This is a genomic window from Acinetobacter sp. 10FS3-1, from assembly GCF_013343215.1.
GTDB classification, from domain to species: Bacteria; Pseudomonadota; Gammaproteobacteria; order Pseudomonadales; family Moraxellaceae; genus Acinetobacter; species Acinetobacter lwoffii_C.
On sequence record NZ_CP039143.1, the window covers coordinates 2,304,954 to 2,362,624 of the forward strand.

Annotated in this window: 46 protein-coding genes and 1 pseudogene (1 of these 47 only partly in view); 12 read left to right on the forward strand and 35 right to left on the reverse strand. The window is 43.4% G+C overall.

The features are described 5' to 3' along the window. A protein-coding gene (gene metG / locus E5Y90_RS10870) for a methionine--tRNA ligase (RefSeq protein ID WP_151203458.1) crosses the window boundary here: on the forward strand, positions 1-1,998 show its 3' portion. It extends 60 nt beyond the left edge of the window; only the last 1,998 of its 2,058 coding nucleotides appear in the window; the start codon falls outside the window, past its left edge; it ends in the stop codon at positions 1,996-1,998. Positions 1,999-2,062: 64 nt separating this feature from the next. Here the strand turns inward: metG and E5Y90_RS17710 are convergent, their stop codons facing one another. After that, entirely contained in the window at positions 2,063-2,179 is a 117-nt protein-coding gene (locus E5Y90_RS17710) for a hypothetical protein (RefSeq protein WP_373688382.1), read from the reverse strand. Positions 2,180-2,446: 267 nt separating this feature from the next. Between E5Y90_RS17710 and E5Y90_RS10875 the strand changes: the two genes are divergently transcribed. Further along, positions 2,447-3,430, forward strand: coding sequence for an MBL fold metallo-hydrolase (locus E5Y90_RS10875; RefSeq protein WP_174660208.1), 984 nt, complete (start codon positions 2,447-2,449; stop codon positions 3,428-3,430). Between the two features lie 386 nt (positions 3,431-3,816). On the opposite strand, the gene E5Y90_RS10880 is transcribed toward E5Y90_RS10875, so the two are convergent. Next, positions 3,817-4,440, reverse strand: a complete 624-nt coding sequence (locus E5Y90_RS10880; protein ID WP_174660209.1) for a LysE family translocator — start codon at positions 4,438-4,440, stop codon at positions 3,817-3,819. A 102-nt stretch (positions 4,441-4,542) separates the two neighbouring features. Beyond that, positions 4,543-4,725, reverse strand: coding sequence for an NF038215 family lipoprotein (locus E5Y90_RS10885; RefSeq protein WP_151203455.1), 183 nt, complete (start codon positions 4,723-4,725; stop codon positions 4,543-4,545). Positions 4,726-4,909: 184 nt separating this feature from the next. On the opposite strand from E5Y90_RS10885, the gene E5Y90_RS10890 reads away from it, so the two are divergent. Further along, entirely contained in the window at positions 4,910-5,782 is an 873-nt protein-coding gene (locus E5Y90_RS10890; protein ID WP_174660595.1) for a 1-aminocyclopropane-1-carboxylate deaminase/D-cysteine desulfhydrase, read from the forward strand. A 150-nt stretch (positions 5,783-5,932) separates the two neighbouring features. After that, positions 5,933-7,132: an NAD(P)/FAD-dependent oxidoreductase gene (locus tag E5Y90_RS10895; protein WP_174660210.1), complete on the forward strand. Its 1,200-nt coding sequence runs from the start codon at positions 5,933-5,935 to the stop codon at positions 7,130-7,132. Between the two features lie 67 nt (positions 7,133-7,199). Here E5Y90_RS10895 and E5Y90_RS10900 read toward each other — a convergent pair whose 3' ends face one another. The 4 genes from E5Y90_RS10900 to E5Y90_RS10915 all read right to left on the reverse strand — a co-directional run bounded on the left by E5Y90_RS10900 (position 7,200) and on the right by E5Y90_RS10915 (position 10,069). After that, entirely contained in the window at positions 7,200-7,343 is a 144-nt protein-coding gene (locus E5Y90_RS10900; RefSeq protein ID WP_153228188.1) for a hypothetical protein, read from the reverse strand. Between the two features lie 140 nt (positions 7,344-7,483). Continuing rightward, a complete protein-coding gene (locus E5Y90_RS10905) occupies positions 7,484-7,663 on the reverse strand; it encodes a hypothetical protein (protein ID WP_171478789.1) in 180 nt (59 codons plus the stop codon). A 70-nt stretch (positions 7,664-7,733) separates the two neighbouring features. Next, the gene (locus tag E5Y90_RS10910; protein WP_151203452.1) at positions 7,734-9,581 is read right to left on the reverse strand and encodes a mechanosensitive ion channel; all 1,848 of its coding nucleotides are present in this window, start codon (positions 9,579-9,581) and stop codon (positions 7,734-7,736) included. Positions 9,582-9,772: 191 nt separating this feature from the next. Continuing rightward, a complete protein-coding gene (locus tag E5Y90_RS10915) occupies positions 9,773-10,069 on the reverse strand; it encodes a hypothetical protein (RefSeq protein WP_151203462.1) in 297 nt (98 codons plus the stop codon). Positions 10,070-10,495: 426 nt separating this feature from the next. On the opposite strand from E5Y90_RS10915, the gene E5Y90_RS10920 reads away from it, so the two are divergent. After that, positions 10,496-10,918, forward strand: a complete 423-nt coding sequence (locus E5Y90_RS10920; protein WP_151203461.1) for a hypothetical protein — start codon at positions 10,496-10,498, stop codon at positions 10,916-10,918. Between the two features lie 85 nt (positions 10,919-11,003). Here E5Y90_RS10920 and E5Y90_RS10925 read toward each other — a convergent pair whose 3' ends face one another. Next, positions 11,004-11,765: a ferredoxin--NADP reductase gene (locus E5Y90_RS10925; protein WP_151203451.1), complete on the reverse strand. Its 762-nt coding sequence runs from the start codon at positions 11,763-11,765 to the stop codon at positions 11,004-11,006. Between the two features lie 85 nt (positions 11,766-11,850). Between E5Y90_RS10925 and gigC the strand changes: the two genes are divergently transcribed. Beyond that, positions 11,851-12,729 carry a LysR family transcriptional regulator GigC gene (gene gigC / locus E5Y90_RS10930; protein ID WP_151203450.1) on the forward strand — a complete coding sequence of 293 codons (879 nt, stop codon included), beginning with the start codon at positions 11,851-11,853 and terminating at the stop codon, positions 12,727-12,729. A gap of 39 nt (positions 12,730-12,768) precedes the next feature. Here gigC and E5Y90_RS10935 read toward each other — a convergent pair whose 3' ends face one another. The 17 genes and pseudogenes from E5Y90_RS10935 to E5Y90_RS11015 form a co-directional block, all read right to left on the reverse strand. Next, on the reverse strand, positions 12,769-13,473 hold the full coding sequence (locus E5Y90_RS10935) for a cold shock domain-containing protein (protein ID WP_174660211.1): 705 nt from the start codon (positions 13,471-13,473) through the stop codon (positions 12,769-12,771). A gap of 146 nt (positions 13,474-13,619) precedes the next feature. Beyond that, a pseudogene (locus E5Y90_RS10940) lies at positions 13,620-13,982 on the reverse strand (hypothetical protein). A 207-nt stretch (positions 13,983-14,189) separates the two neighbouring features. Then, positions 14,190-14,483: a cold shock domain-containing protein gene (locus E5Y90_RS10945; RefSeq protein ID WP_151203448.1), complete on the reverse strand. Its 294-nt coding sequence runs from the start codon at positions 14,481-14,483 to the stop codon at positions 14,190-14,192. Between the two features lie 83 nt (positions 14,484-14,566). After that, on the reverse strand, positions 14,567-15,202 hold the full coding sequence (upp, locus tag E5Y90_RS10950) for a uracil phosphoribosyltransferase (protein ID WP_151203447.1): 636 nt from the start codon (positions 15,200-15,202) through the stop codon (positions 14,567-14,569). A gap of 122 nt (positions 15,203-15,324) precedes the next feature. Further along, positions 15,325-16,869 carry an NADH-quinone oxidoreductase subunit NuoN gene (nuoN, locus tag E5Y90_RS10955; RefSeq protein ID WP_151203446.1) on the reverse strand — a complete coding sequence of 515 codons (1,545 nt, stop codon included), beginning with the start codon at positions 16,867-16,869 and terminating at the stop codon, positions 15,325-15,327. A 3-nt stretch (positions 16,870-16,872) separates the two neighbouring features. After that, positions 16,873-18,489, reverse strand: a complete 1,617-nt coding sequence (gene nuoM / locus E5Y90_RS10960) for an NADH-quinone oxidoreductase subunit M (protein ID WP_151203445.1) — start codon at positions 18,487-18,489, stop codon at positions 16,873-16,875. Between the two features lies 1 nt (position 18,490). Further along, positions 18,491-20,386 carry an NADH-quinone oxidoreductase subunit L gene (gene nuoL / locus E5Y90_RS10965; protein WP_151203444.1) on the reverse strand — a complete coding sequence of 632 codons (1,896 nt, stop codon included), beginning with the start codon at positions 20,384-20,386 and terminating at the stop codon, positions 18,491-18,493. Then, positions 20,383-20,691, reverse strand: a complete 309-nt coding sequence (gene nuoK, locus E5Y90_RS10970; RefSeq protein WP_151203443.1) for an NADH-quinone oxidoreductase subunit NuoK — start codon at positions 20,689-20,691, stop codon at positions 20,383-20,385. Before nuoK ends, nuoL begins: the two co-directional genes overlap by 4 nt. Further along, complete coding sequence (gene nuoJ, locus E5Y90_RS10975) at positions 20,691-21,209, reverse strand: NADH-quinone oxidoreductase subunit J (RefSeq protein WP_171478791.1); 519 nt, start codon at positions 21,207-21,209, stop codon at positions 20,691-20,693. The genes nuoK and nuoJ overlap by 1 nt, the downstream gene beginning before the upstream one ends. Further along, positions 21,209-21,751, reverse strand: a complete 543-nt coding sequence (gene nuoI, locus E5Y90_RS10980; RefSeq protein ID WP_151203441.1) for an NADH-quinone oxidoreductase subunit NuoI — start codon at positions 21,749-21,751, stop codon at positions 21,209-21,211. Before nuoI ends, nuoJ begins: the two co-directional genes overlap by 1 nt. A gap of 18 nt (positions 21,752-21,769) precedes the next feature. Further along, on the reverse strand, positions 21,770-22,780 hold the full coding sequence (gene nuoH, locus E5Y90_RS10985) for an NADH-quinone oxidoreductase subunit NuoH (protein ID WP_151203440.1): 1,011 nt from the start codon (positions 22,778-22,780) through the stop codon (positions 21,770-21,772). A gap of 3 nt (positions 22,781-22,783) precedes the next feature. Continuing rightward, complete coding sequence (nuoG, locus tag E5Y90_RS10990) at positions 22,784-25,462, reverse strand: NADH-quinone oxidoreductase subunit NuoG (RefSeq protein WP_151203439.1); 2,679 nt, start codon at positions 25,460-25,462, stop codon at positions 22,784-22,786. Between the two features lie 11 nt (positions 25,463-25,473). Beyond that, positions 25,474-26,805 (reverse strand): NADH-quinone oxidoreductase subunit NuoF, encoded by a 1,332-nt coding sequence (nuoF, locus tag E5Y90_RS10995; protein ID WP_151203438.1) that lies wholly within the window; start codon positions 26,803-26,805, stop codon positions 25,474-25,476. After that, entirely contained in the window at positions 26,802-27,311 is a 510-nt protein-coding gene (nuoE, locus tag E5Y90_RS11000) for an NADH-quinone oxidoreductase subunit NuoE (protein ID WP_151203437.1), read from the reverse strand. Before nuoE ends, nuoF begins: the two co-directional genes overlap by 4 nt. Before the next feature lie 13 nt (positions 27,312-27,324). Further along, complete coding sequence (gene nuoC / locus E5Y90_RS11005) at positions 27,325-29,112, reverse strand: NADH-quinone oxidoreductase subunit C/D (protein WP_151203436.1); 1,788 nt, start codon at positions 29,110-29,112, stop codon at positions 27,325-27,327. 88 nt (positions 29,113-29,200) lie between these two features. Beyond that, positions 29,201-29,881 carry a NuoB/complex I 20 kDa subunit family protein gene (locus E5Y90_RS11010; protein ID WP_151203435.1) on the reverse strand — a complete coding sequence of 227 codons (681 nt, stop codon included), beginning with the start codon at positions 29,879-29,881 and terminating at the stop codon, positions 29,201-29,203. Between the two features lie 6 nt (positions 29,882-29,887). Beyond that, positions 29,888-30,433 carry an NADH-quinone oxidoreductase subunit A gene (locus E5Y90_RS11015; RefSeq protein ID WP_151207530.1) on the reverse strand — a complete coding sequence of 182 codons (546 nt, stop codon included), beginning with the start codon at positions 30,431-30,433 and terminating at the stop codon, positions 29,888-29,890. Positions 30,434-30,999: 566 nt separating this feature from the next. Between E5Y90_RS11015 and E5Y90_RS11020 the strand changes: the two genes are divergently transcribed. Further along, entirely contained in the window at positions 31,000-31,356 is a 357-nt protein-coding gene (locus E5Y90_RS11020; RefSeq protein WP_151203433.1) for a hypothetical protein, read from the forward strand. A 77-nt stretch (positions 31,357-31,433) separates the two neighbouring features. On the opposite strand, the gene bfmS is transcribed toward E5Y90_RS11020, so the two are convergent. Next, positions 31,434-33,107 carry a sensor histidine kinase BfmS gene (bfmS, locus tag E5Y90_RS11025; protein ID WP_174660212.1) on the reverse strand — a complete coding sequence of 558 codons (1,674 nt, stop codon included), beginning with the start codon at positions 33,105-33,107 and terminating at the stop codon, positions 31,434-31,436. A gap of 40 nt (positions 33,108-33,147) precedes the next feature. Next, complete coding sequence (gene bfmR / locus E5Y90_RS11030; RefSeq protein WP_004891693.1) at positions 33,148-33,864, reverse strand: response regulator transcription factor BfmR; 717 nt, start codon at positions 33,862-33,864, stop codon at positions 33,148-33,150. 570 nt (positions 33,865-34,434) lie between these two features. On the opposite strand from bfmR, the gene E5Y90_RS11035 reads away from it, so the two are divergent. The 4 genes from E5Y90_RS11035 to E5Y90_RS11045 all read left to right on the forward strand — a co-directional run bounded on the left by E5Y90_RS11035 (position 34,435) and on the right by E5Y90_RS11045 (position 39,871). Then, entirely contained in the window at positions 34,435-37,272 is a 2,838-nt protein-coding gene (locus E5Y90_RS11035) for a ribonucleoside-diphosphate reductase subunit alpha (protein ID WP_174660213.1), read from the forward strand. A gap of 134 nt (positions 37,273-37,406) precedes the next feature. Further along, the gene (locus E5Y90_RS17585; RefSeq protein WP_257234948.1) at positions 37,407-37,535 is read left to right on the forward strand and encodes a hypothetical protein; all 129 of its coding nucleotides are present in this window, start codon (positions 37,407-37,409) and stop codon (positions 37,533-37,535) included. 140 nt (positions 37,536-37,675) lie between these two features. Continuing rightward, entirely contained in the window at positions 37,676-38,959 is a 1,284-nt protein-coding gene (locus tag E5Y90_RS11040) for a ribonucleotide-diphosphate reductase subunit beta (protein WP_151203429.1), read from the forward strand. 234 nt (positions 38,960-39,193) lie between these two features. Continuing rightward, the gene (locus tag E5Y90_RS11045; protein WP_151203428.1) at positions 39,194-39,871 is read left to right on the forward strand and encodes a metalloprotease; all 678 of its coding nucleotides are present in this window, start codon (positions 39,194-39,196) and stop codon (positions 39,869-39,871) included. 1 nt (position 39,872) lies between these two features. Here E5Y90_RS11045 and E5Y90_RS11050 read toward each other — a convergent pair whose 3' ends face one another. From E5Y90_RS11050 to E5Y90_RS11080, 5 genes are all read right to left on the reverse strand, one after another. After that, positions 39,873-41,660 carry a CapA family protein gene (locus E5Y90_RS11050; RefSeq protein ID WP_151203427.1) on the reverse strand — a complete coding sequence of 596 codons (1,788 nt, stop codon included), beginning with the start codon at positions 41,658-41,660 and terminating at the stop codon, positions 39,873-39,875. Then, a complete protein-coding gene (locus tag E5Y90_RS11055) occupies positions 41,653-43,155 on the reverse strand; it encodes a glycosyltransferase (protein ID WP_174660214.1) in 1,503 nt (500 codons plus the stop codon). Before E5Y90_RS11055 ends, E5Y90_RS11050 begins: the two co-directional genes overlap by 8 nt. 9 nt (positions 43,156-43,164) lie before the next feature. Beyond that, positions 43,165-44,817 carry a poly alpha-glucosyltransferase gene (locus E5Y90_RS11060; protein ID WP_151203425.1) on the reverse strand — a complete coding sequence of 551 codons (1,653 nt, stop codon included), beginning with the start codon at positions 44,815-44,817 and terminating at the stop codon, positions 43,165-43,167. 159 nt (positions 44,818-44,976) lie between these two features. Continuing rightward, complete coding sequence (locus tag E5Y90_RS17650; RefSeq protein ID WP_323848074.1) at positions 44,977-53,373, reverse strand: BapA/Bap/LapF family large adhesin; 8,397 nt, start codon at positions 53,371-53,373, stop codon at positions 44,977-44,979. Between the two features lie 513 nt (positions 53,374-53,886). Then, positions 53,887-54,534: an HAD-IA family hydrolase gene (locus E5Y90_RS11080; protein ID WP_151205109.1), complete on the reverse strand. Its 648-nt coding sequence runs from the start codon at positions 54,532-54,534 to the stop codon at positions 53,887-53,889. Between the two features lie 95 nt (positions 54,535-54,629). On the opposite strand from E5Y90_RS11080, the gene E5Y90_RS11085 reads away from it, so the two are divergent. After that, positions 54,630-55,397, forward strand: a complete 768-nt coding sequence (locus tag E5Y90_RS11085) for a hydroxymethylpyrimidine/phosphomethylpyrimidine kinase (RefSeq protein ID WP_151205108.1) — start codon at positions 54,630-54,632, stop codon at positions 55,395-55,397. A 637-nt stretch (positions 55,398-56,034) separates the two neighbouring features. On the opposite strand, the gene E5Y90_RS11090 is transcribed toward E5Y90_RS11085, so the two are convergent. The 3 genes from E5Y90_RS11090 to E5Y90_RS11100 form a co-directional block, all read right to left on the reverse strand. Beyond that, complete coding sequence (locus E5Y90_RS11090) at positions 56,035-56,373, reverse strand: zinc ribbon domain-containing protein YjdM (RefSeq protein ID WP_151205107.1); 339 nt, start codon at positions 56,371-56,373, stop codon at positions 56,035-56,037. A gap of 116 nt (positions 56,374-56,489) precedes the next feature. Beyond that, positions 56,490-56,936, reverse strand: a complete 447-nt coding sequence (locus tag E5Y90_RS11095; RefSeq protein WP_151205106.1) for an SRPBCC domain-containing protein — start codon at positions 56,934-56,936, stop codon at positions 56,490-56,492. A 264-nt stretch (positions 56,937-57,200) separates the two neighbouring features. Continuing rightward, positions 57,201-57,587 carry a ribonuclease E inhibitor RraB gene (locus tag E5Y90_RS11100; protein WP_151207546.1) on the reverse strand — a complete coding sequence of 129 codons (387 nt, stop codon included), beginning with the start codon at positions 57,585-57,587 and terminating at the stop codon, positions 57,201-57,203. Positions 57,588-57,671: the final 84 nt, after the last annotated feature.

A 57,671-nucleotide genomic window follows, 5' to 3' on the forward strand; every position in this document is an offset into this window, starting at 1 on the left:
CACTTACTTGGTTATATCCAAGCAGATATCTGGGTTCGTGCAATGCGTGCGATGGGTCATGACGTGACTTATGTCTGTGCGGATGATGCTCATGGTACCGCGATCATGTTGCGTGCTGAAGCCAATGGTATTTCGCCTGAAGCGCAAATTGCCAATGTGCAAACTGAACACATTCGCGACTTTGACGGTTTTGGTGTGCATTTTGATCATTATGATTCTACCCATAGCGATACCAACCGCGCGCGTGCATCAGAGATCTATATCAAAAACCGTGAAGCAGGCAATATTGCCGTTCGCCCTGTTACCCAGTTGTTTGATCCTGAAAAAGGCATGTTCCTGTCAGACCGTTTTATTAAAGGCACCTGCCCTAAATGTAAGGCGGAAGATCAATACGGCGACTCATGTGAAGTTTGCGGTACGACTTATAATGCCACTGAACTACTTGATCCAAAATCAACCTTAAGTGGCGCGACCCCTGTTGAAAAATCTTCAGATCATTATTTCTTTAAACTGCCGAACTTTGCAGAATACCTGCAACAATGGACCCGTGATAAAGGCCGTTTACCAGTCTCTATTGCCAACAAATTAGATGAATGGTTTGAAGCTGGGTTGTCAGACTGGGATATTTCCCGTGATGCGCCATACTTCGGTTTTGAAATTCCAGATGCGCCAAACAAATATTTCTATGTTTGGGTGGATGCGCCGATTGGTTATATGTCGAGCTTTGAAAACTACGTTAAAACCCAACGTCCTGATTTAAGCTTTGACGATTTCTGGAAAAAAGATTCTAAAAATGAAGTCTATCACTTCATTGGTAAAGACATCGTGTATTTCCATGCCCTGTTCTGGCCAGCCATGTTGGAAGGCGCGAATTACCGTACTCCAACTGGTTTATTCGTCAACGGTTTCTTGACTGTGAATGGTCAGAAAATGTCGAAATCTCGCGGCACCTTTATTAAAGCGGAAACGTATTTACAGCATTTGAATCCTGAATATCTGCGTTATTACTTTGCCTCTAAACTGTCTGACAAAGTGGAAGATTCTGACTTAAATCTTGAAGACTTTGTTCAGAAAGTAAACTCCGACCTGGTCGGTAAAGTAGTCAACATTGCCAGTCGTTGTGCCAAGTTCATCAATACCAAGTTTGACAATAAATTATCAGCAAGTTGTGCAGAACCTGAACTGGTGCAAAGCTTTATTGATGCTGGTGATTCAATCGCTCAAGCTTACGAAGCACGTGAGTTCTCAACGGCCATTCGTGAAATTATGGCACTTGCAGACAAAGCAAACCAATATATTGATGAGAAAAAACCTTGGGCTTTAGCCAAAGTTGAAGGTGAAGAGCAACAAGTTCATGAAGTCTGCTCGGTAGGCATTAACCTGTTCCGTCAATTGGCTGTTTACCTGGCTCCTGTTCTTCCAGCCCTGGCTACTCAGGTTCAGGACTTCCTGAAACTGGCTGCTTTCGATTTTGCCTCTCGTACCGAAATTCTGGTGGATCACGAAATTGCATTGTTCCAACCGCTGATGCAACGTGTAGACCCAAAAGCGGTTGCAGCGATGGTCGATGCGTCTAAAGATTCTTTGACTGCTACAGCTGAACCTGCAAAAACTGAAAAGAAAAAAGAGAAGAAGACTGAGAAAAAGCCCGAACCTAAAGTCGGTGAAGCTGAAATCATTCATATTGATGATTTTATGAAGGTTGACCTGCGTGTTGCTGAAGTTTTGCAGGCCGCTACGGTTGAAGGTTCTGACAAGCTGCTTCAACTCACTTTAAATGTGGGGGAAGCTGAACCACGCAATGTGTTCAGTGGTATCCGTGAGTTCTATAAGCCTGACGACCTCAAAGGTAAATTGGTGGTGATGGTAGCGAACTTAGCCCCACGTAAAATGCGTTTCGGTATTTCTAACGGTATGGTCTTAGCCGCAGGCAATGGCGAAGGTGTTTGGGTGATTTCCCCTGAAACGGGAGCTAAACCGGGTGATAAAGTGTCTTAAGATTTAGGTCTAAGATAAGAAAAAAGCCTCTATTGATTTAGAGGCTTTTTTATTTCTAAACCGCTCAGCCTTGCAGCACAAATTCCCAGATTACATAGCCAATGCCGAAGCCCAGCAATGAATATAACGTTATGATGAAAAACACAAAGTTGGCATTGTTCTTTCTTTTCCAGAAACTCATAGTGGCACTCAAAACTGTTCGTTATCTCCCCATACTAACGGTCTTTTCATGAAAAGTGAAATATATCTAAACAATCTGTTTACAATAATATTTTAATAAAAATACAGGTTTTGTTTCTCAAAAAATTTAATATACAGGTGCAGACTGCATTTTTAGTACAGAAGAAAATATATGCTCGGCCTTGTAAAAAGGTAAATATATTCATATTCTTTTTTAATGATATTCATGCTAATACATAAAATTGACTTCAATTACATAAGAATAGCCATGAAATATTTAACTGTCCCTTTAGCCCTATCCGTATTTGCTTTCAGTTCACTTGTTGGCGTTTCTCCAACCCATGCCCAAGCTCCGTCTTCGACTCTACCGCAACAGAAACAGGTTCTCGGTTATTATCAACACAGCTTTGGAGATTATCAAATTACGGCGCTGCTTGATGGGAGCAATTATTTATCCCAAACCTTATTTAAAAACCTGCCTGCAGCTGAAATAAATCAGATTCTCAAAAAATATTATATCCACCACAGCCACGGCATTCAGACTTCGGTGAATGCGTTTTTAGTGAATGATGGAAAAGGATTAACTTTGGTCGATAGTGGCACTGCCAGCTGTAATGGTCCTCATTTGGGTTCGGTATATTCCAATTTACAGACTTCAGGACAAAAACCAGAGCAAGTCAGTACTATCCTGCTCACCCATTTACACCCTGACCATGTTTGTGGCATCAGTAATCATGGCAGTGCAAATTTCCCCAATGCGACCGTCTATATTTCTCAAACTGAACTGGATTTCTGGATGAATCCAAAAAGTGTAGAACACTTGCCGCAACAAAAGCGTGCAGCTTTTGCAGCTACTGTAGATAAAATCAAAAAAGCCATTGCTCCTTATCAGGCTAAAGATCAGCTTAAAACTTTTAAATCTGGTGACAAAATTCATGGATTTCATGTCATCAGTTCGGCAGGACATACGCCGGGACATTTTGGTCTTAGCTTAAAATCACAGGGTCAGGAGCTGATTTTTATTGGAGATATAGTACATTCACACAGTATTCAGTTTGACCGGCCTCACACCACGGTCGACTTTGATATTGATCCGAAAAAAGCGGTAGAAACCCGCTTAAAATCTTTCGCAAACTATGCCAAGCAAGGACAAACGATTGCAGCTCCGCATTTACCTTTCCCTGGAATTGGACATATTTATTCAAAGGAGGGAAAAAGCTATCAGTGGATGCCTATACACTTCAAGAATTAACAACTGTCTTGGGATCGCTTAATGAGGAGTAGATTGGAGAAGAATTAGGCTTTCCCCCCTCAACTTGACTGAAATATGCAAAGAGCTTTTCGCTACGCGCAGCAGGAAGTGTTATCTAACAAATAACAGAGCTTGTGTGGATCGAAAGCAAGGCAGAATAAGAGTTAAAAATAAAAAAACTACACTCCCGATCTGTCTTGTTTTTAATAAGTTCTGGCGCTGTTTTGCATATTTTTATAGCGACAGAGATCAGCTTCATTTATATGTTTTTTATGTGCTTTCATGTCCATCATTTATAAACTTTAAGCAATCATACCAATCAGCATTTCATGCTTTTGCAAACACAGAACCTAAATCTGGATATGCAGCTAAAGTGAATAATAAACTTACTTCATGCCAAAAATTAACTTCAAGCCGAGCACGGTCATGACTGCACCTGCTGCCCGGTCGAATATTGCCTTAAACTTTAAATACACACGGCGTGGCTTTTCCGCAGACAGAGCCACAGCGACCAGAGAGCACCAGCCTGCATCAATAAAAAAGCACAATACTGGCAGAACAATATAAAAATAAGTGGGAATTTCTTTCGGTAAAAGTGCCGTAAAAATACTGGCCAATACGATCGCAATTTTTGGATTGGACAGTTGGGTAATCAGACCGGTGGTAAAAGCGCGACTTAAAGATATCTGCTTGTTGATAGCGGTGTCTGTTTCAAGAGGTTCTTTGGCATGTTTAATAATTTTAAATGCCAGCCACAGCAGATACAAACCGCCACAGATTTTTAAGGCCAGATAGGCCGAAGGAACGGCCAGTAAAAAGGCCTGTAAACCTAGCACAGCAAGCAAGCCAAAAACCGCCGCACCTAAACCGGTGCCCAGTGCAGTAAATAAGCCATGTTTACGTGAAATTGCAATGGAATTTTTTGCCACATAGATAGAGGTTGGCCCAGGACTCATTGCACCTAACATAAGGGCAAAAGCAATCGAGCCTAAAATCCAGAATGATTCCACGAGATGACCTACCTAAAAATCGGGTTCTTATTTTAAACAAAAATCTGATTATTTGCTTTAAAAAGTTTTGTATTTATCCTGAATTTCAACCAGGTGAAGGTGTTAAGGTTTTAACTGATTCTGGACAATAAGATGTTCATCTCGCAGCTGATAATCCTGATCATGCACTGGCACGCCTCCAATAATCATGGTACGGGTATCCGTTCTGGGTTTGTTGAGCGGATCCTCACAGCCGGTCAAACTCAGTCCGACAATACTCAAGGCAACATAGAATAATATTTTCATTATTGTTATCCTCCATGAGGTTGTCTTTATCAGACTAGCACTGTGGTTTAAATTTTCAGCAACTAAATTGTGACAATGTGCGTCCGTTTTTTATTGATAAGCCACCGGTTAGCCTGCAGCTTATCTTCAATTTGCTCATTTTCAGCTTATTCTGATTTCTTATCTTTCAATTTTTTTAATGTTTATGTTTGACGCTCTTGCCCATACTATTCCAGATCAGCACTTTTTAATTCAGAATATTTCGGTGACGGTGCGCCGTCTGGATCTGGTGCATCCTCATATATCAGGCAATAAATTTTTTAAGCTGAAATATAACTTTCTTGACGCGCAACGAGCCGGTTATCACCAACTATTGACCTTTGGTGGTGCTTACTCCAATCATATTGCAGCTACGGCTTTTGCCGCACATCAGTTTGATTTTAAAAGTGTCGGTATTATCCGTGGTGCAGAATTAAAAGATAAAGAACTAAATCCGACTTTGGCACTGGCACAAGAGCTCGGTATGCAGCTGCACTTTGTCAGCCGTGAGGAATATCAGCGCCGGCATCAACCTGACTATTTGCAAGAGCTGACGCAACAATTTCCTGAACATTATCTGATTCCTGAAGGCGGCACAAATACCTTGGCCATTCAAGGCTGTCGGGAAATTTTAAGACCAGACGATGAACAGTTTGATGTCATCTGCTGTGCAGTGGGTACAGGAGGCACCTTAACAGGTCTGATTGAAGCCAGTCATCCTCACCAGCAGTTATTAGGATTTTCTGCCTTGAAAGGTGATTTTCTAAAAGATGAGGTTGCCAAATTTACGGTAAAAAAGAACTGGTCCATTCTCGATGATTATTGCTGCGGGGGGTATGCCAAAACCACGCCTGCCCTTATCCAGTTTATTCAAGATTTTGAAGCTAAATATGATATTCCTCTGGAACAGGTCTATACCGGAAAAATGCTGATGGGTCTCTTTGAGCTCATTACGCAAGGATATTTCCCGGCTGGATCAAAACTGCTGGTCATTCATACAGGCGGTTTACAAGCTAAGAACCTTAAAACCTGCTCCTAGATTCATAGCGTTCTTTTCCTCATCTTTTAAAAGTATTTTCGATCAATAGCGGTTCAGCATCCACGATTTAGCTTTTAGCTCAGTATGAATAGAGAAAGCTGAAATAAAATTGTCTATAATGCTTTCCTTTTCTTCTCCCTTGAGTGTGTCATGTCTTCCAAGCAATACGATGTTTTAGTCATAGGTGCCGGTGCCTCAGGTTTAATGACGGCGTATATGGCTGCACAACGTGGTCGCAAAGTGCTGGTCGTCGAAAAGGCCAACAAGGTCGGTAAGAAAATTTTAATGTCGGGTGGCGGAAAATGTAATTTCACCAACCTGTATGTCGAAACAAGTAATTATATTTCGCATAATCCGCATTTTGTGATTTCAGCTCTAAGCCGTTATAGCAACTGGGATTTTATTGGTTTGGTCTGTGAATATGGCATCGAATATGAAGAACGCAAACATGGACAGCTGTTTACCTTAAATGGAGCCAAAGAAATCCTGTCAATGCTGCTGGCAGAGTGTGATAAGACCGGTCTGGTTGAGATTAAGACCAGTTGTGAAGTAAAAGCAGTGAATACGGTCGCAGAGCAAGGTTTTCAGGTGGCTACCTCTCTGGGCTATTTTGAAGTAGAGTCTGTGGTAGTGGCGTCTGGCGGCCTGTCGATTCCGACCTTAGGAGGTTCAGGAATCGGCTACGAGATTGCCAAACAGTTTGGCCATCATGTCTATCCAACTCGTGCCGGTCTGGTGCCTTTTACCTTCTCGGATCATTTTAAAGAAGTTACCACCCGTCTGAGTGGCAACGCCATTGAAGCAACCTTATCCAATGATTTAAACAGCTTTACTGAAGCGCTGTTATTTACCCATCGCGGTTTAAGTGGTCCCAGCTCCCTGCAATTGTCCAACTACTGGGATGTGGGCCAAAGCTTTAAGGTCGACTTTTTACCGAGTATGGATTTGATTAATTTCTTCAAGCGTAAAAAACAGGGACAACCTAAAGTTTTACTCCGCACTTTATTAAGTGAACATCTACCGAAAAGTGTCGTGATTGAACTACAAAACCTGGTCTGGGCTGAGGTCGCCGATACCCCTATTGGTAATCTCAGTGATGACAAGCTGGAGCAGATTGCCAAGCGTATACAGGGCTTTGAATTAAAGCCGTCAGGAACAGAGGGTTACCGTACTGCCGAAGTCACTTTAGGCGGTGTGGATACCACCGAAGTATCTTCCAAAACCATGGAAAGCAAGAAGCAAAAAGGTCTGTATTTTGTAGGTGAAGTTCTGGATGTCACCGGCCATTTGGGTGGCTTCAACTTCCAATGGGCCTGGGCTTCTGCGCATGCTGCCTCAGAATATGTTTAATCTATTCAAATCCAGACATAAAAAAAGAGCTGAATCATTCAGCTCTTTTTATCTTTCACTTGCAAACTTATTCAAGATAGTCTGTTTGAAACAATAGAACGTCTAGAGAAGAAAGACGTTCAATCGTCAGATCCATTTTCTCTACAGCTTCTGCAATATGCTGTGGTTGCTGTACTGTGTCTGTGAATGTCGTCCATAAATTATTTAGCATTGAAATTACCCTCATTATTTTCATTCCTTTGAACTTAATTTAAATACTTTATATGACAGGAATATTAAATTTAAGTATCTATATTTTAAGTAATATTTCATATATCACTCTTATGAAAAATACCAAATCCAGTATTAATTTCAATCATTATTTTGCATTTCCTCATCCGTACCTTCTGGTGAGTGGACTTGATTTTCATTTTGTCTGCTTTTAGCACGTTGAGATTTTACAAAAATAAACCGGCGTGCCCCTGCTAAAAAGCCTACAGTAATTCCAGCAATAACCACGGGCGCTAAAAACTTATTCGGTGCTTTTGCCATAATTATTTCCCTTTTTTCACTAGCAAAATCGGCCACTTAAGCGTGGCCGATTCTGTTGGTCCTGAACAGGTTATTTCAGGTCATCTTTTTTCTGAGTAGAATGATCAATATCTATACCAGGTTCGTCCTCACCTGTTGAGCCAAATGGATTATTGGCTGGCGGATGAGCCGGATCAACTTTGACTGAATCCGGGACAGCCTGATCGGCATCCGGAGTGACCGAATCAATAGATGCATCATCATCTTGTAGTGGTGCAGTAGTGAGCGTTGCTGGTGTCGTATTCGACAGATCGTTAGGATCTGAATCTGAACCAGTAGCTCCCGGGGTGGTGAAGGCAGAACCTGTCGTACCTGCCCTATCGGCGACACTTGTACCTGTAGTAGCAGTCTTGGCGCCTAATCCTGAAAACATGCTATTTTCAGCTTTATCCTTGACTGGATTCGGTTCCTTGGCTTCACGTTTTGCCTTGTCAATCAGATCAGTCAAGACACGTTCTGCAGGCTGACGACCACCCAGACCAAAAGCCAAGGCAAAGGCAACAGCTACCGCACCCAGCGTCAGACCAAATGCCAGGTTCACGATCGAATCTGCAATGCCCATTGCACGCAGACCCATGGCAATAACCAGTCCCATGATCAGGACACGTACCAGATTAGCTAACCAGCGTGAACTGTTATATTCACCACGTTGTACAATATTTGCCACGATATTGGCCAGCCAGAAACCGATGACCAGAATCACCGCACCCAGCAGAATATTCGCACCAAAATAGATAAACATGGCAATCAGACCACTGATCTGTTCAAAGCCAAGACGGTTGGCGGCTTCAGAAACCGCGAACAGCATGGTAAACAGAATGATCAGGTAACCCACCACATTGGAAAGTTTAGTGCTACCAAAGAAACGTTGTACATCAAGCTTGGCTGGAATTTCATCGACACCTGTGCCTGCAACAACTTCTGTGACCAGACGTGCTACCAGTTTAGAAACCACATAAGCCAAGATCAAAATCAGGGCTGCCGCAATAATATTTGGAATGGCATGCATGATTTCATACAGCATGGCAGTTGCCGGCTCAGAAATCGCTTCAATTCCAAGCGCTTCAAAGGCAATGATCAGCGATGTGATAATCACCACTGCAAAGACAAATGAACCCAGTACCTGAGCGACATTCGAGTTCTTGAAGATCCCGACTTTTTCAGCCTGATGCTGTACATTCAGACTGTTCAGCAAACCCTCCACAATACCGCGGACAATTTTCGCGAGAATATAACCGACAAATACAATGACTGCAGCAATGAAAATATTCGGAAGATAACTGACAACGTCTGTCACCATGTTCTGAACTGGCAATAACAGGCCGTCTAATCCGAGGATCGACAATACAATTGGCAAGAATAGTAATAAAATTAACCAGTAAACAATTTCACTGATATTCTGGCTAATTGGACTGACGCCAACTTCTGCACTGAGCTTTTCATCCAGTTGGGTACGGTTCAGCACTTTCTGCAAACCCATTTTCACCAGATTTGCCACTATCCAACCAATAAAGCCGACTGCAATAGCGGCCAGCAATTGTGGAATAAATAGCAAGAACTGCTGGATCATGCTACTGAAGGGGTCACTGATCCCTGTCAGGTTCAGCACATTAAATGCACCTATCACAGCAATGATCAGAATCAGCCAAAAGACGACCCGGGCAATAATGCTTTCCATGTTGGAGCGATGTCCGGTTGCGGTACTCAGATGCCTATTTGTCCCGAGCTTCTGCAAAAGCTTCTTAATTCCGGCAGAAACCAGTAGTGCAATGATCCAGCCAACAATTAATATGGCAACTGCACTGATTATGGGATGAAACTGATCCCAATAGTACATGGCATCATAGCCCCCGCGTGGACCTCTCATATAATCATTCATGTGTTTTATGCCCTCTTTGTTATCACGCTATTTATCTGAATTTGAAAGCCTTAGAGTTTTAAATACTTGGCTTCTTCCTTATACAGCCTGGACTTTATCTATTCAGACGCTCTGGATATGCAGAGCTTAGAAAACACCACAATCCATTAAAAAAGCCCCAGTGATTAACCAGAGCTTTTTTGATCTGTACCTTATTGATTAGCCTGTGCAGTATCAGTTGCCGTTGCCGTCGCTTCTGTATCAGTCGCTGTCGCCTCGGTACTTTCACCGCCTGTGTTCGGGCCAGTACTCGCAGGAGCTGTCGTCGCTGGTACAGGCGTATTAGGCCGTTCCGCAGGGGAATCTGGCTCCATATCCGCAAACATATAGAATAATACGGCGAGCAAAAAGATACCGACTAAAATCAAAATATAGACGGGGATACGTTTTTTCTGTGTAACTTCGTCCTGATGATTTGAAGGTGGTTTGTTATTAAAATCATTGCCCATGACCATCCTCACTATTTCTTATTCATAAGTAGATTTTTATCATAACAAGCAGTTAGCGACACTTCTGTGACAAAACATGGTGAGATAGTGACGGGATGTAAGTTCTATGTATCAAACGAATGAGTCTGATTTTTGAGCACAGGAATCCGGTTTTAAAGGGGGTTAAACGTTTTTGAAAATTTGAATGATTTTTTTTGTGCGATCACCTAGATAGGCTGGGCAAGCGCTCTTGCAACCCTCCCTTATGCTACTTCTACTGATAGCTGTAAGCCCAGATTCTTCATAGATAAGGGAGACTAAAAATCCTTCCCATCTCCCCTTTGCTCCCGTCCAGGTCATGCCCAGATCGCTAGTAATGAATAGACCTGCGACTTTGCTTAAAATAAGCTATAATCATTGACCTTATTTTTCATGCATTCGAGCTTTATGGCGTATCGTCAACAGAGTGTATCGCTTGATCTTGACACTGATATTACACATCAGTGTGCTTTGCACTATACTCGTGATCAGCATCTGATTGGAATTATTGAGTTTAGCAAGCCAGGCTATTTGCTACGCTGGCAAGACCTGGAATATTTCCGTCGCCGTACCGAGGAAATGTCGGTCATGCCCTTTCCTGATTGCATCAATGCCATGGTGATTGATGTGCGAAATGTGGTGGCGTGGCTGGACAATGAAGTTCCCATTATTCCGTGGCGTTTACTGGAAGAGGATTGCCCGGTGCGTTTGGTTGTACCTGCTGAGCGGATTGAACATTATGCAGGCTTCTTTGAGCCGACCTGGCTAACAACCGATGTCGATAGCGCGATTCAGGAAATCCGCGATTTTATGGATATGTTTGTCCACTAAGTGTTGAAGAGCAGAAAACCTCCCAATTGGAGGTTTTTTTATGCCAGAAAGCCTGTTTCTTTTTCCAAAGGAGGAGGCAAAGTACTTACCAGTAATTCTCTACTGCAATATTTCCTTCACCACGACGGTTCATGCTCAGACCTCGAGCTTTAAGCGCCTCTTTAGTATCTTCTACCATTTGCGGGTTTCCACAGAGCATAATATGGCTACTGGCCGGATTAAATTCGAGTCCCGCCGCTTTCTCAAGCTGACCATTTTTAATCAGTACGGGTAAACGATCATGCAAAGCAGCATGTGGATCGCGGGTAATAATCGGAATAAATTTAAAGCCGCGATGACCTTCACCAAAAGTTTCAGCAATTTCCTGGATACGCGTCACATAAGCCAATTCAGCTTCGGTACGCACGCTATATACCAGATGAATATTTTCGTATTTAATCCAGGTTTCAAAGTCCTGTAGCATTGAAAGAAATGGCGCAAGTCCAGTTCCCGTCCCCAACAGCCATAAGTCTTTAGGCAGTGGCAACTGATAACGTGCAAGCGTCAAAAAACCATAAGGGATTTTTTCCAGATACAGCTCATCTCCCACTTTTAAATACTGCAAATGCGAGGTAAATGCCCCCTCCGGCACCACAATCGAGAAAAATTCCAGGGTCTCATCAAAAGGTGATGACACGACTGAATAGGCTCGAACGACCAGATGATCTCCGACTTTTAAGCCAATACGCGCAAACTGCCCGGCCGTAAATTTAAAATGCGCAGGGCGTGTCATAGTGAAACTAAACAGCGTATTGGTCCAACGGTGTACAGATAAAACCTTTTCCAGGCTAAATTTTTCAATAGACATGATTCAAACGTGGCATCAAAGACTATGCTCATGGTAGCATGACCCTATAATTTATTAATATTTTTTAAATGTTAAGGCTCTATTCATGCGCATGACTTTACGCCAGCTGGCTGTTTTTGTAGCAGTTGCTCAAGAAGGCACCGTCACCAAAGCCAGTGATGCAGTCAAACTCACCCAAAGTGCGGCGAGTATGGCTTTAGCAGATTTAGAAGATGGCCTTGGGGCACCTTTGTTTGATCGGCTCGGAAAACGTTTACAACTGAATGATTTGGGCCGTTTTTTACTCCCGCAAGCCCTAGAAATTCTGGGCCGTTGTGAGGCATTTGAGCAAGCAGCTCAAGGCGAGTTACAGAGTATTGATCTACGTCTGGGTGCGACACTCACTATTTCAGATTATTTAATGCCTGATCTGATGGCAGGTTTCTTAAAAATTCAGCCCCAAGCGCACTTACAGCTGCAAGTGGGAAATACCAGACAGATGATTGAAGCCGTCAATCAGTTCCAGCTGGATCTGGCCTTAATTGAAGGTTCCTGTCATCTGCCGCAGCTGCAATGTATTCCTTGGCGTAATGATGAACTGGCCGTCTGCTGTGCGCCCGACCACCCTTTGGCACAGCTTGACCGTGCCTTAACGGCAAAAGATTTCAAGTCTGTAGAGTGGATCTTGCGTGAAGAAGGTTCAGGGACGCGTGAGGTCTTTGACAATGCGATTTTGAAAGATGTTCCTGATGCCAAAATCCGCTTGACGCTGGGTCATAATGAAGCGATTTTAAAAATTGTCGCAGGTGGGATTGGCATGTCCTGTATTTCCAAACTGGCGGTTGAGCCTTTGCTCGAAAAAGGTCATCTGGTAATTCTGGACACCCCATTCTGGTCACTGACCCGCCCCCTGTTTATGCTGGTGCACCGTCAGAAATATCAAGGCCCGGGTCTTAAGGCCTTTATGAAATTCTGTGAAGCTTAGAATTCTGTTGAAATAAAAAAGCGCCGAAGGGCGCTTTTTTTAACGGTGAAACTGATGTTCACAAGGAATACCGTCACCATCTCCATCCATCTGGGTACCAGGGCAATGTCGCAAAAAGAATACCGCTTCATCATAAGAGTGCATCTGGCTACAGTGGGTTCTGCCATCACACTGATAAGGTGACGACACTGAAGTGGAGGAAGTAGTACTTCTAAGAGGGGTATTGGTGGATACCTCTAAATTCTTCTTAGCTTGTTCGTTTAGGCGTTGTTCAGGTAAATTACCTAAGGCTGCACGTTGTTCTGAAACCAGCCTTTTTTGTTCTTGTATTAAATACTCAAGTTGCTGTTGCTTTTGTATTTTATAGTTTTGGTATTTTCCATAAGCCAATACAGCAAGTATGACGATAATAACTATGCCGATACTGATAAACAGTTTAGATAACGCTGGCTTTTTAGGCGGATGATAGAGTGTTGCTCTTTCTACCTGAAGATCATTATGTTGACTGACACTGGGTGAAGGCGTCTTTTGATATGAAATATCTAAGCGAACAATATGATCCGCTTTAAACTTGCCTTGATCCTCCACAATTAGAAACTTTAACCTTTCCCCAACTTTTGGTAAAACATTTTTGTTTGGGAAATCTTTTATGTGGAAGAATAAATCTTTTGCTTCCCCTTCAATTTCGATAAAACCAAAACCACGTTCTTGATTATAAGTTTTGATCTTCCCCTCTTGAAACATAAGCAGCTCTTGTATTTGATATTTTGAGTAATTATATTCAGAAATCCTTTAAAATTCTCAAATAAAAAGCACCGTACGATGCTTTTGTATTTGAATGATGAGACAAATAGCTTAGTAAAATTATAATAGGACGGTTTATACCTAACTTAAATTTCTCCAAAAATCATAAAACCGATCGCTGTTACCAGCGCCAACCAGAGTGTGGGGCTAAAGAAAATAGTATGGCGTACTGGAGTAACCATCACTGCAGGAGCTAGAGACGGTAGCGCAACCACTTCAGAGACCTACTCTTCCTGACGCTTAATATCCAGACGTACCATATTGTCCAGTTGAATCGTATTCTGCTCTTCAATTATTCTAAATTTAAGTCGCTCCCCGACTTGTGGTGCGATCTCAGAGGAAGGTAGATCCTGTAAGCGAAAATCTAGCTCTTGCGGCTTTTCTATGAGCTCAATCGTTCCAGTCCCACGTCTGGCATCGTAGCTTTTAATTCTTCCATCTGTAAACATGATATATGTCCCTAGATCATTCAACAGATGCGTATTTTATATGGAAAGGCTCAAAGGATATTGTTGAGCTTTGGTGAGTATTTTATTGTTTTAGTAACGCTATACAGAACTTGGATTACACAAGCTCCTACAAATCACGTTAGCCTAATACTCAAATAAAAAAAGAGGCTCTAAAGCCTCCTTCTGGATGTATTTTCCAAGCAAAAATTAACGCTTTAAATTCGACAATAGGGCTGAGGTAATCGAAGTATTGACTGCTACCGCTTTGGCTTTTTTGGCTTTCTTGGATTTGTCTTCTACACGTTCAATTTTGATGGCTTTGTAGCGATCTCCATTTTGAACTACATTAAATTTTACCCGGTCATTGCGTTTCGGTTCACCTGAGTCAGCAGGGAAATCCGAGATATGAAAAAATATCTCACCTTCAGGTGAAGAAATAAAACCAAATCCTTTTTCTGGATTGTACTGTTGTACTTTTCCTTGATATTGCTCGGAAGTCATAAACATCCCCTACTCTGCTTCTGTCAGTATTCAGTATATAAAAAAGAGGCCCTAAAAGCCCCTTTCCTGTGCATTTTTAACCATTAGTCTTTTTGAACTGAACCAAAAATCTTGTCACCTGCATCACCTAGACCCGGCACAATATAACCATTGTGATCTAAGCCTTTATCAATGGCAGCAGTGAAAATCACCACATCCGGATGTGCTTCTTCAACCCGCTTAATTCCTTCAGGCGCCGCCACCAGCACCATGACCCGAATATCTTTACAGCCATTTTCTTTGAGTACATCAATTGCCGCAACCAGTGATGAACCTGTCGCCAGCATTGGATCAATGATCATGGCAATCCGGTTTTGTACATCTGGAACCAGTTTTTTATAATAGGTACGCGCTTCCAGTGTTTCTTCATCGCGTTCCAGCCCCAGTACAGATACTTTGGCACTTGGAATCAGATTCAGGAAACCGTCCAGCATCCCAATCCCTGCACGCAAAATCGGTACAACGGTGATTTTTTTACCCGCAATGCGGTCAACTTTGACTGCACCATCCCAACCGTCAATTTTATGCTCAACCATTGGTAAGTCTTTGGTTGCTTCATAGGTCAGCAGCATGGTCACTTCTTGTGCCAGCTCACGGAAATTTTTCGTGCTGATATCGGCACGACGAAGCAGACCTAATTTATGTCGGATCAAAGGATGACGAATTTCATGGATAGCCACGGGAGAACACCTAAAAGGGTAAAACTAAATTTCTACCATTATAGAGGCTTTTGTTGATTTTTATAAATAAAAAAGCCCCCAATCATGGAGGCTTTTTTGTAATAGCTTAGTCAGGCACGAAATCAGTTAAAACCACTTTGCACCAAAGTGAAAATAAACTGCTGTAATTCAGGCGACAGGGCAAAGAATGCAAACTTGGAGATTGCAATCATTGGATCCGGGTAGACACCCAATACCAACACCAGTAATGCCACTGCCAGTACCATGATACCGCCCACTTTCTGGCCCCAGTGATTCACCGCATCGATACGCGGCGTTTCTGGTGGAGTCATATACATCACTACCATAACACGCAAGTAGTAGTACAGACCGATACCTGAACCCAGAATGACCATTGCTGCAAGGAACCAAGCCTCGCCTGCAACTGCAGTTTTAATCACCAGGAACTTACCAATGAAACCAGCCGTTAACGGGATACCTGCCAGCGATAACATCATGACAGTCAATACCGCTGTCAATACCGGACGGCGCCAGAACAGACCACGGTATTCCGCCAGGCTGCCTGCTTCGTCAGTATTGTTATATGGGCTGGACATCAAGGTCACTACACCGAAGGCACCCACTGTGGTCAGTACATAAGTAATGACATACACGTTCAAGCTTTCAAAAGTCGCAAAACCTTGTACTTGCAAGAAGTCAGTATTACGTGCCGTAACGATCGCCACCAGGATATAACCAAAGTGAGCAATTGAAGAGTAGGCCAGGATACGCTTTAAATTCACCTGCTTTACTGCCAGCAAGTTACCGACCAGAATCGACAGTACCGCAATCACAGTCAGAATCGTAATGAAACTATCAGACAGTAACAAGCCTGAAGACAGAACGTAACGTGCAAACAGACCCAGCGTTGCCACTTTTGCAACTGTCGCCAGGAAAGTCGCAATCGGCGCTGGTGCACCGGCATAGACATCTGGTGTCCATTTGTGGAACGGGGCAAGTGATAACTTGAAGCCAACGGCAAATATAATAAATGCCAGACCCACCACAACTGCTGGTTGGTTGAACACGCTCAATAACTTGCCTGGTTCGCCAACAAAGCTTAAAGAACCTGTATAAGCATAGATATATGCCATACCCATCAACAACATTGCAGAAGCAGTTGCCGAAAGCACCAGATATTTCACACCTGCTTCAAGCGATTGAGAACGCTGATGTGTATAGGCCAGCAAGCCGTAAACAGGGATCGACATTAACTCAAGGCTGATAAAGAAAGAGGCATAGTGAGAACTTGCTACCATAAGCATTGCACCTGCAACAGATGCCAGCATCAGGATATACAGCTCTTCACGGTTATCTTTATAAGTTTCGATGTAAGCATGTGACAAGGTACAACATGCCAGTGCAGCAATCAGAATCATGAACTGGTACAGCATCGTAAACGGATCTACGATGAACATGTTCATGATATTGGCAGGTGTAAATTTACCCGCCAATAAAACAAAGACGATATAGAACGCAGCTAGGTTTAAACCCACTACGGCCGTAGTCGCAACTAAGTTATGGTTACGCTTAATTGCAGTCAACAACATGACCGCGATCGCAGTTAATGCCACGATCATCACAGGTGCTAACGGCATAAGCTCAGAAAAAGACATTGTGAAGTTCATGGCTTATTGGATCTCCACATTTTCAAGTTGAACCGGTGCTTGTTCAGCAACCACTTCAACAACTTCTTGAACTGGAATGTAGCTATTTGCTAACCACGCCATGCTTGAGTTTGAAACATCAAGGAAGCTTTGTGGGTATAGACCAAGCCATACAAGACCAAGCGCACAGATCAGCAGAATCACTACTTCACGCGCGTTCAAATCTTTCAGTGGATGTGTATAGTGCTGTTTTTGCTCTTCGTTTGGTGTACCGAACAATGCCTTGTGAATCAGGATTAAACCGTACAGACCTGCGAACACCAAGCTGATTGCAGCAATGATGGTAAATGTCGGGAATTTGTTGAAAGACCCCATCAGGATCAGGAATTCACCAATAAAGTTACCCAGACCAGGAATACCCACAAGCGCCGCAATGAAGAACATCAGGAAGAATGCAAGATAAGGGAACTGACCACGCATACCGCCCATCAAACGCATATCACGAGTATGCACACGTTCGTAGACTTGACCACACATAATGAACAGTGCAGCAGAAGACAGACCGTGAGCCAGCATCATGATCATCAGACCCTGGAAGGTCAGGATATTACCTGCATAAATCGCCAGTAATACGAAGCCCATGTGCGAAATAGAGGTGTACGCCAACAGACGTTTCATATCTGTTTGCTGGAATGCACACCAGGCACCGTAGAAGATACCAATCAGACCCAGAATGATCGCGAAGTCTGCAAATTGTGCAGAAGCTGCCGGGAAGAATGGAATCACAAAACGAAGTAAACCGTAAGCTGCTGTCTTGATCAGGATACCTGCAAGGTCTACCGAACCCGCTGTAGGTGCTTGCGCATGTGCATCTGGTAACCAGCCATGTAATGGGAAAACTGGAAGTTTTACCGCAAAGCCGATGAATAAACAGATCATAAACGCATAAGCAACTGCTGGAGCCTGTGCATCAAGCGTATTCGCTACTCCCATCAGGTAGTTGTAGTCGAAACGAATTTCGCCAGTCATGTTGAAACCTACGGTCACCAGACCCAGGATACCAATCAACATGACCAAACCAGCAACTTGCGTATAGATGAAGAACTTGTTTGCCGCATAAACGCGCGATTTACCTTCTGCTCCCTTATGCCCCCAAAGTGCAATCAGGAAATAGATTGGAACCAGCATCATCTCCCAGAAGAAGAAGAACAGGAACATGTCAATCGCAAGGAAAACACCGATCACCCCACCCAGAGACCATAAAAGGTTTAAGTGGAAGAAACCAACGTTCTTCTGAATTTCACCCCACGAACAGCCGACTGCCAGTACACCCAGAAGTGCAGTTAAGCCGACCATCAGCAGTGATAGACCATCTACTGCCAGGTGAATGTTAATCCCTAGGGTTTGAATCCAAGGTAATTTGAACTCGGCTGCCCACGAAGGGTTTGCACCGCCAAGTTCATAGTTATAAGTACCAGACTGCCAGAGGACGATGGTCAAAACCAGCGTCACCAGCATACCAATTAAGGCAATATAGCGTGGCAGGTGTTGGTCGAGTTTATCGACCAACCAGCACACAAAACCTGCAATGAACGGAATGAGGATCAGAGCCGGCAAAATAATATTGTTTGGAGCTTCCATTTTATTTCCCCACTACCTGAATCACGAGCAAGATCATCAGTAGGACAACGACGCCGAGCCCCATGCTTGATGCGTATTCACGCAGTGATCCTGTTTGACGTGAACTGGTAAAGCTGTGACCACCTTTAACAAGTGCAGGAAGTACCAGCCATAGGCCATCAATCGGATCACGACCAAAAATCTTCGCGAACAATAAATATGGTTTAACAAAAATAAGGTCGTAAAGCGCATCGAAACCTAGTGCATTACGGCAAATATTTGCAAGACCTGCACCCAAAGAAGTCTGGGCAAAAGATTTGACTGCATTGTAGGCAAATGCGAACAATACCACACCCACCGCAAGACCAGCTAAAGCTACACCAATCGCGACATATTCAGCGCCATGTGCGCCTGCTTCCAAAGCTTCAGGAATAATGAACGCTGGAATTTGTGCAGCATTCAGAATATTCATGACGGGTGCTTTCAAAACGATTGCAAGACCTGTTGACAAGACCGCAAGGATTGCCAGTGGCGCCCAGTATGTGATGCCTTTGATTTCATGGTAAGGCGTGTTTTCTTTGCCAAAGAATACAATCCAGATTAAACGGAAAGTATAGATTGAAGTTAAGAATGCACCTGCAACACCAACCCAGTACAGCGTATTGAATACCGGTAAGCCTGCAATATGGCTTTGTGTCCAGACTGCAGCAAGAATCGCATCTTTCGAGAAGAAACCGATGGTCAGGAATGGAATCGCAGCGAGCGCACCACCACCAATGGCAAAACAGGCAAACAGGAATTTGTTCTTGTAGAACAGACCACCCATCTTGAAGATGTTTTGTTCGTGATGGTAAGCCAGAATCACCGCACCCGAAGACAAGAATAACAATGCCTTGAAGAATGCGTGAGTCAGCATGTGGAACAGACCTGCCTGGTAGGCTTCAGCACCAACCGCCATGAACATATAACCCAGCTGACTCATGGTTGAGTAAGCCAGAATACGTTTGATGTCGGTTTGAACCAATGCAGCAAAACCAGCCACTAGCAATGTCACTGCACCCGTAATCGAGATGAACACCATGACTTCAGGGGCCAGTTCAAATACTGTGAACAGACGGCAGCACAGGTAAACACCCGCGGTAACCATCGTTGCCGCGTGGATCAAGGCCGATACAGGTGTTGGACCTGCCATCGCATCTGCTAACCATGTTTGTAACGGGATCTGTGCAGACTTACCCGCAGCACCCAGGAACAACATTAAGGCTGTCCAGATGGTCAATGACGAGCTTTGTGTCATTACAGTTGCCGCATTTTCTACGATGTACTGAGTATTCAATGTGCCGAACTGCTGGAACAACAGGAACATGGCAATCAGCAAGAATACGTCACCAACACGGGTCACGGTAAATGCCTTGATGGCTGCAAAACCATTAGCAGGATTTTGGTAGTAATAACCAATCAGCAAGTAAGAACACAGACCTACACCTTCCCAGCCCAAGAATAATAACGCCAGGTTATCGCCCAGAACCAGCAGCAACATGCTGGCAACGAACAGGTTGAAATAAGAGAAGAAACGTGCAAAGTCTTCTTCGCCGCGCATATACCATGAGGCGAAGATATGAATCAGGAAACCAACCCCTGTCACCATGCCCAGCATCAATAATGATAAACCATCAAGATGCAAGCTGATCCCCGGTGCAAAACCGCCGACATTAAACCATGTCCACAGGTGTTGTACCGTCGCGGTTGAACCATTGTTGACAAAGTCCAGACCGGCAATAAGTGCAACCAAGGCCGACAGACCCACTGCACCCACCCCAATAATGGCAGCAACTGATTCAGGCAGTTTATTACGCCCTGCCGCCAAAAGGATGAAACCAATTAACGGGAATAAAATTGTTAGATATAAATAACTCATCCGCGCATCTCACTAGCAGCATCCACATCCAGGTGATGGAAGCGATGATAGAACTGAAGGACGATCGCAAGACCAATACACGCTTCTGCCGCAGCAAGCGTCAAGATCAGAATAAACATGATCTGACCGTCTGGCTGTACCCATGCACTGCCTGCCAGGACGAATGCTAAAGCCGCAGCATTCATCATGATCTCAAGGCTCATTAAAATAAACAGAAGGTTGCGTCGCACCATTACACCGTAAAAACCCAGTGCAAAAAGAATAGATGCAACGATCAAACCATGCTCTAAAGGGATGTTGCCCATTATTCTTTGTCCTCTTCTGCACCTGGCTCACGTTTACCCAGATGGAATGCAGCTACCAGGGCAGCCAGCAATAACATCGCAGCAACTTCTACCAATAATAAATACTGTGTAAAGAGCGCTTGACCCACAGCTTTAGGACCGACCATTTCAGTGCCCATCACCAATGAAGGTTGTGTGTAGTCAGAGTTCAATACCCAAACAACTACAAGACCGATCAGGAAGCTCATCAGTGCCGGGTAAGCCCAGGTAGATGAGGTCAACCATGTACGTTCTTGTGCAACAGTCTGTTCGCCGAGATTCAACATCATCACCACGAATACGAACAGGACCATGATCGCACCCGCATAGACAATCACTTCCAGCGCACCGGCAAATGGCGCACCTACGATCATAAACAGACCTGCAACGGCAAGAAGTGAGACAATCAGGCTAAGTAAGGCATGTACCGGGTTCGTATTGGTCACAACACGAACCGTAGAAACGATGGCCACGAGGGCCATTAAATAAAATGGCCACATCATGGTAATAGACTCCGTACATCAACAGGTGCACTTTCACGCTGTGCTTCACCCTTGCCTTTGCCTGCAACTGCCATACCGGTCACGCGGTAGAAGTTATAGTCAGGGTATTTACCAGGGCCAGAAATCAGCAAGTGTTCTTTTTCATAGACCAGGTCTTGACGAACATACTCACTCAGCTCGAAGTCCGGTGTCATTTGAATGGCAGTCGTTGGACAGGCTTCTTCACACATACCGCAGAAAATACAGCGAGAGAAGTTGATACGGAAAAACTCCGGATACCAGCGACCATCTTCTTTTTCTGCTTTTTGTAGTGAGATACAGCCTACTGGACACGCAACCGCACACAGGTTACATGCCACACAACGCTCTTCGCCATCCGGGTCACGCGTCAATACAATACGACCACGGAAACGTGGCGGCACGATTTCTTCGGCTGGGACTTCTGGGTAAAGAATGGTGTCACGTTTACGTGTTGCGTGGCTGAACACCATCCACAACGAACGTACGATTGACCCGAATCCAGCTAGAAATTTAAACATTTTGTTCTCCCTGCTGTCTTAGGCCTGATTCAACAGAATCACAGCACCAGTCACCAAAAGGTTAACCAACGCCAATGGCAAGCAAATTTTCCAACCAAAGTTCATCACTTGGTCATAACGTGGACGCATCAAAGAGCCACGTGCCAATACGAACATCATGACAAAGAAAGCAGTCTTGATAATGAACCAGAATGCCGGTGGCAAGAAATCCAGACCGAACGGCGCTAACCAGCCACCAAAGAATAAGGTTACGATTAATGCTGAGATCAATACCACGTTAACGTATTCCGCAACGAAGAACATGCCCCATTTCATCCCGCCGTATTCTACGTGATAACCTTCGGCCAGTTCCTGTTCTGCTTCCGGCTGGTCAAATGGATGACGGTGAGTTACCGCTACCCCTGCGACCACAAAGATCAGGAAGCCCAGGAACTGAGGAATAACAAACCAGACGTCTTTTTGTGCTTCTACGATTTCACGCATGTTGAATGAGCCGGCAATTGCCACTACACCCATCAGCGAGATGCCGAGGAACACTTCATAAGAAATCGTTTGTGCTGCTGAACGCAGACCACCTAGCAGTGCATATTTGTTGTTAGATGACCAGCCACCAAACAGCACTGCGTAGACTGCAATCCCTGCCATCGCCATAAAGAACAGCAGACCGATGCTCATATCTGCCACACCCAAATACGGTGAAACAGGAATGACCATGAATGACAGCACCGCTGTTGCCATCGCAACGCCTGGTGCCATACGGAATGTCAATTTATCAGCAAATTTTGGTGTCCAGTCTTCCTTGAACATGATTTTCAGCATGTCGGCAACAATCTGGAACATACCGCCCGGACCTACACGGTTCGGACCGTAACGGTCTTGCCACAAGCCGAGTAAACGACGCTCAATGAAAGACATCAACGCTGCAACCAATACCACAACAAGTAAGATTACGATCGCTTGAAGTACTGAATAGGCGATTGGCCAGTTTTCAGCCCACAGCGGCGTTTGACGGATTAATTCTTGTTCCATGAATTACACTCCTACCGCGACTGAAACAGGCTCTGCAAGAGATACCGTCGGTGCAAGACCGATTGGGTAGCCAATACAACCTGTTGGTAAGTATTCAATCACTTGAACTGGAAGAACGATCGAGTTATCCCCTGCTTTCACAGTAATTTTCTGACCATCCTGAACATTCAAGCGCGCTGCATCCTGTTCACCGACGGCAAAAACCGCTTCAGGAATACGTGATTCCATCGCCGGTGTTTTCACGGTAAATTCGCCGGAAGCAAAAATGTGATGCATCGGAACCAGACGGAAGCTGCCAGCATTCGCAACCACTGGGGCTGGTGCAACGAAAGTACGTGCTGGACGTTTTGGTAGACGATCAAACAGACGAACGCCTGAATCACCACCTTTCAGATGGCCACCCACGTTGTCCTGGAACTTGTTCCACGCTTGTGGAGAGTTCCAGCCTGCCGACCATGCGAACGGTACCAGCGCAGATGGTGTCTGGTCACCGACATAACCTTCCATTGAGAAAGTTAAGGCAGAATCTTTGTCCACGGGCTGTTTAGGCTCGTGTACAGATAATGGCGCACGCATCGAAGTACGACCTGAATAACGGCGTGGTTCACGTGCCACTTTCAGACCATGTACACGGAAGCCCGCATCAGGTGCCACATCCAAAATACCTTCTAAAGCAGGTACGTTTTTCGCTACAGACTCGATCACATCATCCAGCAAGGTCCATGAAATGGCTTTACCTTTCACGCCCGTTTCAATCGCATGTAACCAGCGCCAAGATTCCTTGATCGCCAATTCCGGATTGTAATAGCTTGGGTCATATACCTGATAGAAACGCTGTGCGCGGCCTTCCTGAGAAACCACTGTACCATCGCCTTCAGCAAAGCTTGCAGCAGACAGTACAATGTTGGCTTTCTTCACCGTTTCTGTTTCTGAATGATCAAGCACAATCACTTCTTTGCCAGCAAGTGCAGCGTCGACTTGGGTCTGCGGTAAACGACGGTAAAGGTCATTTTCAACAATCACGACTGTGTCGAAGTCTTGGGCAAAAGCTTGTTCCAGACTGTTACCACCCAGAATTGCAAGCCCCATTGAGTTCACTTCTGGAACAGTCAAGGTTAAGCCTGCATTACCCAGATTTTGTGCTACTTGTGCAGCCGCTTCCATAATGGCAGCGTCTTGCAAGCTGGTACCAGAGACAATCAATGGTTTTTTCGCAGCTTTCAGGGTATCAGCAATGGTTTGGGCAAATGCTTTAGCAGCATCGTCCAGACCTGTGATGACTTCACCTTTTACACCCGCAGCAATTGCAAAGCCTAAACGTGCAATATCGTTTGGAGACGCAACCACTTCACCTTCGGCAACGTCAGACAAACGGGTCTGTGTTGCAGCCAGAATGTAAATCGGAGATTTCGCATCTTGAGCAATACGCTGTACCGGTTCAGCCAGCCACTCTTGAGTACGACGCTCTGCCGCCATCTCTTTGCCTTTATTTTTCGCAGCCTGGCGAACAGATAAAGCCATACGTGGTGCAGTTTGAGTTAAATCTTCACCTAGAATTAACACCGCATCGTAGCTTTCGATTTCACGCATCGTTGGGTTATAAACACCCTCGGTTTGCATGATTGAAGCTGCCAGTTCAACCAGATTCTGCTCTTTTTGAGACAGACCTGTTGAATAGTTCTCTTGACCGACCAGCTCACGAAGTGCGAAGTTCGATTCAAGTGATGCACGCGGCGAACCAATACCCAGAACTTTTTTACCCTGAATATTTGCAATCACCGTGTCTAGTGCGGTATCGACTGAAACAGTTTCTACATTGTTGCCGGTACGGAATTGCGGTTGACGTGGGCGATCAGCACGGTTCACATAACCGGTACCGAAACGGCCTTTATCGCATAGGAAGTATTGGTTCACTTCACCGTTGAAACGGTTTTCAACGCGACGAAGTTCGCCATAACGTTCACCCGGAGAAATGTTACAACCTGAAGAACAGCCTTGGCATACGCTAGGCGCATACTGCATGTCCCATTTACGGTTATATCGTGCAGAGTGGGTTTTGTCAGTGAATACCCCTGTAGGACACACTTCAGTCAGGTTACCCGAGAATTCAGATTCCAAAGTCCCTGATTCCGGACGACCGAAATACACACGTGATGCGTTGGCATATACGCCAAAGTCTGTACCGCCGGCATAATCTTTGTAATAACGCACACAACGGTAACATGCGATACAACGGTTCATCTCATGGGCAATAAACGAACCCAGTTCCTGGTTGTAATGCGTACGTTTAGTGAAACGGTAGCGACGACGGTCATGCTGCGTCATCACTGTCATATCTTGCAGGTGACAGTGCCCCCCCTCTTCACAGACCGGACAGTCATGCGGGTGGTTGGTCATCAAGAATTCAACAACAGAAGCACGGAAATCTACTGCTTCTTTGTCTTCAACCGAGATGTAGGTATTGTCAGCAGCCGGTGTCATACATGACATGACCAAACGACCACGCGTATCTTCTGGATTCGCGTATTGGGTCACAGCACATTGACGGCAAGAACCGACAGAACCTAAGGATGGATGCCAACAAAAGTATGGGATGTCGATGCCGAGACTCAAACATGCTTGCAGCAAGTTTTCCGAGCCGTTGACTTCATACGATTTTCCATCGACATGAATTGTAGCCATAGTCGAATTCCTTAAGCTTGTTCTACGTTGCGGGTTTGAGCGGCAGCATTTACTACTTTTGCTTCAAACTCGCCACGGAAATGTTTGAGTGCGCCCATTAATGGTTCCATCGCACCTGGTGCGTGAGCACAGAAAGTTTTACCAATCCAAAGCTTGCGGGTCAGTTCCTGCAAGTGATCGATATCTTCTTTTTTACCTGTACCATCTTCAAGTGCTTTCAGCGCTTTCACCGCCCAAGGCAAGCCATCACGGCAAGGCGTACACCAGCCACATGATTCACGGGCAAAGAACTCTTCCAGGTTACGTGTTGCTGAAACCATACATTGCGTTTCATCCACCACCATCAATAAACAGGTTCCTAAACGTGAGCCTGCTTTCATGATGCTTTCTGCATCCATCGGAAGGTCGATATGCTCTGCGGCCAGGAAGTCAGTCGAGGCACCGCCCGGCAACCATGCTTTTAGCTTTAAGCCATCACGCATACCACCGGCATGTTCTTCAATCACTTCACGAGCCGTGGTACCAAATGGAAGCTCCCATAAGCCAGGGAATTTCACCTTACCAGATGCACCATAGATTTTAGTGCCTGGATCTTTGGATTTACCCGCAGACAGACCAATATACCATTCAGGGCCACGCAGCATAATTGCCGGCAAGTTGTTGTAGGTCTCGACGTTGTTGACAATCGTCGGACGACCCCAAGCCCCTGCAACTTGCGGGAATGGTGGTTTGGTACGCGGGTTGGCACGGCGGCCTTCCAGCGAGTTAATCAGTGCTGTTTCTTCACCACAGATATAACGGCCTGCACCGGTATGCACGTGCAACTCAAAGTTCCAGCCAGAATCCAGGATATTTTCACCCAGATAACCTTTGGCACGGATTTGTGCAATCGCGTCGTTCAGGTATTTTGCCGCTTCGATATATTCGCCACGGATAAAGATATAACCATGAGTCGCTTCGAGGGTATAGCCGGCAATCAGCATACCTTCAATCAGCTGGTGAGGAAGATCTTCCATCAACAGACGGTCTTTGAAGGTACCTGGTTCCATTTCATCGGCATTACAAATCAGATAACGAGGACCTGAATTGTCATTTGGTGCCATCAGCGACCATTTGATGCCTGCCGGGAAACCTGCACCACCACGGCCCTTTACTGTTGCCGCTTTAATGACTTCCAGCACTTCTTTCGGCTGCATGCCAATGGCTTTTTTAAAGCCGGCATAACCCTCTAGGGCTTCGTAATCATCGGCATTACGAACGTGCTCTTGTTTACTCAAACGCCAGGTCAATGGATGCGTTTCTGGGTTACCGTCACCATAAATTGGTTTTGGTTCAGTATTCATACATACTTCTCCAGCAACTGTTTAACCGAAGTCACTTCAACTAAACCGTGCGTATCTTCATCAATCATTAAGGTTGGGCCCTTGTCACAGTTACCCAGACAGCAAATTGGTAGCAAGGTAAAACGGCCATCAGCAGTCGTCTGACCAAACTGGATACCCAGTTCACGCTGGAAAGCTTCTGCCAAAGTTTCCGCACCCATCAAGAAACACGCAATCGAGTCACACAGTAAAATTACGTGACGACCCACGGGCTGGCGATAAATACGGTTATAGAAAGTCGCTACACCTTCCAAATCCGCAACACTCATGCTGAGCATTTGCGCGATAGCATTCATCTGCGCATCATCTACCCAGCCATTACGGCGTTGTACACACTTCAGCGCATCAAGACACGCTGCACGTGGATATGGATAGTGGCCCATGTGCTGTTCGATTTCGTGGATTTCTTCCTTCGTTAAAATCCCTTCAACATTCACACGTGGCTTTCTATCAGTCAAAATCATCATAATGCGTTACCCCTTAGCGATCCACGTCAGCCATTACGACGTCAATTGTCGCTAAATAAATGATTAAGTCAGATACAAGACTGCCGTTAATCACAGAAGGCATTTGCTGTAAGTGCGTGAAAGTCGGTGTACGGATACGGGTACGATAACTCATGGTTGACTTGTCTGAAGTCAGGTAGTAGTTCGATGCCCCTTTCACCACTTCGGCCATTACAGATGCTTCACCAGCAGGCATTACAGGACCCCATGACACGCTTAAGAAGTGCGTAATCAAGGTTTCAATATCTTGCAATGTCTTGTCTTTTGGTGGTGGCACTGCCAATGGATGGTCTGCTTTATAAGCACCAGATGGCATGTTATCCAGGCACTGACGAATGATTTTCAGTGATTCTTCGATTTCACGGAAATGAACCAGCACACGTGCATAGGCATCACCTTCATACTCTAAAGGCACTTCAAAGTCGTAGTTTTCATAACCGCTATATGGACGGTATTTACGTACGTCGAAATCAATGCCTGTGGCACGCAGACCAGTACCTGTTACACCCCAAGCCAGCGCAGATTTTGCATCGTATTGCGCCACACCCTGGGTACGGCCCATGAATACCGAGTTGCGTAAAGCAGCTTTGTAGTATTCATTCATACGTTTTGGCATCCAGTCGAGTAATTCTCGAACCAGTTTATCCCAGCCATTTGGCAGGTCGTGTGCAGTACCACCAATCCGGAACCATGCCGGATGCATACGGTAACCGGTAATCGCTTCCACGATGTCATAGACTTTTTGACGGTCAGCGAACATATAGAATACAGGTGTCATACCACCGGCATCCTGAATCGCAGTACCAATGAACAGCAAGTGGTTATTGATACGGAACAGTTCTGACATCATGACACGAATACATTGCGCGCGGTCAGGGACAGTAATGCCCGCCATTTGCTCCACACCCATCACATAAGGCATGTTTTGCGCACAACCACCCAGGTAGTCGACACGGTCAGTATAGGGAATGAAGGAATGCCAGGTTTGACGTTCAGCCATCTTCTCCACACCACGGTGGTGATAACCGATATCAGGCACACAGTCCTTCACTTCCTCACCATCCAGCTGCAAGATCACACGGAAGGCACCGTGCGCAGATGGGTGGTTTGGACCCAGGTTCAGGAACATGAAGTCTTCATCGGCATTACCGCGCTTCAGACCCCAGTCCTCAGGGACGAAACGTAAATGTTCCTGTTCAAAATCCTGCTTGGCCTTATCCTGAATATACGGCGTATATTCAGTTGCACGTGCAGAATACTCTTTACGTAACGGATGACCTTCCCAGTAGGTTGGCAACAAGATACGACGGAGCATTGGATGCCCTTCGAAATTGATACCAAACATGTCATAAGCTTCACGCTCATACCAGTTCGCATTCGGCCAGATATTCGTTGCGGTCGGCATATTCAGATCGCTGTCGCTTAAGGCCACTTTAATACGAATGTCACAGTTACGCTCTAACGACAATAAGTGATAGAACACTGTGAATTCTGATGCAGGCAAACCGTCACGATGGGTACGCAAGCGCTCATCTACTGCAGACAAGTCAAATAGCATCACATAAGGACGTGGCACGGTACGCAAGAACATTAAAACTTCTTGTACACGTGCGCGCTCAACCCAAACTGTCGGGAAATCCTCGAAAGTCGTTTGCACAAAGAAGTTCTCACCAAATTTGGTTTTGAGCTCTTCAATGATGGCAAATGCTGGGCGTGAATCAACTGCTGTTGATTCTGGCATAGCAATGTCAGTTTCAGCCATTGGCTTGGCTTCCTATTTAATACAAATTCAGTCAACCTAAACGACGACTACACCCAGAGCGGGTGCAACAGATCATCTGTCGTTTAAATTATTTAATTTCATCCATAGAGCGTAAATTTTTCACAGCAACACGCTGATCTTTCTTACGGTCACGTTCCGGCATCATCTTTGGCTTATACACTGGCTTAAGATCATCACCGATCACCGCAGAAAGCGGACGACGCTCTAGTTGAATTTGGTCTTGCAACAGCATGAGTGCCTGAATCAGGGCTTCAGGACGTGGCGGGCAACCTGGGATATACACATCGACAGGAATGATTTTATCAACACCCTGTACAACTGAATAAATATCGTACATACCACCTGAGTTTGCACACGCACCCATTGAAATTACCCACTTTGGTTCAAGCATCTGCTCGTACAGACGTTGAATCACCGGAGCCATTTTCACGAAGCATGTACCAGCGACGATCATCAAATCGGCCTGACGTGGTGAAGCACGGATGACCTCGGCACCAAAGCGTGACAAGTCATGTACACCGGTCAAGGTCGTTGCATACTCTACATAGCAGCAAGACGTACCAAAGTTAAACGGCCAAACTGAGTTCTTGCGTCCCCAGTTTACTGCTGTGTGTATTACATCCTCTAAGCGAGTCATGAATACGTTTTTATTCACTTCTTCTTCTAAAAGCGGGTCTTCTACCAAGATACGCTCTTGAAGTGGATATTGATCAGCATTCGGATTCGCACGGGTTAATGTGTATTTCATCCCGAGTTACTCCTTATCAGATGATTGAGCTTGTGACTTTTTCACAAGACCAGATGATTGAGCTGGGATTTGGCCAGTTGGGTCCATAACCAATTCTTCAACTGAGTTGAAGCGCGTAATTTCCGCAAGATCCATATTTGGCGAACCAATTTTAGGTTTAATCCCGGCTGCTTTACGTTTGTCTGAAGGTGCCCAGTTCAGTGCGCCTGTCGATAATTCGTAAACCAAGCCAACGAGTAAAACTAAAATAAATATAGCTGCGGTTACAAAACCAACCCAACCTACTTCACGAACAGAAGCTGCCCATGCGTACAGGTAAAGGGCTTCCAAGTCAAACACGACGAAGAAAATTGCAACCAGATAGAATTTTGCGGACAAGCGGATACGGGCTCCACCTGCTCCAACTACGCCTGACTCAAACTGCTCCTGCTTGGCACGGCCCCATGATTTACCCCCGAGGAGTAATGGGACAGTGAGCATAAAGACGCACAAAAATGTAACACCGATCACGAAGGCAATAATTGCCCATTCGTATGGAGTAATGGCATTCATGCGGGGATAACTCCTGGCAGGCCTATTTATTAACAAAGAATGTATGTATTGGCCTTCAAATACACCAAACACAAAATTAATCCCGCCAATTGTACCTGATTTTGGATTTCACTTGCTAGCTTCTCGCCCTTAGTCTTTGGGATGATTTTTTAGGCATTTCAGTATTTAATTGGGCGTGAGTGCACTCAAAGCTGCACTAATTGCTTTATTTAGTTGATTTTCGACCTTCAATTATTTTAACAAGCCTGTAAAAATCCAGTTTTCAGTCCTGACAGTCTATTTCAACTTGAATCCATCAAGTCAGGAAAGTTTCTATTTAGGTCTTAAATCGAATTAACTAAAACAAAATAAGTTTGCCACAGCAAAAAGTAACTTTAAACACGATTTGCGTCGTTTAAATTTTCAGCAAAAAAAATAAATCAGGCAATTTAAACCCTGTTCCGGCTGCGCCACCTCATCAAGCAATTGTATTTTTTTGCAACACATTCAACAGATTGATTCAGATTATGTTATTTGTATTTCTAGGCCTGATAATCACATAAATAAAGCAACTAAAGGAGTCCAGTATGTCTCTACATTTTACGCATAAACCTAATTATTTTTTATTTGCCCAACTTTTGATTCGACATATCGAAACTTATATTCATAAACACCCTGATGCCAGCAATGCTATTTTTGACTTACGCGAAATTCACGACCTGTTCCAAGCCGATCAGGCCTCTTCGAGTATCAACCTAGAAGGCATTTTAAATATTGTTGATGAATATAAAGTGGAAACCATCTCTGGCGACCAAAAACTGATCCAGAATTATAGTATAGATGCCAAATACAATAAGCTGATGATTGATTTTAATGCAGAACCCTTAGATAGCCTGCGTGATGGCAAACCGCTAATTGAACCAGACGTCACCGTACAGGAATAAATCCTCGTAGCATAAAACAAAAAAAACGATACTGAAATCAGTATCGTTTTTTATATCAGGCGACTTAAACACAGATTTTAGGCTGAACGCTCGCTGCTGGCTTCTTCAACATGTTCCAGCGTTTTCGGTCTGGATTTCTTACTATAACGATGGGCCGGCCAAGTCATAATAAAGCGCGCGCCACCCAGTTTCGGACTCTGATCAACCTCAATGCTTCCTCCGAACCAGTAAGCAATCCGACTAACAATAGAAAGCCCCAAACCATACCCCCCTGAAGCCCGGGTACGACTATCATCTAAACGGGCAAAAGCTTCAAAGATACGGGCGCGGTCTATTTCCGGAATCCCTGGACCATCATCTTCTATACAGATATAGGCTTGTCCTTCAGCATCCAGCCCACCACTTAGCAAAATTCTGCTATCGCAATAACGTACGGCATTCCCTACCAAATTTTGAATCACCCGGTGCAAATAGCGCCGCTCCGCCTCCACCACTATGTCATCAGACATTGCTTGCAGCTCAATAACTTTTCCGGTCTTCAGAGCTTCAGTTTCCACAGCAACCTGATTTAACACTTCATACAGATCTACATGTTCAAACTCAATTGAAGGCATGCCCTGCTCAAGCTTGGCATAGGTCATAATCTCATCAATCAGGGTATTTAGCGCCTCAATATCCTTATCGATCTGTTCGACTTGCTGTAGGCGGTAATCGTAGTCATCTTCATCTGCCATCATTTCTACCGCAAAACGAATCCGCGCAACAGGCGTACGCAGCTCATGCGACACGGCACGCATCAGCTCACGCTGCGCTTCAATAAGACGCTGAATATGATCTGACATATTGTTATAGCTGGATGCCAGAGTCGCCATTTCATCATTTCCCTCAATCGGAAGACGGAGCGACATATTCCCGCTCTTCATCTTGTTCAGGGCATAATTGACTTCGCGCAGTTTACGCTGCATCGGCACCAGCAAACCATACACCCCCAGACTTAAGACAAACAAGCTGAGCAAGGTGATACCCGCCGCCAGCTGAAATGGCATCCAGTTAAAGAGTGGTACTGGCCCCATAACCAGTACTTCCGAGGTCGAACCTGGAATGGGTGACACAATGGAAATAGTGGTGCCACGAATCGAGGCACTATCACGATACAGAATAATACTGTGATCCAGGCGTAAACGTCCGATCTGTTCGGAGTCCAGCGGCAGCGCCTGTACGGTCTCTATTGAAATCGGGTAGGAAAAATATGACTGAATACGCTCAAGGTATTCTTTTTCCTGGCCCGGATAGTACACGAGATAATCCAGAATAAAGACTGGCAAAGCCTTCATCTGACGTTCGGTAATATTGTCCGCCTTGATATAAAGATAATGCTCCGGATCATCTTGCAGCGCTACAACAATATAGGCCACGCTGGTTTTGGCATCCCAGCGCACGACGGCCTTGCGCTCAGCCAGTCGTCGGGCTTCGGCGCGGGTAACATCAACTTTACTGGCTTCAATATAGTAAATCGGGAGTTCTAATAAATCCGAGGCATCGGAAATCCAATCCATCTTCTGCTGAAGGTTGGGCTGACGCGCAACCCCCTCACTGATGATATAAGCCATACCATCAGTCAGGGATTCACGATATTCCTGCGCACGCTGATAGTTAATAATCTGTACCAGCAGGTAGCCAAATATCGCCACCAATACAACAAGGACGACCAATCCTGCGTAAATACGCAAAAATATACTGTGTTTAAACACTTATATTTATCCTGCTTTTCAGGCAACCAACCGTCTGATCCTACATTCCGTTGGTTTCTTTGACGAATAGATAACCTTTACTACGTACTGTTTTAATACGTTTCGGATTCTCTGGATCATCACCAATTTTTGGACGAATGCGCGAGATACGCACATCAATTGAGCGGTCCTGACCATCATATTCAATGCCGCGCAAGCGTTCGAAAATGTCTTCACGAGACAGAATACGCCCCGCATTTGAGGCAAGCAGCCACAACAGATCGTATTCAGCGCTGGTAAAATCAACCAGCTCGCCATTTAAGGTCACTGAACGCCCACCATTGTCGATGACCAGGTCATCAAACTCAATACGCTGTGCCACTTCATCTTCCGGCACTTTGTCGGTACGGCGTAGCAAAGCACGAATACGCGCTAAAAGTACACGTGGCTGTACCGGTTTAGCCACATAGTCGTCCGCCCCCATTTCCAGACCCAATACCTGATCCATATCTTCTGTGCGTGCGGTCAGCATTAAAATCGGCTGATGATAATGTGGACGCACTTCACGACAAATGGTCAAACCATCTGCACCCGGCAACATCACATCGAGGACAACCATATCAGGCTGCTCGGCAATAATACGACGAATTGCACGATTACCATCTGGCTCAACTCCAACTTCCAGCCCGTTACGGATTAGATATTCTTGAGTTAAACGTGCAAGACGTTCATCATCTTCAACAATTAAAATCTTGGGTAACTTTTCTTCTTGGCTCATGTCTTGCCTCTTTATTTAATGGACGTATGCTATGGCGTATCCTTTTGAAATCCAATAGATACGATTTTAATATGCTTGCAATATACACACGTTTACATTGTAAACAATATCCTGTTCACCAAACTGATACATCAAAATAGCATTTTGTAATACTTATTAGGCGCCTTTTCAGACAAAAGCGCTTTTCTCAAGAGTTCGGCCATCCTCTCACCTTTACAATAAAAATTACATGAATAAAATGTGACTGCTTGAGTCAAGGCTTTTTAGTTATCCACAAGGTTATCTATAAGCACTTGAGGCCAGCTTTGTTATGCTATGCCTTACCGGACAAGGCTTATACAAAAATCAATAAAAATAGGGATTTTTTTACAAAAGTTCGAGATAAAACTTCAGAAAAATATTTAGCAAAATGTCAATATTGATCTACCCTGATTTTTCCCGTATCTTGTGTCCAATTAAACTTTAAACCACTAGGTCTTGTGTTTATTCCTCAAACACTGTGGCACAAAAATCGCCCAGTTCAAATGGTCTATAAACATAAAAATAGATGACAAATGGAGCTATGCTAGCATGAGCGTATCAATTTCAACTCCTGGTCAAATTCAGGTGATTAAACGCACCGGAGATGTTGCCAGCTTTGACGCGGAAAAAATCTCTGTTGCCATTGGTAAAGCTTTCTTGGCTGTAGAAGGCCAGCAAAGCGCTGACTCAAGTCGTATTCACGATCGCATTGAACAACTGACGGAAATGGTCCTCAACACATTCAAACGTCGCTTGCCTTCAGGCGGAACCATTCACATTGAAGAAATCCAAGATCAGGTTGAACTTGCGCTTATGCGTACAGGCGAACAGAAAGTTGCGCGTGCCTATGTCATCTATCGCGAACAACGTGCTGAAGCTCGAAAGCAGCTGGGTGCAAACCATCACCCTACGCTTCAAGTCATGGATGCTGACGGGAAGCTTAAGCCACTCGATTTAAGCGCTTTGACTGCAAAAGTGACCAAAGCTGCTGAAGGTTTAGAAGGTATTGATATACAGGCGATTGTCAACGAGACTGTCAAGAACCTGTATAACGGCGTGAAAGAGTCTGACATCTCAACCACAATGATGATGGCGACCCGTACCCGTATTGAGCAAGAGCCTAACTATACGTATGTGACTGCACGTTTACTACGTGATGATCTGGTAGCCACCGGTTTAGAGTTCTTGGGTCTTCCGACAGACACCAATGAAGGCGATGCGCTTGAAACTTTCCTGAAGAAAGGTATCGAGCTTGAGCTCCTTTCTCCAGAACTGTTGAACTTTGACCTGGCAAAACTGGCAGCGGCAATTCAACCAGAACGCTCAAACCAGTTTACTTACTTGGGCCTGCAAACTCTATTTGACCGTTACTTCATCCATTCAGATGGCGTACGTTTCGAACTTCCGCAATTGTTCTTTATGCGTGTTTCTATGGGCTTGTCACTCAATGAAGAAAACCGTGAAGATCGCGCGATTGAGTTCTATAACTTATTGTCTAGCTTTGACTATATGGCATCAACGCCTACCCTGTTTAACTCGGGTACGTTACGTCCACAATTATCGAGCTGTTACTTGACCACCATTGATGATGATCTGTATGACATTTATGGCGCGATGCGTGATAACGCAATGCTGTCTAAATGGGCAGGCGGTTTAGGTAATGACTGGACGCCAGTGCGTGCCTTGAACTCATACATCAAAGGCACTAACGGTAAGTCTCAAGGTGTAGTTCCATTCCTGAAAGTAGCAAACGATACAGCTGTTGCGGTGAACCAGGGTGGTAAGCGTAAAGGTGCAGTCTGCGCATACCTTGAAACCTGGCACTTGGACATTGAAGAATTCCTGGAACTGCGTAAGAACACCGGTGATGACCGTCGTCGTACCCACGACATGAACACGGCGAACTGGGTTCCTGACCTGTTCATGCAACGTGTATTTGAAGATGCAGAATGGACTTTATTCACTCCTTCTGAAACGCCTGATCTGCATGATTTGACTGGTGCAGCATTCGCTGAGCGTTATGCTTACTACGAAAGCATTGCCAAAGAAACAAATATGCTGCACAAGAAAATCCGTGCAAAAGATTTGTGGCGCAAAATGCTGTCGATGCTGTTTGAAACCGGTCACCCATGGATCACTTTCAAAGACGTATGTAACCTGCGTTCACCACAACAGCATGTAGGTGTGGTTCACTCTTCTAACCTGTGTACTGAAATTACATTAAACACCAGCAAAGATGAAATTGCGGTATGTAACCTGGGTTCGATCAACCTGGTTCAGCATGTTCAAGGTGGGGTCTTAAATCGAGAGAAGCTTGCTCGCACGATTAAAACAGCCGTTCGTATGCTCGACAACGTAATTGACATCAACTACTACGCTGTTCCGCAAGCAAAAAATTCAAACCTGAAACACCGTCCAGTTGGTATGGGAATCATGGGCTTCCAGGATGCACTGTACGAAATGGGTATGGCTTACGGTTCTGATGAAGCGGTGAACTTCGCTGACGAATCGATGGAAGTGATTTCTTACTATGCCATTTCAACCTCAAGCGATTTGGCGGTTGAGCGTGGTACTTATGAAACCTTTAAGGGTTCATTATGGGATCAAGGCATCTTGCCGATCGATTCACTGGATCTGGTCGCAAAAACACGCCCAGAGCGCATGTTTGAAGTGGATCGTACGCAACGTCTGGATTGGGACAGCTTACGAGCCAAAGTTCAAAAAGACGGTATGCGTAACTCGAACGTGATGGCAATTGCTCCGACTGCTACGATTTCGAACATTTGTGGCGTGTCTCAGTCCATTGAGCCGACCTTCCAGAACTTATATGTGAAATCTAACCTGTCTGGCGAATTCACCGTGATCAACCCGTATCTGGTTCGTGCATTAAAAGAACGCGGTCTGTGGGATGCGGTCATGGTCAACGACCTGAAACATTTTGAAGGTTCGGTGCAGAAGATTTCTCGTATTCCAGAAGAACTGAAAGCAATCTTCGCAACTGCATTTGAAGTTGAGCCACGCTGGATCGTGGATGCTGCTTCTCGTCGTCAAAAATGGATCGACCAAGCGCAATCGCTGAACCTGTATATTTCAGGTGCAAATGGTAAGAAGCTGGACATTACCTATAAAATGGCGTGGTTACGTGGCCTAAAAACCACTTATTACCTACGTGCACTGGGTGCCACATCTGCTGAGAAATCAACGATTAATACAGGCACACTAAATGCTGTTAAAGCAACTGCGACTACAGCACCTGTTGCAGCAGCCGCTCCGGTGGTTGAAGCGCAAAAACCTGAAGCTCCTGCAGAGGAAGAAGGTTTTGCTCAAGCGGCTCCAGTACCACAAGCATGTTCAATTGACAATCCTGATTGTGAGGCTTGTCAGTAAGCTTTGCTTGACCTCCCCTAACCCCTCCTAAAAGGAGGGGGATCACAGCCCATAATTTGAGATGTAAAAAGCCCCTCTTTCTTAAAGAGGGGTGTGGGGAGGATTTAGATGTTAATACAAATAAGGAAACCTCAATGTCCCCTATGACCCATAACTACATGTTAGGACTTGCGGCATTGCTGATTTCCTTTGGTATTACCTTTTACGTACCGATTGCTTATTTCTGGTTCAAAGTTCGCCAACAGCGTAAGCAAAATAAGTAGTGGGGATAGTGCTGCTGTATAAATTCACAGCATTCATCGACAAAACTTAATTTTGCTTACACAAATTAAGCGTATAGTAAGACATCTCAGCCAAGCTGAATGTCGCATAAAAGATATAAAGCAACGTAGAGAGAATTGATATGTCTATCCTAAGTTGGGACGATTTCGAAGATGATTCGCAAAAACCGGCTGCACCTGAACACCAGCCTACGCCCGTCGAGCCGCAAAAAGCGACTAATTCACAAGTGGTATCTGATGCAGGCAACACATCGCCGGATGTGGCAACTGCACAACCCGCTCCAGCCCCTCGAAGTACAGGATCAAATCCAGCCGATTCACTGGCAAAAGCATCTGCTTCCTTAAGCCAGCTGGATGTTGCACCAGGTCTTGAAGAGCTTGAGATGGGTGCAGAGCGTGTACAGGTTGACGACAAACGTATGATCAACTGCCGCGCCGACTTGAATCAGCTTGTTCCATTCAAATATGAATGGGCGTGGCAGAAATATCTGGATGGTTGTGCCAACCACTGGATGCCACAAGAAATTAACATGAACCATGATATTGCATTATGGAAGTCTGAAGATGGTCTGACTGAAGATGAACGTACTATCGTCATGCGTTCGCTTGGTTTCTTCTCGACTGCGGACTCACTGGTAGCCAATAACCTGGTACTGGCAATTTACCGCCATATTACCAACCCAGAATGCCGTCAGTACATCTTGCGTCAGTCGTTTGAAGAAGCGATTCATACCCATGCTTACCAGTACTGTATTGAATCTTTGGGTATGGATGAAGGCGAAGTCTTTAACATGTACCGTGAAGTTCCATCAGTGGCACGTAAAGCAGCGTGGGGGCTGAAGTATACCCAGTCTTTAAGTGATCCTACCTTTAAAACCGGTACACCTGAAAACGACCAGATTTTGCTTCGCAACCTGATTGCATTCTATTGCGTGCTGGAAGGGATTTTCTTCTACTGCGGTTTTAGCCAAATCTTGTCGATGGGTCGCCGTAACAAGATGAATGGTGTGGCTGAGCAGTTCCAGTACATCTTGCGTGATGAGTCGATGCATCTGAACTTCGGTATCGACATGATCAACCAGATCAAGATCGAGAACCCACACTTGTGGACAGCTGAGTTCCAGCAAGAAGTCATTCAGATGATTCTTGAAGGCACTATGCTTGAAATCGAATATGCACGTGACACCATGCCACGCGGTGTATTGGGTATGAATGCCAGCATGATGGAAGAATACCTGAAGTTCATCTGTAACCGTCGTTTGAGCCAGTTAGGCTTACCTGAACAGTTTACTGGGGTAAACAACCCATTCCAGTGGATGTCAGAGATGATGGATCTGCGTAAAGAGAAGAACTTCTTTGAAACGCGCGTCACGGATTACCAGACAGGTGGTGCGTTAAGCTGGTAAGGGAAAGATAAAAAATCCCGTCTCTATGACGGGATTTTTTATCACTACTCTTTTTAGTACACTCAACTCTTTCTCCACAAACGCCATTTTTTGCTCAACTTAAATACCCCTCTCACCCCCTAAATCATGCTTAAAAAAACCAGCTTCATTCCAACAAAATTTGGAATATCATTGTTAGCAAAGGCAAACCTCAGATCAATTAAAAAAATACAACAGACAAATAAGAGAAATTTTATGAATATAAAAAAACTCGCGACCATTCCTCTGCTCTTAATTGGAGAATATGCGATGGCTCTTCCTATTGTTCAAGTCAATTTTATATTTGCCACACCCCATGTTGAAGCCCAAAAATTTGATAACCCAAGCCAAATCAAAAAAGAAGTAGATATTTTAAATCGCTATTTTGTCACTGAGAAAAATCAACCCATTTTTAAATTCGAGTTAAATAAATACATTCCATATCAAAAATTCAAACAATTAAACTGCAAACTCAGCCATCTTTTAGAAAGCCCTAAACCTATGGAACGACCGGCACTTATTAAAATTTTCCGGCAGTGCTTTCCATCAAAGAGTAAAGAAGCTGAAATTTATATATTTATTTTTGATAGCTACAGCTCAAAATCAGGATTTAAAGCAGCAGATAGTTGGGGCTTTCATAACAATGGACGACCTATCATACTACTTGATTGGGAGCGACTAAATTACAACATTCAAGCTGCTCTCCCCCATGAAATGGGACATGCCTTTGGTTTACGTCATGTTTGTGTTAAAGGTGCAAAATTTAAAGACACCACTAACTTGATGGCAAGTAAAGGTGGCTGTGACGGCAGTGGTGGGCAACGTAATATAGGCTTTAATGATCAACAAATTCAGATCATTAAAGAACATTATCAAAAATTAAAGTCCCGCTAAACTAGAGAATTTTTTTCTCGAAATAATAGGGCCATTGCGCGCGGTTAATAGCATTAAAATCGATATCTCCATAATAATCAGCCACTTGATTAAAATCATCTAATTGTACAAAATCGGGTTGCCACATGGTTTCACGGTTATTAGATTGAATTGGCAATAGGCGTAGATTTAAACTATCTTTCTCAAAAATCAATTGTGCAATCATGCCAAATGGCAAAGCATCTGGATAACCATCATATTCACCATCACTATTAAAAATACCATTACCTAAACTATAAATAACGGTTGAATCTTGGATCGTTTCCATCGACTGTAAAGTATGAGCACCATGACCTAGAATCAAATCTGCCCCCTGTTGAACCAATCGGTTTGCGAGTATTTTTTGATAGGCTTGAGTCGGTAAGAAATCTACTCCCCAATGTGCCAACACCACAATAAAATGCGATGGATATTTTTGCTTTTCTAATGCAACTGCTTCATACAAAACACTTTCTAAGGTCGCAACACCAGAAGAAGAAGGTGTGGCATAAAATTTAAATATTTTTTCGTTAGTGGCTCGATGCCAATAGCCAGAATAAAAAGAAATAATACGACCATTAATCTGAATTCTCATGGGCGTGCATGCTTCAAACTCATTTTCTCCCACTCCTACATAATGTATTTGCGCATTTTGCAACGTTTTTAGTGTATGTGTGATACCTACTGCACCAAAGTCAGCAGTGTGGTTATTGGCTAAACATAAATAATGAATATTGGCTTTTTTAAGCGCATTGACTGTTGGTACATCCTGTGCACCCAATATAAATTTTTTCAATCCAACCAAGGGAGATTGAATTTGATTATTTACAAAACATGCTTCGTGATTGGCTAGATTAATATCGGCTGCATTTAAAAAAAACTTTAGTTTTTCAAAGCTATAGTCATAGCCATGATTCAATAGAGGATCAAATACTTTTCGTTTACGACGTCGCTCAGTGTAATATTCGCCTAAATAGGTATCACCAATAATATTTACAATGGCACGATCTTGCTTGAGGGTAGTCACTACATTTAAATCAGAAATAAGTCGATCCAGCCCTTCATGGCCCAATAAGTGCCGTTCAATCACAGAATCTTGTTGAAAACTACTCTCAATTCCCTGTGTAATGACAATCGTAAAATCAAATGATGTATGCTTTTGCCATGCTATGGAAATATTAAGAAAGCTGAAAAAGTAATTAACCTTGCCTTGATCGAGTAAAAATGTTGGGCTTAGAAAATTTCTAGCTTTATATGCAATTTTACCCAGCGTTAAAATTTGCAGATAAAAGGGATTAATTTGAGTCATTAATTCAGCGATTTTAAGCACATCATTTAAGGTATATTGCTGGATAAATTTTGAATTCTTTTTACCTGAAAGATTTTTGGCACTATTTGGACTTAAGTTATGTTTTTTTATTAACTCTTCAAAATAATGGCTCATGCGCTTTTGGGTCTTATTATAAACATGCTGAGCCAAAAGAAATAGAGAATCTACACCCGCTGTTACTTTGTAATGCATTAACACTTGTAATAAATTGACTTTATCATGTAATGCATAACCAACAACACCTCGCCCTCTTTCTTGGAGGGCCGTCTCTGTAATCTCGACGCTATCATCCAAACTTAACTTACGTTCATCTAATAACTTATAAACTACATAAAGCACCAAAAGTGGACCTAGCCCTTCATTTTGGTCAGAAAAATCGACGTGTTGGGGTTTGGAGTGCGGCAATAACGCACCATTTTTTTGTACTAAATAGTTATACATAACTCAACTCCAACAAATGATCTAACCATTTCTTTTTATAGTCATTCAAATCATATTTTTTCGCCGACTTAATCGCATGGGTTCTCATATGTGGGTTTAAGTAGCATTGCTCGATTGCAATAGCTAAGGCTTGAATATTTTCATTTTCAACTAAAACACCAGAAAGATTTTGTTCAATTAGTGCATTTGGACCATACTTAATATCGTAGGCCACTACAGGCGTTCCTACACTTAAACTATCCAAAATTCCAATACAGAAACCTTCTATTGTACTCGTCACAACAGAGACATGTGCATTTCGGATTTTGTCCGAGATATTGTGCACATAGCCTTTGAAATGTACATTCGTCTCTAAGTCGTGATCATCTACATATTTGCGAATTTCTTTTTCATATATAAAGTTATCTCTAGAGTCACCAAAACCATAAAGATCAAGCTGAATTTCAGGATACTTCTCTTTTAAAATTTCAACAGCCTGAATAATATGATGAAGTCTTTTTTCTACATAATATCGCCCTACAGAAATGACGTTGAAGGGGGATGCTACGGCATTGACAGTGAGTTCAGATTCTATGTGGGCAAATGTCGGAGGAATCACCCAAATTTTTAATTCTGAACCAAAACGTGCCCAAAGATCCTGCCGCTGTTGCTCTGTGGATACAATATAACCGTCAAATTTATTTGTTTCTGCTAAAGATATTTTGTAATTGGAGTTAATTCGCCCGTCTCCCATCTTCTGAGGATTACTGACATGCACGCTATGGAAAATCGAAATTAACTTAAATGCAGGAGACTTTAACTCCACTAAAATATGATTATAAAGTCTGTTTTTATCGACATAAAAAACAGGCTGCTTATAAAAGGTGATAATTTTTTGAAACCAATGCTTAATCCACTGATCACGATCTTGAAAAAAACAAGATGAACCATTGGATTCTTTTAGACTTAAATAACTAAGCTGATTATCTTGGGTGTAGTGCTCCTCTAAAACCACAATCCCCTGCTGATTATAGTAAAGACATGATTTGACTTGGTTTTTCTCTAAATAGATTTCTTTAGATAAATAGCCTGACTCCGTATACAAAGCTCGCTTGAATTTCGTTCTCGCTTTATCAAAATAATTAATGTATGAAATGTTCCCATTTGAGAAAAAGTGGATATAAAATAGGTAATTCCCATTTATATATACTTTTACATCTGTATTGGCATTGTTTTTTTCTAGGGTAACCTCTCCTACAATATGACTCAAATAATCTTCTAAAGTATTTGATCTCAAAGCAGCAAAAATTAAATATTGGTAATCGTCATATAAATTCAGAAAACTATCAGCCCGAATATGATGGATATTTAAACTCTTTAAATAATTGGCGTTGTAATTTAAGGTTACAATCTTATGCGCTAAACCACAGCTATCAAAAACATGTTTTCTTTTTAAAATCGCATGCTCAATACCGGTTAGCTTTTCCCCAATTCCTGCACTTAGAAAAAAGAACATTATCAACCTCTAAATAAAATAATTTAAATAAGCCACATACCCAGATAAATTATGTTCCTGATCATCGATACGTGTTCTAAAACGATCATGCCTTACATAAAACGCATTAAGAATTTTTTCAGGCTTAGCCATATACATTGCTATTTCAGGATAAAAGTACCCTGTTGCTCTTTGAAATTCGACTCGTAATTCTATTAAGTCTTTTAGTTCATCGAATTTAGCCATATTAACTAAATCGGTAAATCCTTGCTCTTTTAATCGCACCACCATCTTATATGCAGACATCATCATTTCTAAAAATGTTGCATATGCTGTTTTACGATTTTTAATAAAATCCATGTGTTTTAAATAGTTATTTAAACCAAATTCAAAATACTTTTTTTCTGGGCAAATCTTAGTTAATTCATTGGTACAATAACTTAACCAATGATCATGATACTTATCATATTTTTTAGTAATAAAATGCTCAAACATTAATTTAACAGTTTCAAGCAAAATTGGATTTTGATTAACTTGATAGAGTCTAAGTAGACCTAAAGCAGCTTCCCCATCATAATAAACAATTCTGAACTTTTCTTTGACTGCAAGTGATGGGAAACTTAATACATGAGTCGTCTCCCCTTTACCATCAATCATAAAGCGAATGCCTTCAGCAAGCATTTCGGCATACTTTTGGTATTTGGAGTCGCCAATAATTTCCTGATATTTAGCAAACATAAAAATTGCAGCGGCATTTGAACCTAATTTAATTTCTAGATCAGGTTCATTACCATCAATCATAAAGGCTTTTCCATCTACCTCTTTATATAAATGATCAATGGCATACTGCATAGCAGTTCTAATTTTTGGTAGATATGCTTCATTATAATTGACTTCAAGTGTTTCAAGTAAGGCATATATGGCAGTACAGTGACGGACTGTATTATAACTTTTAATTTCCCGGTTATAGGCAGGGAAATAGCCATAAACCAGCCTCCCACTCTCTAAAATTTCATTATGTAAAAACTTGGCATTATTTAAAACAAGTTCTTTTATATGTTCTTTTTTATTACCCTTTAATACACGTATACCATTTTCTGGACCCGTAGATATTAAATCAATCAACTGGTTATTTTCAAAAAAAACAGCTTGTGTATCAAATACCCAGACTTTTTCAATTTTATTTAGTGAATAATTTGCCTTAACATTGGTATATTTTTTTCTAATAGCATCATTTAAATTTTTTTCATCAAAAAAATTAGGTTCATTATATACAACCCCTCGAATAATTGCTTTTGCATAAATCTCTTGCTCCAAAAAGCAAATACTCAAATTTTCATCAAAAGCAATTCCTTTTCGATAATGATTATTATGTTTTTGCTCACTTACTTCTTTAACAAGATCTGTCCATTTTCTTTCTTCAATATTTTTTGCAAAGTCAAACTTTAAAAATTCAGGAAGCCGGTTATTCTTTTCATATAATTTATCGATAAAATTCAGAGTTCTTTTAACTACTTTATCGTAATTTTTATCCGCCGTATTCCAAACACGACAGCGTATACTTTTATCTCCATATGAAAAAAATACACTATAAAAATCTTGCTGATTCTCTCTTAATGAGAATAACCAATCTGTTAGTTTTATTTTAAATTCCTGCAGATCACTATATTTAGATATAGCCATATTGCTCTCATATTTAACCCTATTAATCAGCCTTATTGTATATTATTTAATATTTCATTTACAGGTATATAACGCTTATAAAAAGTAATATTAAAGAATATATAATAAAAAAAGAGGATCTCTAGAGACCCTCTTTTTCATTACTCAGATAAAACTTAATTAAAATAAATGACCGTTATTAATTAAGTCATCTAACAATGTATCTGTCTTCTCCACCCCAACCAAAGTTAAGAATGATTCTGACTGATAGCTAGTACCAGCTGTACCGTCGCGGTCAATATTCAAGACGACATTACCTTCTGCATCTTCAGTTAATGTAATAGCATCAGCAAGTGTTGTGCCTTCACTCAGTAAATCACTTACCTCGATCTTATCACCCTCTTCCATACTGAAGTCACTCCAAACATCGTGACCATTACCGCCAACATTATCGTCAGCTAATAGGTCGAAGATGACGGTGTCACCGCCTGTTCCCATAGTAAAGCTATCATTACCTGCTGAACTATCCACACTATCAGCATGTTCAGATGCAGTTACGGTTTTGCCAACATTGATTTCTAGGATCGCTGTTTCGATTGTTCCTACTTTAGAAGTCGTCTCATAGACAAACTTTTCAATGCCGTATACACCACCTTTAGGGGTATAAGTGTAACTACCGTCTTTTCCAATAACCAATGTACCGTAATTACCTTCAACTGTAATAGTTTGAGCACCTTGATTAGGATCATTGACAAAAACAACTTTGTTGCCAAAGCTCAACGTATCAAGTATTTGAATACCTTCATCATTGGCAAACAGAGCACCTTTGATTTCTGGTAATTCAGTTGTTACGTACTCTTCAGAGTGAATGATCTCATCTGTCACAAAATGGATACTCTCTAAGTTACCATTTTGCGCAGTAATATCTAACTTATACTTTCCTTCAGGCAAATTGTCTAAGGTAAACTCAAGCGCTCCATCCTTCCCTCTTGCCGCTTCAACACGATCAGAATATATCTTTCCTGTTGTCGCATTCGTTAATGTATAAGTCAGAACAAGATAACTACCTAGAGGACCTATAATAGTTGGACTACCAGTAATTTTGAGTGTTACGCCTGCATCTAAATCATGTTTCGCTACGTCAAATTCTTTGGTATAAGATTTTCCATAGTCACCGATTTTATCTACTTCGTTATACTCAATCTTCGACACCTTGTTCGTTTCAGACACAGATACAATATCAAAGTCATCCTCAGCAGAATGCGTACCCACTTTAATATTCAGGTACTCAACAGTAGTTTTACCATTTTCATCCTGCATCACCAATTTAAAGCGATCAACTTCACCATAAGGTGGTTTCCAGTCGAGAGGAGCATTGTCTGGTTTTTCAACAGTATAGGTATAGGTTCCATCAGAAGAAATCACCAACGTACCATATTCACCCTGAATGACTGTTTCTTTACCAACTTTTAGATCCTCACCATCTACTTTCAATAAAATGGTTGAATCTTGTGGCGTTGCATCGCCCTCTACAGTTCCAGTGAATTTGGTTGGACTTTCATAATCATAAACTGTTTCATGATCGACATATAATCCAGCACCGGTTAGTAATCCCAGACCTCCAGAGCTCTGTAACAGTGCTTTATATTCACCTTCACCAAACTGTAAAGTCAATTGTTCAGATTTTCCACCTAAAAAAGCAGCCATAAACCAGTCTTTTTCAAGATGAACTTGATTATAGTTGCCTGTTGCAGGATCTAATTTATAGATAAAGAGATCATAGCCAACGCCTAAAGCTACGCCGCCCGCACTACCATGGAATGTTAGCTCTTTAACTTCGTTTTCACCAACATTAAACTCCATTGCACCAGCACCACCTAAGGCTTCTGCACTTAAAACAGGTCCTAACAAACCTATATCAATCACTTTAAAGCCGACAACATCTGCAATAGAGCTGTTATCAGAATCAAATGCAATGATAGGATCTACATCTAGAATAACCGTATTATCAATTTCAATACGATCCTCTTTTGCTGTCAGATCTAATTCAAAGGTTAATTCAGCTTCAGAGACTTTTCCTGATGGCGAAGTAACGCGATAAGTAAATACATCTTTTTCACCATAGCCGCGGAAATCTTCATTTACAGTATAAGTATAAGAACCATCCGCTTTAACAGTCAGGGTACCGTACTTACCTTCAATCTGAATTTCACCGCTAGTGGAAGTACTTACCCATTCGCCATCTTCTGCTTTAATTTCGGTAACGGTACTACCCGCTGGTACCTCATCACTACCATACTCAGAATCATCATCTGTAATCATATTTCCTTGAGCAGAACCAGAAATACTTTCAGCATTGGCATAATCCAAAACGACATCTTTAGTAAAGTTGAGACCATATCCAGTTAATGCTTGGATACCTTCACCACCAGCCATCACAAACATCCATTTCCCTTCTGTCAAAGTGAAATCTGTTTCTTTTGACTTTCCTCCAAGTAAATAAGAAATAACCCAGTTCTCTGTAACTGATTGTTGTTCCCACTGCCCTGTACTTTCGTTAAGTTTATAAACATACAGATCCATCGTGGCAAGGACTTGAATACCACCAGCATCACCATACATAGTGACTTCACGAACCTGGTCTTTACCTACTTCAAGTTGAACTGAATTTTTTATAACATCAGCCAATACATCCAAGCCCAGTACAGGTCCAAGCCCTACATTTGCAACAGTAAAGCCCTTCTTGTTTAAATCACTCGGAGTTTGGTTTTCTTCTCTAGAAGGTGTGGCATCCAAGATTACGTCAACATTATTATCTACCGCCCCAAAGATCTCATCAACACCAACAATGATATCGACTGGTGCTGATTCATTACCTGCTTCATCTGTGGCAGTGACTTTAAGCTCGCTTCCGCGCTCTAATGCCGGACTAAACTCATAAGTTACATCACCATTCGCATCCGCTTTAATCTCTATTGGATTACCGTTGCTATCTAGCATTGGATTACCTTCAGAATCATAAAGTTTTACAGTTGCATTCGGCTCCGTTTTCACAGTTAAAACAGAATAACTATCATCAATCGCAACTTCAGGTGCATCTGGCGCGATCGTATCTTTATTACCGGTAACTTCTGTAGATTCAGATGTATTACCAGCCTGATCTTTCGCAGTGACATCGACGACCTCACCATCCGTTACCGGACGCTTAAGCTCAATAGCAAAGTCACCATTTTCATCTGCAGTACCCGTACCAATAACGTTACCATTTTTGTCGGTTACATCTACAGTTGAACCAGCTTCCGCTTTACCGCTAACAGTTAAACCATCTTCACCGATTACAACATCGGTTGGGACTGCAGGTGCAATGGTGTCTTTCTCGCCCGTGATTTCTACAGGCTCAGACTCATTACCAGCTTCATCTTTTGCAATAACGTCAGCAGTGTTGCCATCAGTTAAGGCAGGATTGACTGGAACAACAAAGTCACCATTTTCATCTACTGTACCTGTACCAAGGATGTTGCCATCTTTGTCAGTCACTACAATTTCTGAACCTGGTTCACCTTTACCTGTCACTTCCGTACCATCTTCATTCAGAACGACATTTGTCGGCGCTTCAGGTGCTTCGGTATCTACATCGCTGTCTGAATCCGAATCGCTATCTGAATCCGAATCGCTATCTGAATCCGAGTCGCTGTCCGAGTCTGAATCAGAGTCGCTATCCGAGTCCGAGTCGCTGTCAGAGTCTGAGTCCGAATCGCTGTCTGAATCCGAATCACTATCTGAGTCCGAATCGCTGTCTGAATCCGAATCACTATCTGAGTCCGAATCGCTGTCCGAGTCTGAGTCGCTGTCTGAATCCGAGTCGCTGTCAGAGTCTGAGTCCGAATCGCTGTCTGAGTCCGAGTCGCTGTCTGAGTCGCTGTCTGAATCCGAATCGCTATCTGAATCCGAGTCGCTGTCAGAGTCTGAGTCCGAATCGCTGTCTGAATCTGAATCGCTGTCTGAGTCCGAATCGCTGTCCGAGTCTGAGTCGCTGTCTGAATCAGAGTCGCTATCCGAGTCTGAGTCGCTGTCTGAATCCGAATCGCTATCCGAGTCTGAGTCCGAGTCGCTATCCGAGTCCGAGTCGCTGTCTGAATCCGAGTCGCTGTCCGAGTCTGAGTCCGAGTCGCTATCCGAGTCCGAGTCGCTGTCTGAATCCGAATCGCTGTCCGAGTCTGAGTCGCTATCCGAGTCTGAATCGCTGTCAGAGTCGCTATCCGAGTCTGAGTCGCTGTCTGAATCCGAATCGCTGTCTGAATCCGAGTCGCTGTCAGAGTCTGAGTCCGAATCGCTGTCTGAATCTGAATCGCTGTCTGAATCAGAGTCGCTGTCCGAGTCTGAGTCGCTGTCTGAATCCGAATCGCTGTCTGAATCCGAGTCGCTGTCAGAGTCTGAGTCCGAATCGCTGTCTGAATCTGAATCGCTGTCTGAATCAGAGTCGCTGTCCGAGTCTGAGTCGCTGTCTGAATCCGAATCGCTATCTGAATCCGAGTCGCTGTCAGAGTCTGAATCGCTGTCTGAATCAGAGTCGCTATCCGAGTCTGAGTCGCTGTCTGAATCCGAATCGCTATCTGAATCCGAATCGCTATCTGAATCCGAGTCGCTGTCAGAGTCTGAATCGCTGTCTGAATCAGAGTCGCTGTCAGAGTCTGAATCGCTGTCTGAATCAGAGTCGCTATCCGAGTCTGAGTCGCTGTCTGAATCCGAATCGCTATCGCTGTCTGAGTCCGAATCGCTGTCTGAATCCGAATCGCTATCTGAATCCGAGTCGCTGTCCGAGTCTGAGTCGCTGTCTGAATCCGAATCGCTATCTGAATCCGAGTCACTGTCAGAGTCTGAATCGCTGTCTGAATCAGAGTCGCTATCCGAGTCTGAGTCGCTGTCTGAATCCGAATCGCTATCGCTGTCTGAGTCCGAATCGCTGTCTGAATCCGAATCGCTATCTGAATCCGAGTCGCTGTCCGAGTCTGAGTCCGAATCGCTGTCTGAGTCCGAGTCGCTGTCAGAGTCTGAGTCCGAATCGCTGTCTGAATCTGAATCGCTGTCTGAGTCCGAATCGCTGTCCGAGTCTGAGTCGCTGTCTGAATCCGAATCGCTGTCTGAATCAGAGTCGCTATCCGAGTCTGAGTCGCTGTCTGAATCCGAATCGCTATCTGAATCCGAATCGCTATCTGAATCCGAGTCGCTGTCAGAGTCTGAATCGCTGTCTGAATCAGAGTCGCTATCCGAGTCTGAGTCGCTGTCTGAATCCGAATCGCTATCGCTGTCTGAGTCCGAATCGCTGTCTGAATCCGAATCGCTATCTGAATCCGAGTCGCTGTCCGAGTCTGAGTCGCTGTCTGAATCCGAATCGCTATCTGAATCCGAGTCACTGTCAGAGTCTGAATCGCTGTCTGAATCAGAGTCGCTATCCGAGTCTGAGTCGCTGTCTGAATCCGAATCGCTATCGCTGTCTGAGTCCGAATCGCTGTCTGAATCCGAATCGCTATCTGAATCCGAGTCGCTGTCCGAGTCTGAGTCCGAATCGCTGTCTGAGTCCGAGTCGCTGTCTGAATCCGAATCGCTATCTGAATCCGAGTCGCTGTCAGAGTCTGAATCGCTGTCTGAATCAGAGTCGCTATCCGAGTCTGAGTCGCTGTCTGAATCCGAATCGCTATCGCTGTCTGAGTCCGAATCGCTGTCTGAATCCGAATCGCTATCTGAATCCGAGTCGCTGTCCGAGTCTGAGTCGCTGTCTGAATCCGAATCGCTATCTGAATCCGAGTCACTGTCAGAGTCTGAATCGCTGTCTGAATCAGAGTCGCTATCCGAGTCTGAGTCGCTGTCTGAATCCGAATCGCTATCGCTGTCTGAGTCCGAATCGCTGTCTGAATCCGAATCGCTATCTGAATCCGAGTCGCTGTCCGAGTCTGAGTCCGAATCGCTGTCTGAGTCCGAGTCGCTGTCAGAGTCTGAGTCCGAATCGCTGTCTGAATCTGAATCGCTGTCTGAGTCCGAATCGCTGTCCGAGTCTGAGTCGCTGTCTGAATCCGAATCGCTATCTGAATCCGAGTCGCTGTCAGAGTCTGAATCGCTGTCTGAATCAGAGTCGCTATCCGAGTCTGAGTCGCTGTCTGAATCCGAATCGCTATCTGAATCCGAATCGCTATCTGAATCCGAGTCGCTGTCAGAGTCTGAATCGCTGTCTGAATCAGAGTCGCTATCCGAGTCTGAGTCGCTGTCTGAATCCGAATCGCTATCGCTGTCTGAGTCCGAATCGCTGTCTGAATCCGAATCGCTATCTGAATCCGAGTCGCTGTCCGAGTCTGAGTCCGAATCGCTGTCTGAGTCCGAGTCGCTGTCCGAGTCTGAGTCCGAATCGCTGTCTGAATCTGAATCGCTGTCTGAGTCCGAATCGCTGTCCGAGTCTGAGTCGCTGTCTGAATCCGAATCGCTGTCTGAATCCGAATCGCTATCCGAGTCCGAATCGCTGTCAGAGTCGCTATCCGAGTCTGAGTCGCTGTCTGAATCCGAGTCGCTGTCTGAATCCGAATCGCTATCCGAGTCCGAATCGCTGTCTGAATCTGAATCGCTGTCTGAATCAGAGTCGCTGTCCGAGTCTGAGTCGCTGTCTGAATCCGAATCGCTGTCTGAATCCGAGTCGCTGTCAGAGTCTGAGTCCGAATCGCTGTCTGAATCTGAATCGCTGTCTGAATCAGAGTCGCTGTCCGAGTCTGAGTCGCTGTCTGAATCCGAATCGCTATCTGAATCCGAGTCGCTGTCAGAGTCTGAATCAGAGTCGCTATCCGAGTCTGAGTCGCTGTCTGAATCCGAATCGCTATCTGAATCCGAATCGCTATCTGAATCCGAGTCGCTGTCTGAATCCGAATCGCTATCTGAATCCGAGTCACTGTCAGAGTCTGAATCGCTGTCTGAATCAGAGTCGCTATCCGAGTCTGAGTCGCTGTCTGAGTCCGAATCGCTGTCTGAATCCGAATCGCTGTCTGAATCCGAATCGCTATCTGAATCCGAGTCGCTGTCCGAGTCTGAGTCCGAATCGCTGTCTGAGTCCGAGTCGCTGTCAGAGTCTGAGTCCGAATCGCTGTCTGAATCTGAATCGCTGTCTGAGTCCGAATCGCTGTCCGAGTCTGAGTCGCTGTCTGAATCCGAATCGCTATCCGAGTCCGAATCGCTGTCTGAGTCGCTATCCGAGTCTGAGTCGCTGTCTGAATCCGAGTCGCTGTCAGAGTCTGAGTCTGAATCATCAATTACTGGAGCAAATACCTGCGTAGGAGCAGACTCATTACCCGCATCATCTTTCGCTGTAACTAATACTTCTTCACCATCAACGAGCGCAGTCTCTAAGTCAATCTCATAGTCACCATTTACATCAGCTTTGCCAGAGGCAATGACTTTACCATCAGCATCTTTAATTTGAACTAAAGCACCAGCTTCGGCTTTACCAAAAATAACTGTACCTTCTTCATTAAATTCAGCAGAAGGCATCGCAGGTTTAATGGTGTCTTTCTCACCCGTGATTTCTACAGGCTCAGACTCATTACCAGCTTCATCTTTTGCAATAACGTCAGCAGTGTTGCCATCAGTTAAGGCAGGGTTGACTGGAACAACAAAGTCACCATTTTCATCTACTGTACCTGTACCAAGGATGTTGCCATCTTTATCAGTTACTACAATTTCTGAACCTGGCTCACCTTTACCAGTGATCTCTGTACCGTCTTTGTTGATTTCAACTTCAGATGGTAGTGCAGGCGCAATAGTGTCTTTCTCGCCCGTGATTTCTACAGGCTCAGACTCATTACCAGCTTCATCTTTTGCAATAACATCAGCAGTGTTGCCATCAGTTAAGGCAGGGTTGACTGGAACAACAAAGTCACCATTTTCATCTACTGTACCTGTACCAAGGATGTTGCCATCTTTGTCAGTCACTACAATTTCTGAACCTGGTTCACCTTTACCTGTCACTTCCGTACCATCTTCATTCAGAACGACATTTGTCGGCACTTCAGGTGCTTCGGTATCTACATCGCTGTCTGAGTCCGAATCGCTGTCTGAATCAGAGTCGCTGTCTGAATCAGAGTCGCTGTCCGAGTCAGAGTCCCCTCTACTATTCGAATCACCTTGTACCGCTGCAATCGCCCCGCCTAAACCTGCAGCAAGGCCTGCCCCAATAAGCCATGGTGAAATAGCAAGTCCAGCTACCGACTCCTCAATGGCGAGCTGCTCCAAAGGAATGTAATTAATCGTGTCTAAAATGGCACCGGAGGCATCAGTAAACTGCGCCCAATACAATTCACCATCATTTTCAAAAATAATTTTATTAGATTCAGCCGGGAAATCGAAGTAATTTTCCAGCGTTATTTTTTCACCATTTTTAAGTGTAATAACTGCCGCATTACCTTGACGGGTAATTGTAGCTACTTCCTCAGTATTTAGATTTATCTTAACAATAGAATTTTGTGTAAGCTTCACAACATTCGTATTTAGGCTTTGAATGAGTTTGCCGTTTTCAGGCGAGATTATGTCTATATTTACCATTTGAAGTCCTTAATTTAAATACAGCGTATTAATTTCTAAAAACCAACAAAAGTTACATAGCACCAAAATCAAGAATATAGAATTACAAGAATAAGTCCTATATTTATTCCTGTCTTTAATAAAAAAATTGAGAGAAGATTGGGATAAAAAAAATAAATATAAACAATTGATTTAAAACAATAAAAAAAATAAAATCCCCTATATTTTATAGGTGATTTTTCATATGAAAATAAAGTAATGTATATACAACATATTGATAAATCTAATATTAAACATATTTTGTTGTATTTTTGTTAAAAGAGTTATATTTATTACAATACAAAACAATAAATAGCTTGAATTAATATAAATTAAACACAATTTTTGTTATTTATATCTTATGCTTAAATAAATTATATTTTACGTATATATATTGATTGTACATTATATCAACTAAAAGATTAATATATAGCCATTACTTATGACTGACTATATATTTTTAAAAAAGAAAAATTAATTCAAATATTTTAAAATCTATTTAAAATAATTTAACAAATCACTAAATTTTTCTATCTGATATTTTGGTAGAGCGAGCTTTAATTCTTCTTCACTACCATAGCCATAATTCACAGCAATCGATTCGATCCCATTCTGACGTGCCCCCAAAATATCGTACTCACGATCACCGACCATCATGCACTGATTGGCCTGCAACTGTTGTTGCTCAAGAATATACTGGATCAGTTCTGCTTTATCGGTTCTATCGCCATTGAGCTCACTGCCATAAATTTCAATAAAGTATTCAGCCAGTTCAAAGTGCTCCAAAATCTGTTGAGCATAAACAGTGGGTTTCGCTGTTGCCACAAATAAACAATAACCACGGCGTTTCAGCTCAGCCAGCGTGTCTGCCACCCCATCAAACACATGGTTTTCATACAGACCTTTGACTACGAAACGCTCGCGATAACCCATTAGGGCTTGTTCAGCCAGAACATCATTTACTTCAATATTTAAAATTTTGGCAAGAGAGGCTTTCAAGGGTGGACCGATAATCCAGTCAATATTGATTTCATCGCCAATCGGATGGCCGACTTTCTCCAGACCATAACGGGCAGAAGCGGTAATTCCAACTTTTGGATCAGTTAAAGTCCCATCCAGATCAATCAAAATATTTCGTATCATCACTTTCCCCATAAAAACCTATATAAATTCATATCGAGAGTTTAGCCAAATTTGCCTATACTAGGATAATTTTTCATGAATAAAAGGACATCATTTTGCGCCCTACGGTACTTTGCTTTTCAGGTTTAGATCCATCTGGTGGAGCAGGTCTTCAAGCAGATATTGAAGCCATCGGTCAAAGTGGTGCTCATGCTGCAATTGCCTGTACTGCACTTACCATTCAAAACTCGCAGCAGGTATTTGGCTTCGAAGCTACCTCAAGGGACTTACTTCTGGCTCAGGCCAATGCAGTCGTGAATGATCTGCCCATACGCTGTGTGAAATCCGGTATGCTGGGAACCACCGACAATATTGCCGCATTGGCCGAGTTTTTAATGGCGCATCCTGATTATCTCTATGTGCTCGATCCGGTTCTGGTCGCCAATAGTGGCGGCTCTCTGGGCAATCAGGAGACTCTGGTCCAAGCATTTGCCCAACTCATTCCACTGGCTACAGTTTTAACACCAAATACCGTTGAGTTACGTGCCCTGACTGGTGAGCAGAATTTAGAACGTGCGGCTAAAAAGCTGTTTGAAATGGGCGCACAGGCGGTTCTGGTCAAAGGCGGTCATGAAGATACTCCAGAATATATTCAAAATAGCTTGTACATTCAGGGCGAACTGGTAAATGAAACCCGCTGCCCGCGCCTGGCAGGCGAATATCATGGCTCGGGCTGCTCTCTGGCCAGTTTTATAGCCGGACGCCTGGCAATAGGCGACCAGCTGAAAACAGCGGTACAGCATGCTGAAACCTGGTTATTTGGCGTATTAAAAAATGCTGACATCCCGGTCCCGAATGGTCAGAGAATTCCAAAGCGTTTCTAAGATCAAAAATTAAAGCCTGAGTCATTCAGGCTTTTTTTAATCGCTACTATTGTTCTGGATAGTATTGTTTTATTAAATAGAGAAGGATTTGACATCAATCGTATGCTTGGTCTGTACTGCTCAACTCAAAACACCTCATATGAACTTTTTATCCAGTGTCTTCAGGCTAATACCAACTTTTGATCAGCTTCCTCATATTTAAGGCTATTGCTACTATTTTCGCAGCTTATTTTAATCCCTCAGCCACAAGCCGCTTTCCATATGAATAAGCATCTTGCTAGCAAAAAACGACACCCTAAGGGGACTGAATTGTCGCCTGCCCTGCCTGAATCTTGATGTAAAAAATGCCGTCCAGTCATGACCACAAAACTCAAGCTGAGATATGGCCCGATCTGCGCGCTGTAAAAAGGTCAGAATTCTCTAAGTAGAGAGCAGTTTTAATGAGAAGTTCTAGTTTTGAGCTTATCTGTAAACTGCGATTTTTAAAATTATGATAGACCTAAAATTATAAAAGTCTTTTCTGTTTTCTCGCTAAACCGTAAAGAACGAGATTAAAAGCTCCATATAAAAAAGCTGTAGAGCAAAGATCCCGCCAGATCTCGATCTACAGCCAAATATTAAATGCTAAAGCCAGCCTTTATGCTTTCTTTACATATTCCGATTTCAGTTTGATTGCGCCCATGCCCTCAATTTTACAATCAAGATCATGCCCATCACTGGCATCAGGCAAAAGACGGATGTTCTTCACCTTAGTCCCTACTTTAACGACGGAAGAAGAACCCTTAAGTTTTAGATCCTTAATAACTGTAACCGTATCACCATCATTCAGGACATTTCCATATGCGTCTTTAATGCTAACCTCTTCCTCGCTCACTTCTCCCTCTTTCCATTCATATGCACATTCAGGACAAATCAGCAGGTCGCCATCTTCATAAGTATATTCAGATTGACATTTCGGACAGTTTGGTAGAGCCATAGTGACCTCAACGAAATAAAAAATATAGAAAAATCAAAAATAAAGAAACAGTATAGCATCTTTGACCCATAAACTCATGGCTCGGCAACAGAAGCCTTTCTGTCTCGACGAGAAACTCAAATATCTGAAATATGCGGATTTACCAGCCAAGATAAAAGTTGTAACGATTCCTGCCAGCAGAGATGACTCACCGCCGGAGGCACCAGATCCGGATAGCCGACCTGAATAATATGCAGACCAGTGCCAACAGAGACTTTTTCAAAGATGACCGTTACCTCAATTTCTCCTTCCGATTCCGGTGTAGAAAACTGATCGCTATAACGCAGTAGCTGATTGGGAATAACCTCATGATACATGCCATAAAAATAATGCTGAGTACCGGTCGAAAAATTGGTAAAAGTAATTCGATAACGCCCGCCCGGCCTGATCTCAGCATACTCGACTGCGGCAATAAACCCATGCGGCGCCAGCCACTTCGCCATTGCACCGGGATCGACAAAAGCGCGATATACCCGTTCGGGCGGCGCACTAAATACACGATACATTTTGACGGTATAACTCATTTCGGCTCAGCCTTTTTATTTATATTTATTATAAGGAAAGGATCTTCCTGATCCTGACCATGCCATCGCTCATCTCAATCAGCTTTATATTTTATCCAAGCCATCCGGGTATATATATTATTGCTCTGTATCCAGAATCTGCCAAACGTTCCTCCAGATTGACGCTGAGGCACATTTTTCAACTCCTCTCAGGCAGGGAACAAAAATAAGGCCAATAAAAAACCCGGCAATACCGGGTTTTTTATTGGATCATTCTACAAAAGACTAACTGTTGAGCGGCGAGTTTTCCTCATCCAGATCGTCATCATATACATAGGCCATACAGCCCCAGCCATCATATTCGCCTTGAAACTCGGAAGCAATTTTACTAAACCATTGTTCCAGATCGACAATATCTTCATAGGCCGGTTCCATATAAATATAAATGGTAATAACCCATTCCAAGGTGTCACTTTCTTCATCCTGAAACAGGCTGATTTTCTGTTCTTCTTTTAATAAATGCAGCGCACAGCGATCGGCCTGATCCTCATCACTAAAGACGATTGAAAATTCAATTTCATGCGCTTCATCCAGATCATCGCCATCCTGGTGCATTTGCCACAACACATTGCCATTTTCATCATCGGGGAATTTTTTGTAATCGCGTGACATAAACCTGTCCTTATTCTGATGGTGTTTTATTGTGCTGCTAGATTAACTGATTTTCAAACCATTATCGAGTTTCCTACAAAAAAA

Bases quoted from the DNA above. Each gene is read 5' to 3' on its own strand.
- E5Y90_RS17710 (WP_373688382.1), bottom strand. From the start codon at position 2,179: ATGAGTTTCTGGAAAAGAAAGAACAATGCCAACTTTGTGTTTTTCATC.
- E5Y90_RS10875 (WP_174660208.1), top strand. From the start codon at position 2,447: ATGAAATATTTAACTGTCCCTTTAGCCCTATCCGTATTTGCTTTCAGT.
- E5Y90_RS10885 (WP_151203455.1), bottom strand. From the start codon at position 4,725: ATGAAAATATTATTCTATGTTGCCTTGAGTATTGTCGGACTGAGTTTG.
- E5Y90_RS10890 (WP_174660595.1), top strand. From the start codon at position 4,910: ATGTTTGACGCTCTTGCCCATACTATTCCAGATCAGCACTTTTTAATT.
- E5Y90_RS10895 (WP_174660210.1), top strand. From the start codon at position 5,933: ATGTCTTCCAAGCAATACGATGTTTTAGTCATAGGTGCCGGTGCCTCA.
- E5Y90_RS10900 (WP_153228188.1), bottom strand. From the start codon at position 7,343: ATGCTAAATAATTTATGGACGACATTCACAGACACAGTACAGCAACCA.
- E5Y90_RS10905 (WP_171478789.1), bottom strand. From the start codon at position 7,663: ATGGCAAAAGCACCGAATAAGTTTTTAGCGCCCGTGGTTATTGCTGGA.
- E5Y90_RS10910 (WP_151203452.1), bottom strand. From the start codon at position 9,581: ATGAATGATTATATGAGAGGTCCACGCGGGGGCTATGATGCCATGTAC.
- E5Y90_RS10915 (WP_151203462.1), bottom strand. From the start codon at position 10,069: ATGGGCAATGATTTTAATAACAAACCACCTTCAAATCATCAGGACGAA.
- E5Y90_RS10920 (WP_151203461.1), top strand. From the start codon at position 10,496: ATGGCGTATCGTCAACAGAGTGTATCGCTTGATCTTGACACTGATATT.
- E5Y90_RS10925 (WP_151203451.1), bottom strand. From the start codon at position 11,765: ATGTCTATTGAAAAATTTAGCCTGGAAAAGGTTTTATCTGTACACCGT.
- gigC (WP_151203450.1), top strand. From the start codon at position 11,851: ATGCGCATGACTTTACGCCAGCTGGCTGTTTTTGTAGCAGTTGCTCAA.
- E5Y90_RS10935 (WP_174660211.1), bottom strand. From the start codon at position 13,473: ATGTTTCAAGAGGGGAAGATCAAAACTTATAATCAAGAACGTGGTTTT.
- E5Y90_RS10945 (WP_151203448.1), bottom strand. From the start codon at position 14,483: ATGACTTCCGAGCAATATCAAGGAAAAGTACAACAGTACAATCCAGAA.
- nuoN (WP_151203446.1), bottom strand. From the start codon at position 16,869: ATGAACTTCACAATGTCTTTTTCTGAGCTTATGCCGTTAGCACCTGTG.
- nuoM (WP_151203445.1), bottom strand. From the start codon at position 18,489: ATGGAAGCTCCAAACAATATTATTTTGCCGGCTCTGATCCTCATTCCG.
- nuoL (WP_151203444.1), bottom strand. From the start codon at position 20,386: ATGAGTTATTTATATCTAACAATTTTATTCCCGTTAATTGGTTTCATC.
- nuoK (WP_151203443.1), bottom strand. From the start codon at position 20,691: ATGGGCAACATCCCTTTAGAGCATGGTTTGATCGTTGCATCTATTCTT.
- nuoJ (WP_171478791.1), bottom strand. From the start codon at position 21,209: ATGTGGCCATTTTATTTAATGGCCCTCGTGGCCATCGTTTCTACGGTT.
- nuoI (WP_151203441.1), bottom strand. From the start codon at position 21,751: ATGTTTAAATTTCTAGCTGGATTCGGGTCAATCGTACGTTCGTTGTGG.
- nuoH (WP_151203440.1), bottom strand. From the start codon at position 22,780: ATGGAACAAGAATTAATCCGTCAAACGCCGCTGTGGGCTGAAAACTGG.
- nuoG (WP_151203439.1), bottom strand. From the start codon at position 25,462: ATGGCTACAATTCATGTCGATGGAAAATCGTATGAAGTCAACGGCTCG.
- nuoF (WP_151203438.1), bottom strand. From the start codon at position 26,805: ATGAATACTGAACCAAAACCAATTTATGGTGACGGTAACCCAGAAACG.
- nuoE (WP_151203437.1), bottom strand. From the start codon at position 27,311: ATGATGATTTTGACTGATAGAAAGCCACGTGTGAATGTTGAAGGGATT.
- nuoC (WP_151203436.1), bottom strand. From the start codon at position 29,112: ATGGCTGAAACTGACATTGCTATGCCAGAATCAACAGCAGTTGATTCA.
- E5Y90_RS11010 (WP_151203435.1), bottom strand. From the start codon at position 29,881: ATGAAATACACATTAACCCGTGCGAATCCGAATGCTGATCAATATCCA.
- E5Y90_RS11015 (WP_151207530.1), bottom strand. From the start codon at position 30,433: ATGAATGCCATTACTCCATACGAATGGGCAATTATTGCCTTCGTGATC.
- E5Y90_RS11020 (WP_151203433.1), top strand. From the start codon at position 31,000: ATGTCTCTACATTTTACGCATAAACCTAATTATTTTTTATTTGCCCAA.
- bfmR (WP_004891693.1), bottom strand. From the start codon at position 33,864: ATGAGCCAAGAAGAAAAGTTACCCAAGATTTTAATTGTTGAAGATGAT.
- E5Y90_RS11035 (WP_174660213.1), top strand. From the start codon at position 34,435: ATGAGCGTATCAATTTCAACTCCTGGTCAAATTCAGGTGATTAAACGC.
- E5Y90_RS17585 (WP_257234948.1), top strand. From the start codon at position 37,407: ATGTCCCCTATGACCCATAACTACATGTTAGGACTTGCGGCATTGCTG.
- E5Y90_RS11040 (WP_151203429.1), top strand. From the start codon at position 37,676: ATGTCTATCCTAAGTTGGGACGATTTCGAAGATGATTCGCAAAAACCG.
- E5Y90_RS11045 (WP_151203428.1), top strand. From the start codon at position 39,194: ATGAATATAAAAAAACTCGCGACCATTCCTCTGCTCTTAATTGGAGAA.
- E5Y90_RS11050 (WP_151203427.1), bottom strand. From the start codon at position 41,660: ATGTATAACTATTTAGTACAAAAAAATGGTGCGTTATTGCCGCACTCC.
- E5Y90_RS11055 (WP_174660214.1), bottom strand. From the start codon at position 43,155: ATGTTCTTTTTTCTAAGTGCAGGAATTGGGGAAAAGCTAACCGGTATT.
- E5Y90_RS11060 (WP_151203425.1), bottom strand. From the start codon at position 44,817: ATGGCTATATCTAAATATAGTGATCTGCAGGAATTTAAAATAAAACTA.
- E5Y90_RS17650 (WP_323848074.1), bottom strand. From the start codon at position 53,373: ATGGTAAATATAGACATAATCTCGCCTGAAAACGGCAAACTCATTCAA.
- E5Y90_RS11080 (WP_151205109.1), bottom strand. From the start codon at position 54,534: ATGATACGAAATATTTTGATTGATCTGGATGGGACTTTAACTGATCCA.
- E5Y90_RS11090 (WP_151205107.1), bottom strand. From the start codon at position 56,373: ATGGCTCTACCAAACTGTCCGAAATGTCAATCTGAATATACTTATGAA.
- E5Y90_RS11095 (WP_151205106.1), bottom strand. From the start codon at position 56,936: ATGAGTTATACCGTCAAAATGTATCGTGTATTTAGTGCGCCGCCCGAA.
- E5Y90_RS11100 (WP_151207546.1), bottom strand. From the start codon at position 57,587: ATGTCACGCGATTACAAAAAATTCCCCGATGATGAAAATGGCAATGTG.